The 56830-nt window shown below is 69.9% G+C and carries 45 protein-coding genes and 14 pseudogenes (2 of these 59 cut by a window edge); 29 read left to right on the top strand and 30 right to left on the bottom strand.

Going from position 1 to position 56830, the window contains the following annotated elements; genetic code table 11:
* On the bottom strand, positions 1–655 hold the 5' portion of the coding sequence (locus D9753_RS35625) for a transposase family protein (RefSeq protein ID WP_121790738.1). The gene continues 203 nt to the left of window position 1, outside the view; the window shows 655 of its 858 coding nt (coding positions 1–655); the start codon lies at positions 653–655; its stop codon lies off the left edge, out of view.
* Between the two features lie 609 nt (positions 656–1264).
* Here D9753_RS35625 and D9753_RS35620 point away from each other — a divergent pair.
* The gene (locus D9753_RS35620; RefSeq protein ID WP_240468394.1) at positions 1265–1453 is read left to right on the top strand and encodes a hypothetical protein; all 189 of its coding nucleotides are present in this window, start codon (positions 1265–1267) and stop codon (positions 1451–1453) included.
* A gap of 546 nt (positions 1454–1999) precedes the next feature.
* Here D9753_RS35620 and D9753_RS35615 read toward each other — a convergent pair.
* The 4 genes from D9753_RS35615 to D9753_RS35595 form a co-directional block, all read right to left on the bottom strand.
* Positions 2000–2170 carry a hydrophobic protein gene (locus D9753_RS35615; protein ID WP_121790737.1) on the bottom strand — a complete coding sequence of 57 codons (171 nt, stop codon included), beginning with the start codon at positions 2168–2170 and terminating at the stop codon, positions 2000–2002.
* A gap of 472 nt (positions 2171–2642) precedes the next feature.
* Positions 2643–3593 carry a hypothetical protein gene (locus D9753_RS35605; RefSeq protein ID WP_121790736.1) on the bottom strand — a complete coding sequence of 317 codons (951 nt, stop codon included), beginning with the start codon at positions 3591–3593 and terminating at the stop codon, positions 2643–2645.
* Between the two features lie 218 nt (positions 3594–3811).
* Complete coding sequence (locus D9753_RS35600; RefSeq protein ID WP_163010556.1) at positions 3812–3961, bottom strand: hypothetical protein; 150 nt, start codon at positions 3959–3961, stop codon at positions 3812–3814.
* Between the two features lie 232 nt (positions 3962–4193).
* On the bottom strand, positions 4194–5165 hold the full coding sequence (locus D9753_RS35595) for a transposase (protein WP_394346823.1): 972 nt from the start codon (positions 5163–5165) through the stop codon (positions 4194–4196).
* A gap of 244 nt (positions 5166–5409) precedes the next feature.
* Here D9753_RS35595 and D9753_RS35590 point away from each other — a divergent pair, with 244 nt between their 5' ends.
* The gene (locus D9753_RS35590) at positions 5410–6099 is read left to right on the top strand and encodes a GAF and ANTAR domain-containing protein (protein WP_240468393.1); all 690 of its coding nucleotides are present in this window, start codon (positions 5410–5412) and stop codon (positions 6097–6099) included.
* Between the two features lie 177 nt (positions 6100–6276).
* On the opposite strand, the gene D9753_RS35585 is transcribed toward D9753_RS35590, so the two are convergent.
* The gene (locus tag D9753_RS35585; protein ID WP_121791465.1) at positions 6277–7473 is read right to left on the bottom strand and encodes a PP2C family protein-serine/threonine phosphatase; all 1197 of its coding nucleotides are present in this window, start codon (positions 7471–7473) and stop codon (positions 6277–6279) included.
* 146 nt (positions 7474–7619) lie between these two features.
* Positions 7620–8088 (bottom strand): annotated as a pseudogene (locus D9753_RS35580) (IS5 family transposase); the annotation flags it as partial.
* Between the two features lie 7 nt (positions 8089–8095).
* Here D9753_RS35580 and D9753_RS37285 point away from each other — a divergent pair.
* From D9753_RS37285 to D9753_RS35560, 5 genes and pseudogenes are all read left to right on the top strand, one after another.
* Positions 8096–8266 (top strand): ATP-binding protein, encoded by a 171-nt coding sequence (locus D9753_RS37285; protein ID WP_205614459.1) that lies wholly within the window; start codon positions 8096–8098, stop codon positions 8264–8266.
* Between the two features lie 21 nt (positions 8267–8287).
* Positions 8288–8734: a hypothetical protein gene (locus D9753_RS35575; protein ID WP_163010889.1), complete on the top strand. Its 447-nt coding sequence runs from the start codon at positions 8288–8290 to the stop codon at positions 8732–8734.
* Positions 8731–10740, top strand: coding sequence for an NACHT domain-containing protein (locus D9753_RS35570; RefSeq protein WP_121790732.1), 2010 nt, complete (start codon positions 8731–8733; stop codon positions 10738–10740). Before D9753_RS35575 ends, D9753_RS35570 begins: the two co-directional genes overlap by 4 nt.
* A 661-nt stretch (positions 10741–11401) precedes the next feature.
* Positions 11402–11776: pseudogene (locus tag D9753_RS35565) on the top strand (hypothetical protein); the annotation flags it as partial.
* Positions 11777–12177: 401 nt separating this feature from the next.
* Positions 12178–12900 (top strand): VOC family protein, encoded by a 723-nt coding sequence (locus D9753_RS35560; protein WP_121791464.1) that lies wholly within the window; start codon positions 12178–12180, stop codon positions 12898–12900.
* A gap of 201 nt (positions 12901–13101) precedes the next feature.
* On the opposite strand, the gene D9753_RS35555 is transcribed toward D9753_RS35560, so the two are convergent.
* From D9753_RS35555 to D9753_RS35545, 3 genes are read right to left on the bottom strand one after another with little or no spacing between them, the layout of a single operon-like run.
* Positions 13102–13677, bottom strand: a complete 576-nt coding sequence (locus D9753_RS35555; protein WP_121790731.1) for a DUF6262 family protein — start codon at positions 13675–13677, stop codon at positions 13102–13104.
* Positions 13674–16268 carry a tyrosine-type recombinase/integrase gene (locus D9753_RS35550; protein ID WP_240468392.1) on the bottom strand — a complete coding sequence of 865 codons (2595 nt, stop codon included), beginning with the start codon at positions 16266–16268 and terminating at the stop codon, positions 13674–13676. Before D9753_RS35550 ends, D9753_RS35555 begins: the two co-directional genes overlap by 4 nt.
* The gene (locus tag D9753_RS35545) at positions 16265–17425 is read right to left on the bottom strand and encodes a site-specific integrase (protein WP_240468391.1); all 1161 of its coding nucleotides are present in this window, start codon (positions 17423–17425) and stop codon (positions 16265–16267) included. Before D9753_RS35545 ends, D9753_RS35550 begins: the two co-directional genes overlap by 4 nt.
* Positions 17426–17578: 153 nt before the next feature.
* Here D9753_RS35545 and D9753_RS35540 point away from each other — a divergent pair.
* Positions 17579–17770 (top strand): annotated as a pseudogene (locus tag D9753_RS35540) (hypothetical protein); the annotation flags it as partial.
* A 631-nt stretch (positions 17771–18401) separates the two neighbouring features.
* Here D9753_RS35540 and D9753_RS35535 read toward each other — a convergent pair.
* Positions 18402–18755 carry a hypothetical protein gene (locus D9753_RS35535; RefSeq protein WP_121790729.1) on the bottom strand — a complete coding sequence of 118 codons (354 nt, stop codon included), beginning with the start codon at positions 18753–18755 and terminating at the stop codon, positions 18402–18404.
* Positions 18756–19690: 935 nt separating this feature from the next.
* On the opposite strand from D9753_RS35535, the gene D9753_RS35530 reads away from it, so the two are divergent.
* The 3 genes from D9753_RS35530 to D9753_RS35515 all read left to right on the top strand — a co-directional run bounded on the left by D9753_RS35530 (position 19691) and on the right by D9753_RS35515 (position 23378).
* Positions 19691–19876 (top strand): hypothetical protein, encoded by a 186-nt coding sequence (locus D9753_RS35530; protein ID WP_163010888.1) that lies wholly within the window; start codon positions 19691–19693, stop codon positions 19874–19876.
* Positions 19877–20085: 209 nt separating this feature from the next.
* The gene (locus D9753_RS35525; RefSeq protein WP_240468390.1) at positions 20086–21273 is read left to right on the top strand and encodes a hypothetical protein; all 1188 of its coding nucleotides are present in this window, start codon (positions 20086–20088) and stop codon (positions 21271–21273) included.
* A 452-nt stretch (positions 21274–21725) separates the two neighbouring features.
* Positions 21726–23378: a trypsin-like serine peptidase gene (locus D9753_RS35515; RefSeq protein ID WP_240468389.1), complete on the top strand. Its 1653-nt coding sequence runs from the start codon at positions 21726–21728 to the stop codon at positions 23376–23378.
* 360 nt (positions 23379–23738) lie between these two features.
* Here D9753_RS35515 and D9753_RS35510 read toward each other — a convergent pair whose 3' ends face one another.
* Positions 23739–24647 carry a LysR family transcriptional regulator gene (locus D9753_RS35510; protein WP_121790725.1) on the bottom strand — a complete coding sequence of 303 codons (909 nt, stop codon included), beginning with the start codon at positions 24645–24647 and terminating at the stop codon, positions 23739–23741.
* A 72-nt stretch (positions 24648–24719) separates the two neighbouring features.
* Between D9753_RS35510 and D9753_RS38530 the strand changes: the two are divergent.
* A pseudogene (locus D9753_RS38530) lies at positions 24720–25034 on the top strand (RidA family protein); the annotation flags it as partial.
* 87 nt (positions 25035–25121) lie between these two features.
* Positions 25122–25472, top strand: a complete 351-nt coding sequence (locus D9753_RS38525; protein WP_240468524.1) for an antibiotic biosynthesis monooxygenase family protein — start codon at positions 25122–25124, stop codon at positions 25470–25472.
* Positions 25473–25661: 189 nt separating this feature from the next.
* Here D9753_RS38525 and D9753_RS35500 read toward each other — a convergent pair.
* The 3 genes and pseudogenes from D9753_RS35500 to D9753_RS35490 all read right to left on the bottom strand — a co-directional run bounded on the left by D9753_RS35500 (position 25662) and on the right by D9753_RS35490 (position 27854).
* Positions 25662–26489 (bottom strand): annotated as a pseudogene (locus D9753_RS35500) (IS5 family transposase).
* Between the two features lie 44 nt (positions 26490–26533).
* Positions 26534–27163 (bottom strand): transposase family protein, encoded by a 630-nt coding sequence (locus tag D9753_RS35495; protein WP_240468388.1) that lies wholly within the window; start codon positions 27161–27163, stop codon positions 26534–26536.
* Positions 27164–27302: 139 nt separating this feature from the next.
* A complete protein-coding gene (locus D9753_RS35490; RefSeq protein WP_121790722.1) occupies positions 27303–27854 on the bottom strand; it encodes a hypothetical protein in 552 nt (183 codons plus the stop codon).
* Between the two features lie 94 nt (positions 27855–27948).
* On the opposite strand from D9753_RS35490, the gene D9753_RS35485 reads away from it, so the two are divergent.
* The 3 genes from D9753_RS35485 to D9753_RS35475 all read left to right on the top strand — a co-directional run bounded on the left by D9753_RS35485 (position 27949) and on the right by D9753_RS35475 (position 29970).
* Entirely contained in the window at positions 27949–28473 is a 525-nt protein-coding gene (locus D9753_RS35485; RefSeq protein WP_121790721.1) for a PadR family transcriptional regulator, read from the top strand.
* A gap of 114 nt (positions 28474–28587) precedes the next feature.
* On the top strand, positions 28588–29001 hold the full coding sequence (locus tag D9753_RS35480) for an SgcJ/EcaC family oxidoreductase (RefSeq protein ID WP_394346789.1): 414 nt from the start codon (positions 28588–28590) through the stop codon (positions 28999–29001).
* A gap of 54 nt (positions 29002–29055) precedes the next feature.
* Positions 29056–29970: an IS982 family transposase gene (locus D9753_RS35475; RefSeq protein WP_121790720.1), complete on the top strand. Its 915-nt coding sequence runs from the start codon at positions 29056–29058 to the stop codon at positions 29968–29970.
* A 229-nt stretch (positions 29971–30199) separates the two neighbouring features.
* On the opposite strand, the gene D9753_RS39770 is transcribed toward D9753_RS35475, so the two are convergent.
* The 4 genes and pseudogenes from D9753_RS39770 to D9753_RS38510 form a co-directional block, all read right to left on the bottom strand.
* The gene (locus D9753_RS39770; protein WP_449455866.1) at positions 30200–31081 is read right to left on the bottom strand and encodes a condensation domain-containing protein; all 882 of its coding nucleotides are present in this window, start codon (positions 31079–31081) and stop codon (positions 30200–30202) included.
* Between the two features lie 145 nt (positions 31082–31226).
* Positions 31227–31757: pseudogene (locus tag D9753_RS38835) on the bottom strand (condensation domain-containing protein); the annotation flags it as partial.
* A gap of 208 nt (positions 31758–31965) precedes the next feature.
* Positions 31966–32508, bottom strand: a complete 543-nt coding sequence (locus D9753_RS38515; protein WP_240468387.1) for a phosphopantetheine-binding protein — start codon at positions 32506–32508, stop codon at positions 31966–31968.
* A gap of 262 nt (positions 32509–32770) precedes the next feature.
* Positions 32771–33397: pseudogene (locus D9753_RS38510) on the bottom strand (AMP-binding protein); the annotation flags it as partial.
* A 52-nt stretch (positions 33398–33449) separates the two neighbouring features.
* Here D9753_RS38510 and D9753_RS35460 point away from each other — a divergent pair.
* The 5 genes from D9753_RS35460 to D9753_RS36835 all read left to right on the top strand — a co-directional run bounded on the left by D9753_RS35460 (position 33450) and on the right by D9753_RS36835 (position 37067).
* Complete coding sequence (locus tag D9753_RS35460; protein ID WP_121790719.1) at positions 33450–34079, top strand: DUF1707 SHOCT-like domain-containing protein; 630 nt, start codon at positions 33450–33452, stop codon at positions 34077–34079.
* Between the two features lie 79 nt (positions 34080–34158).
* Complete coding sequence (locus tag D9753_RS35455) at positions 34159–34557, top strand: amidase family protein (RefSeq protein ID WP_240468386.1); 399 nt, start codon at positions 34159–34161, stop codon at positions 34555–34557.
* 190 nt (positions 34558–34747) lie between these two features.
* The gene (locus D9753_RS35450; protein ID WP_121790718.1) at positions 34748–35728 is read left to right on the top strand and encodes an AraC-like ligand-binding domain-containing protein; all 981 of its coding nucleotides are present in this window, start codon (positions 34748–34750) and stop codon (positions 35726–35728) included.
* A 165-nt stretch (positions 35729–35893) separates the two neighbouring features.
* Entirely contained in the window at positions 35894–36385 is a 492-nt protein-coding gene (locus tag D9753_RS35445; RefSeq protein ID WP_240468385.1) for a hypothetical protein, read from the top strand.
* A gap of 520 nt (positions 36386–36905) precedes the next feature.
* Positions 36906–37067, top strand: a complete 162-nt coding sequence (locus D9753_RS36835) for a hypothetical protein (protein ID WP_163010887.1) — start codon at positions 36906–36908, stop codon at positions 37065–37067.
* A gap of 401 nt (positions 37068–37468) precedes the next feature.
* Here D9753_RS36835 and D9753_RS35440 read toward each other — a convergent pair whose 3' ends face one another.
* On the bottom strand, positions 37469–38335 hold the full coding sequence (locus D9753_RS35440) for an LLM class F420-dependent oxidoreductase (RefSeq protein WP_121790716.1): 867 nt from the start codon (positions 38333–38335) through the stop codon (positions 37469–37471).
* Between the two features lie 650 nt (positions 38336–38985).
* Positions 38986–39459: a GNAT family N-acetyltransferase gene (locus tag D9753_RS35435; RefSeq protein WP_121791459.1), complete on the bottom strand. Its 474-nt coding sequence runs from the start codon at positions 39457–39459 to the stop codon at positions 38986–38988.
* 1186 nt (positions 39460–40645) lie between these two features.
* On the opposite strand from D9753_RS35435, the pseudogene D9753_RS39765 reads away from it, so the two are divergent.
* Positions 40646–40996 (top strand): annotated as a pseudogene (locus tag D9753_RS39765) (transposase); the annotation flags it as partial.
* Here D9753_RS39765 and D9753_RS35420 read toward each other — a convergent pair.
* Both D9753_RS35420 and D9753_RS35415 read right to left on the bottom strand, forming a co-directional pair.
* Complete coding sequence (locus tag D9753_RS35420; protein WP_121790715.1) at positions 40980–41522, bottom strand: GNAT family N-acetyltransferase; 543 nt, start codon at positions 41520–41522, stop codon at positions 40980–40982. The pseudogene D9753_RS39765 and the gene D9753_RS35420 sit on opposite strands and share 17 nt — an antisense overlap.
* Positions 41523–41712: 190 nt before the next feature.
* A pseudogene (locus tag D9753_RS35415) lies at positions 41713–42650 on the bottom strand (oxidoreductase).
* A 19-nt stretch (positions 42651–42669) separates the two neighbouring features.
* Here D9753_RS35415 and D9753_RS35410 point away from each other — a divergent pair.
* The 5 genes and pseudogenes from D9753_RS35410 to D9753_RS35390 all read left to right on the top strand — a co-directional run.
* Positions 42670–43218: pseudogene (locus D9753_RS35410) on the top strand (TetR/AcrR family transcriptional regulator); the annotation flags it as partial.
* Between the two features lie 294 nt (positions 43219–43512).
* Entirely contained in the window at positions 43513–43977 is a 465-nt protein-coding gene (locus D9753_RS35405; protein WP_121790714.1) for an ATP-dependent DNA ligase, read from the top strand.
* Positions 43978–44361: 384 nt separating this feature from the next.
* Positions 44362–46053, top strand: coding sequence for a hypothetical protein (locus D9753_RS35400; RefSeq protein ID WP_121790713.1), 1692 nt, complete (start codon positions 44362–44364; stop codon positions 46051–46053).
* A 51-nt stretch (positions 46054–46104) separates the two neighbouring features.
* Positions 46105–46434 (top strand): trypco2 family protein, encoded by a 330-nt coding sequence (locus tag D9753_RS35395; RefSeq protein ID WP_121790712.1) that lies wholly within the window; start codon positions 46105–46107, stop codon positions 46432–46434.
* A 37-nt stretch (positions 46435–46471) separates the two neighbouring features.
* Entirely contained in the window at positions 46472–50470 is a 3999-nt protein-coding gene (locus tag D9753_RS35390; protein WP_121790711.1) for a tetratricopeptide repeat protein, read from the top strand.
* A 158-nt stretch (positions 50471–50628) separates the two neighbouring features.
* Here D9753_RS35390 and D9753_RS38505 read toward each other — a convergent pair.
* From D9753_RS38505 to D9753_RS38500, 3 pseudogenes are all read right to left on the bottom strand, one after another.
* Positions 50629–51303 (bottom strand): annotated as a pseudogene (locus tag D9753_RS38505) (IS5 family transposase); the annotation flags it as partial.
* A gap of 133 nt (positions 51304–51436) precedes the next feature.
* A pseudogene (locus D9753_RS35375) lies at positions 51437–51883 on the bottom strand (IS5 family transposase); the annotation flags it as partial.
* 1 nt (position 51884) lies between these two features.
* A pseudogene (locus tag D9753_RS38500) lies at positions 51885–52050 on the bottom strand (alcohol dehydrogenase); the annotation flags it as partial.
* A gap of 548 nt (positions 52051–52598) precedes the next feature.
* Between D9753_RS38500 and D9753_RS35365 the strand changes: the two are divergent.
* Positions 52599–53198 (top strand): hypothetical protein, encoded by a 600-nt coding sequence (locus D9753_RS35365; RefSeq protein ID WP_163010886.1) that lies wholly within the window; start codon positions 52599–52601, stop codon positions 53196–53198.
* Between the two features lie 273 nt (positions 53199–53471).
* Positions 53472–54089 (top strand): VOC family protein, encoded by a 618-nt coding sequence (locus D9753_RS35360; protein WP_121790707.1) that lies wholly within the window; start codon positions 53472–53474, stop codon positions 54087–54089.
* A 203-nt stretch (positions 54090–54292) separates the two neighbouring features.
* Here the strand turns inward: D9753_RS35360 and D9753_RS38495 are convergent.
* The 4 genes and pseudogenes from D9753_RS38495 to D9753_RS35340 all read right to left on the bottom strand — a co-directional run.
* Positions 54293–54627, bottom strand: a pseudogene (locus D9753_RS38495) (transposase); the annotation flags it as partial.
* A gap of 67 nt (positions 54628–54694) precedes the next feature.
* Positions 54695–54934 (bottom strand): pyridoxamine 5'-phosphate oxidase family protein, encoded by a 240-nt coding sequence (locus tag D9753_RS35350; RefSeq protein WP_205614341.1) that lies wholly within the window; start codon positions 54932–54934, stop codon positions 54695–54697.
* Between the two features lie 18 nt (positions 54935–54952).
* Entirely contained in the window at positions 54953–55759 is an 807-nt protein-coding gene (locus D9753_RS35345) for a hypothetical protein (protein WP_121790705.1), read from the bottom strand.
* A 517-nt stretch (positions 55760–56276) separates the two neighbouring features.
* On the bottom strand, positions 56277–56830 hold the 3' portion of the coding sequence (locus D9753_RS35340) for a class I SAM-dependent methyltransferase (RefSeq protein ID WP_121790704.1). The gene runs 238 nt beyond the window's last position; the window shows 554 of its 792 coding nt (coding positions 239–792); its start codon lies off the right edge, out of view — the gene reads right to left on this strand; the stop codon is at positions 56277–56279.

Genomic DNA, 56830 nt, shown 5'->3' with positions numbered 1-56830 from the left:
CGCGCACCGCGGCTTTGAACACGGTGCCCATGTCGATCGCGACCACCTGGACCCCGGCCCGCCACTGGCGAGTCTGGGCGCCGATCCACGCCGACACACTCGCCGCGGTGCGGCCCTCGACCTGCCCCAGCAGCCCGGCACCGCCGACCAGGTCAACCAGCCCGACATGCCACCGGTCGGCGACGACCTCCCAGATCTCACCGCCGTCGGGCGCCTCGACCAGGCGGAACTTCGCCTTCCCGCGTCGGGTCTCGTCGATCCCCAGGTGCGTCACCGGCGGCGTGTCCTTCGGCAGCGCAGCCTCGGCCGCGGCCGTGAACGCGGTGTTCGCCACCGGCCACGACACCTCGAAGTCGCGCGCGGCCTGCACCACCGTCCGTCCGCGGTCGGCGACCGCTTCCCCGACCGAGGTACGCAGCCGCGACGTCAACCGCGACCGCGGTGGGATCGACGGCAGCGCCTCGGTGAACGCCTTGCGTCGGCACTGCTCGTTGACGCACCGCCATCGGCGCTTGGTCCAGGTCAGACCGGTTCGTCGCCCGGCCACGGGCAGGTCCCGCGGACGGTTGCGTACCCAGGAGTGCGGCCGCCCGGACCGCACCCCACAGTCGGGACAGCATCGGGCCTGCTCATCGCAGGTGACCAGGGCCAGCATCGGCGTCGGCGCCAACCTCGACGCCGACCACCTCCACCCCGACCAGCCGCGTCGTATCGTTGGACAAGCCCGTGGCCCTTCACGTGATCCTTCAAGCGTCGCCACTCGAAGAATCACAGAGCGTCACGGGCGTTCTGCACCCGTCAAGACCCTGACAGCAGACCGTGCCCACCGGGCACGGTTGAGTTCGAAGACCCGTCATCTCTACTGCAAGTTACTTGATTGCGGCCAGCGCTGAGGGTCAGGCTGGGATCCGACTCTGAATCAAGCTCTGTTATTCGCTCAGTGGAGCAGGCGATAGAGACACCGATTCTGATTCCGGCTCCCGCCAATCGGCGTCATCAAGTCCGTCTCTCTCCGAGAGGGATGCAGTGGGCGCCAGAGTCACAATCGGCTCGGAATCAAGCAAGGAATGTTGCGACATGTTACGAATTGCATCCAGGACCTGCAGCAAGGGAAAGTCCCTCCGGAGCTCGAGTTCCTTGACGATATAGCGATCCTCGACGTCGGGGAGGTCGGCCCGGAAGGGGTCGTGGCATCGCTCCCGTCCACACCCCGAACGGCACGTTCGTCACGCTCGGGGCCACCGAAGTCGCCATCCGCGCACGATTGGCCGGCAGTGCGGCACGAGGACATGCGGCGACCGTCAACGGCCGCCCCGGCGTCATCTCCTGGAGCGAGGATGGCACCCCGCTTTCCCTCCTGGCCTTCACTGCCGCCGACGGCCACATCACCGAGATCACCGCCGTGGTCGACCCGGCCAAACTCGCGCTCATGGACCTGCCGGACCCGGTGTGACTCCCTACCGGCGAAGGCCGCGCATGCTCGAAGCGGTCCACGTGGACGACGCGGCCCGGTTCTTCGCCCGGCACCTGAAGTGAGGCCGGGCCGTCAGGCCGACAGCAGTGGCGCCACCTGCTGTTGCCCGGCACCAACTGTTCTGGGGAGACGGGGTCCACCGCAGCTTGTCCCACCGCAAGGACGCTCTGCTACCTCGTCCATGAGCCGACCCGCACCACCCACATTGATCGGCCTGGGGAAAACGCCGTCAGGCCGCCGCCCGCCACTGTCATCACCCTGGGCGCAGCAGGGCGTCGGCCGTCTCTGCGCTGGTGCATGCATCGGCCCCGCAGTTTCAGGAGGCGCAGGGTTCCACTGCTGCTTCTGCGGGGCCGGTGCATCCCACACGTACCCTGCGGTGCGCCCGATACGCCCCATCCATCCCCGCCGGCTGAGCGGGGTGTGCCCTGGGGCATGAGAGTGGGGCCCGGCCGTCTGCGGCCGGGCCCCACTTCAACCTCCGTTACGACACTGCCCCTTCACGCTGCGCGCTGAGGGCGTGTGCTACCAGCGATACCAGCGACCCTTGCGGCCTGCGCCGTCCGCGGACCGGACGACGAAGCCCAGCAGCCACACGATCAGCACGATCACCGCGATCCACCACAGCGCCTTCAGTGCGAAACCCGCGCCGAACAGGATCAGGGCCAGAAGAAGAACAAGAAGCAGGGGAACCATCGTTATCAACCTCCTGACCACCGCATGCCCTTACTTCACCCCTACAAGCACACCAAAAGTGAGTTATTTCCACGGGAGGACGGGCACGTTCGCATGATGTGATCTTCCCGCGTCCTCGCATCTGAAGCACCGCGGCGCAATGGATGTGCACCACTTCGCCCTGCCTGCTGTGTGTTCACGGGCGCCGTGAGGAGCCATGCGCACAGCCGAGAGCTGATACCCGAGGTAGGTGTGACACGCGACGCTGCGGGACAGCGCCGCGGCCAACAGCAGTGCAAGCCCTGTAGCGTGATCGTCGCCGCCAGGATCTGCGGCGGCATGCTCGGCCGCCGTTCGCCGACGGGTACATGTCCACGAACATCTCCGCCGGGAACAGCATGCCACGGTCCTTGGCCAGGAACGCGAACACGCTCCCAGCCAAGATCAACTGCCGGCAGGTCTCCCCACACATCCGGCCCGACCGCCTCCCCGGCTACTCGTGCACGAATGGCGGGCTGGGCGCGGTGCGTGGGCGTGAGCGGACCAGCGTTCTCACCATGCCTACCCCCGCCACGACAGCGGCGAGGTGCAACACAGTGGCGACAGCGAGGTTCTCCGGTAGTTTGACATCGGCGGGGTCAGCCACGGCGACGAACAAGGTTAGAGGCAGTTTCCAGCCGCTCCAGGCGAAGAGCGAGCCCGACCCCAGCCAGCCGAGCGCCAGCAGGAGCCGATGGGGTACCCAGGCCGGACCCTTCCGGGCGAGCGTCCAGCTGGCGGCGGCGCCGGCGAGTGCCCAGAGCGCGCCAACGCTCGTCAGCAGGTGCCAGTTGATATCCCGTTCGGCAGGTCTCGCGATTCCGAGGGTGCCGTCGGCCGCCCAGTACGCCCAGACAAGACCGACGATGCCTGCGACGGCTGCCGCCCACGTGGGAACGGTGGGGGTACCTTCCCCGACCTGACGGGCGAACGCCTCCGGCCAGCGCCGGCGCAGGTAGGCCGGGACCGCAAGGGCCAGCCCCAATCCCATCCCGATGAAGCTGAACTGGATCAGCGCGCCTTCCCAGCCGGGCATGGAAGGATCATCGCCCCCGCTGTCGGCCGCTGTGCCGCGCCCGGCGTCGAGCACCGTACTGAGCACGGCGTATGGCAGGATCGACACCAGGAATCCCGCCCCCGTCCAGGCGCAGAAGGCCACCAGGAACCCGGGTATCCGCATGCCCCAAGGCCGGACCAGAGCGAGCGCCAAGGCGATCCCGATTCCCGCCATGCCGATGGTCACCGTGTTGAGGAGTACCCAACCGGCCAGGTCGAAGCCCTCCCCGATCGGTGCCAGGCCCAGCAGAGAGCCGGCAACCCACGCCACCTTGATCAACAAATAGGGTGATAGCGCCAGGGCCGCCCCGTACCCCGCGAACTTCCCGACCCGGTCCCAGCGTTCCACCTGGATGCCCCTTCCTCGGCAAGGACTCCAGCCTTGCGCATCGCCCATCCGACGTGCGTCAGCTTCAGGGAGCCTCTACCTCCGTCAGACGGCGGAGCCCGTGGTCATCCTTCAGGTGGACCTTGCCTGCTTTGATCCGCATGCGCAGGTGCGGTACATGCGCCGGTGCGGTAGTGGAGCAGGCAATGGTCCGGGGATGTGGCTCGGGTGACGGGTTATCAGGCTGCGGCGACCTCGGGCCGCTCGGCGATATGACCCTTCTCGAACCGCGCCCCGGCGCGCACGAGGGCCACGAGGTGGGGTGCGGTGACCGCACGCCAGCGTTCATGAGCGGACAACCGGGTGCGGAAGGTTGCGGCGGACGGCATCATCGCCACTCTCGCGGGCAACGGCATCAGCGGGTACCGCGTCGACGGCGGCCCCACTTCGACAGCCCAGCTCTCCAACCCCTATGTGCTGGCCGTGGCCCCCTCCGGGGACCTGTACATCGTGGACCAGAGCAACCAGCGCGTTCGCAAGGTCATCGGCGCCTCCCGCATGTTCTCCCCGCCCCGCCCGTGGCGGGTCTGTCAAACGAGCGGTGTAACTGGGTTGTTGGAGTTACTGGCGGGCTGCAGAGAGGCGGCCGTCGAAGGTGATGTCGAAGGCATTGAGTGCGGTCTTCCAGCGCATGGTCCAGCGGGCTTGTCCCTTGCCGGTGGGGTCCAGGGACATGATGGCCATGTAGACGCACTTCAACGCGGCCTGCTCGTTGGGGAAGTGCCCGCGGGCCTTGACTGCCCGCCGGATCCTGGCGTTGACGGACTCGATCGCATTCGTGGTGCAGACGATGCGGCGGATCTCGGTGTCGAAGCGGAGGAACGGCGTGAACTCCTCCCATGCGTTCTCCCAGAGCCGCACGATCGCCGGGTATTTCTTGCCCCAGGCGTCGGCGAACTCGGCGAACCGATCAAGTGCGGCCTCCTCGGTTGTCGCGGTGTAGACGGGCTTGAGGACACGCGCGATCTTGTCCCAGTCCTGGCGGGCGGCATAACGAAAGACGGCGTCGAGGGGCCGGTTCTGCCATTCGGCCATGCCGTCGAGGACCTTGTCGGTGATCGTGGAGATCGTCTGGCGGGACACCTCGGCTCCATAGACCTCGGCCAGGTGGGCCTGGACCTCGCCGGTCGTCAGGCCCTTCGCCGCGAGCGAGATGACCATCTCGTCCACGCCGGACAGACGCTTCTGCCGCTTCTTGACGATCCTCGGCTCGAAGCTGCCTTCCCGGTCGCGGGGCACGGCTATCCCGACAGGGCCGACGTCGGTAAGGACGGTCTTGGCGCGGGTGCCGTTACGCGAGTTGCCGCCGTTCTTCCCGGCCGGATCGTGCTTGTCATAGCCGAGGTGGTCGGTGATCTCACCCTCCAGAGCGGACTCCAGGAGCCGCTTGGTCAGCTGCTGCAGCAGCCCGCCCTCGCCGGTCAGCTGGAGGCCTTCGGCCTGAGCCCGGCCCACCAACTCGTCAATCAGCCGATCGTCCACAGACTTCGCCGGCACCGCCTCAGACGGCGCGACGGGTTCAGCCTCGGTCATGTTGTTGCTGGTCATCGATGCATCTTCCGTGATCGGGAGTTACACCGAACGTTTTACAGTCCCAACAAAGCTGCGTCGTCACATTGGCCTTTTCAGTACTCTGGCCAGTCGAGCGCATTACTCCAGCAGTACTGGCAGGCAGGCCCTTTGCTCGGACGCCAGCATCAGTTGCCGATCCGCCATGTGGCTCACTTACAAAGCTGGGTATGCGGTCTGTCCGGACAGGCAAGACCGCGGAGGCCAAGTGCAGTGGGAGCGTTTCGCACAGGGGATGGCGTCGATGGCGCGGGATCTCCTGGCGCAGGATTCAGTCGATGCCACACTCCAGCGGATCACGGCATCGGCCACGGAGCTGGTGGAGGGCTGCGACGCGGCCGGCATCCTGGTGCTGCATGGCAACCAGGTGGAGACACTTGCCCCCACCGACCGGCTGGTCATCGGCAGTCATGAGCTGCAAGCGCGGCTGCGTGAAGGGCCGTGCTTCGATGCCGCTCGCAGCACGCGGACAGAGCGGGTCTACCGCATCGCCGACCTCACCAGCGAGCAGCGGCGCTGGCCCGCCTACGCCCCACAGGCTCACGCGCTCGGTGTGGGCAGCATGATGGGCTTCGTGCTGTTCACCGAGGACGAAGACCTCGGCGCACTGAACCTCTACTCCCGCAAAACTGGCGCATTCACCGAGGCTAGCGAGACGGCGGGGTTGCTGCTGGCCTCCCACGCGGCGGTCGCTTTCTCCAGCGCCCGCACCCACGCCCAGATGGAGCAGGCCGTCACCACCCGCCACGTCATCGGCGAGGCCATGGGCATCCTCATGGGCGGCCACCATCTGACCGAAGAGCAGGCGTTCGACGTGCTGCGCCGCTACTCACAGGAAACCAACACCAAACTCCGTGAGGTCGCCCGACTGGTCTGCGAACAGGGCAGCCTCTCGTGACCGACCACACTGGTTGAAGGCACGGGTCACCCGGGAGATGAGGGGGCTCGGTGCGGGCGACTCCCCCGGCTCCCTTCTGAACCGGAGGAGTGAGCCGTCGAGCGGTGGAGATCATGCTGACGAGGGCCGGATGGGGCGCTCGGAGCGGCGCATGCGGAGACCTCCAGGTACGCGCGGTCAGGCGTCGGCGCTCGCACCCGGACCTCCGGAATGGGGGCCGTGCCAGTCAAGGCACAGGACGGTGGCGTCGTCTCTCACGTGACCGTCACAGGCGTCGGCGACCGCCGCGACCATGGCCCGCACGGCCTCGCGCGGGTGCTCGGTGGCGGTATCACCGATGAGGGCGGGCAGGTCGATTGATTTCGCTTGGCGTTCTTGCATGCCGTCGGTGTAGAGCACGAGGCGGTCGCCGGGGCGCAGGTCGAGGTCTTGCACTTGGTAGGCGCCTTGCCAGGCGACGCCGAAGGGCAGGTTCACCCTCAGTCGCAGTTCCTCGACCGTGCCGTCGCGCAGCCGTAGCGGCCAGGGATGGCCGGCGTTGACGAGCTGGGCGCCGGTACCGTCCAGGGCGATGCGCACCAGCTGGCCCGTGGCGAAGGTCCGCCGGCCGTGGTCGATGAGGGACTGGTGGGTCTGGCGGGCCTGCTCGGTGAGGTCTGCTCCGGCGCGGCGGGCGCCGCGCGAGGCGTTGACCAGGACGGTGGCCATGAGGGAGGCGTCGACGTCGTGGCCCATGGCGTCGGTGATGGACAGGTGCAGGGTGTCCTGGTCGAGGGAGTAGTCGTAGGTGTCGCCGGCGATGTCGGAGGCCGGGACCAGCGCGCCGGCGAGGGCGAACTCGGCTGCCTCGCAGGAGGGGGCCGAGGGCAGGAGCTGGCGCTGGATCTCCGCGGCCAGACTGACCGAGGAGGTGCGGTTGCCCCAGTGGTAGAGGTCGGTGAAACGGCGGTCGGTGACGATGATGTACGCCAGCGCGTGCGCGGCCTCTTCGACTTGCTCCAGCACGTCCTCGCTGCCCTGGGGAAGGGACAGCTCCAGGACACCGATGATGTCACCGCGGTTGGTGACCGGGACGAGCACCCGCTGCCCCTGTCCGTCCTTCGGTGCCTGCACGAGCTTCTGGGTGCGCAGGACTTCGTCGTAGACGCTGCTTCCGGCCAGGGGAACCTGTTCGGCGCGGCCCTGCGGTTGCGCGGCCGTCTTCTCGCTGACCCGCAGCATGCGACGGCCGACGATATCGACGAACAGGAACGACACGTGTTGCGCGTGGAACCGGTCATGCAGATTCCGCGCCACGACATCGAGGGAATCCACCGGCGCCGCGTTCTCCGCCGCAGCCAGCACCTCCGCCAGCACCATCCGATCCCGCGCCATCATCAGCCTCCCTGGGTTACGGACCCTCCTTCCCGCCAACACGACAGCCATCACTGCTGCGGCATATGCAGGTAGCCGCTCGGCGAGACGTCCGATCGATCAACGTGGCACACGATCAACGTTTGCTGCCTTAACACCGTGTCCAATGTGGTGAGGCGGACGAGTCGGTTGTAGCAGCACCGGGCGGCGGCGAGGTCGAGAAAGGCCAGGTAGTTACGGGGATTGCGTTCGTAGCGGGGGCTGAGTCGGCGGTAGCCGGACAGCCAGGAGATGGTCCGCTCGATGACCCAACGGCGGCGCCCCAATCGTTCGCTGGAATCGATGCCTTTGCGGGCGATCCGCGGCGATCCGCACTCCGATGCGCTTCCCGCGGAGCCATCTGCGCAGATCGGCGCGGTCGTAGGCTTTGTCCGCGTGCAGGCGCCGGGGCTTGAAGTGCCGGCCGCGGTGGGGGTCATGTCTCGTTTGGTGACCTTCCACCACCGGCTTCGGTCCTTCGCTGTCGTGGGTGTTGCCGGCCGAGACGCCGACGAGGAGGGGCAGTCCGTTCGCGTCCGACAGGATGTGCATCCTGGAACCCGGCTTGCCCCGGTCCACGGGGCTCGGTCCTGTGCGAGCCGAGGTGTCCGACAGCTTCACTCAGCTCACTTCCGTAACAGAGTGCGCCTACATAAAGGCGGAGAGTGGCCGTGGGCTTAGTCTGGTCGATGCCGTGGTCGACAAGTGGGGATTTCTCGGGATCGACGCCGGCGAGATCATCTCGTTCGAATGCGGGGTGGAGACCCGCATGTGATGGGGGGGGTTACACATGGCCATGGAATGGCTGAACGATGTCCCGGAGCTGGCGGCGTTCTGCGGCACCACGGTGCTCGCGGCGGCGCTGGACCACGGCTACAACGCCGGCGTGCTCAGGTTCACCCGGCTTCTCGGCCGCGGCGACACCGAGCGGCAGTGCGAGGTGCAGGCGAGCTGGGAGGAGACCGTCGCCGCACTGGACGCAGCCCCGGACGATGACGAGCGGCAGCGGGTGCGTGCGGAGCACACGCGGAGGTGGACGGTGGAGTTCGCCGAGATGCTGGAGAGCATGGAACCCGCCGAGCGGGGCCGGGTGGCCGCCGAAGCGCGGGCGCTGGCGCGGCAATTTGTGACCGACTGCGGCTCCGGAGGGGCGGGCGTGGTCAACAACTTCCACGGTGGTTCCCCCGTGGTCCTGAACGGCGCGCGCAGCCGTGCGGTGGTCAACTTCGGGACGGCCGGGTGATCAACAACTTCTTCAGGCCTGCGGTCGTCCTGAACGGCCATGGCAGTCAGGCCGAGATCCACCATACGACCGTCACGATCACCGAGAGCGAGCTGGACCGGGCCGCCAACGAGCTGGCTGACGCTGTGGGCAAACATTGGCATACGGAGGCGGACAGCCGGGGACTGCTCAAGAGCCAGGTACCCGTGCACTGGCAGGTGAGCCGGCACCGGCTCACGACCAGGGTCGCCGCCGCCATGGCCGAGCGGGGCCCGCGGAGATTCCCGCCGCTGCCCGGGGTCGCCCCGGTGACCGAGAAGAGCCTGCGTGCGGGCGGCGACCTGACCGATCTGCACCGGGTGTACGGCGGCCTGGCCTCGGGGCGCCTGATGATCGTCGGGCCCGCTGCGGCCGGCAAGACGTCGGCCGCGGTCGTGCTGCTCCGGGCTGCGCTGGACCACCGCGCGAACCCAGCGAGGGCGCCGTACAAGTCGGGGATCCCGGTACCGGTGCTGGTGACGCTGGACGGCTGGGCACCGGGCGACGAGAGGAAGGACGTGGTCGACTGGGCGGTCGAGCGGCTGTCCCGTGAGCACAAGGGGCACAGATACCTCCGCCAGTTACTGGACACGGGCCGGATCGCGTTGTTCCTCGATGGTTTCGACGAGGTCGGTGAGGAGGTACGGGCCTTAGCGGTGGCCGCGTTGGAGTCCGCGCCGTTCCGTGTCGTCCTGGTCTCCCGCACCGAGGAGGCTTCGGACACGGCCGGGCGGGAGCTGCCGGCCGGTGCCGTCGCCCTGGAGCTCAAGCCGGTGCGGCCCGCCGACGCCGCCGCGTGCCTGCTCGACTCGCTGGACGACCCGGCTCCTGCGGCCTGGCAGAAGCTTGTCCGGCAGCTCCTGGAGGAGCCGGACAGCGCAGTGGCCGGGGCCCTGGCCGATCCCCTGACGGTGAGTCTCCTGGTGGAGGTCTACGCGCCCGACGGGCCGGTCGAGAAGCTGTTCGGCCTGGCCGGTCCCGACGCCGTCCGGGACCACCTGCTCGATCACGCGGTCGCCGCGGCCTACACAAGGAAGCCGCGGCCCCGTGGATGCCGCCCCTACTCCCCCGAGACGGCCGAACGGACGCTGCGGCATCTCGCCGCGCGGCTCACCGAGGAGGACACCAGGGAACTGCGCTGGTGGCGGATTCCGTCCTGGCCGGGGCGGCGGTCAAGGGCGTGGATCACGGGGACCGCCGTCACCGTGGTGTACCTGACGGTCGTCGTCCTCGCCCTCGCGCCGTGGATCGGACCGCTCTGGGCCGCGGGCGCCGCCCTGATGGGGTGGACCCTGGGCACTCTCGATGCCGGCATCCGCATCTCCCGGCTCCACCATGAGAAGCAGTTGACCAGCGCCGGCTGGCGGGACGTCCTGCCCCTCCTGGCGATCACGGGCGGTCTGTTCGACTGGATCACGGTGACCGGTCTGACCTGGCTCGTGCTGCGTTTCGCCGGGCATCCGCAGAGCCTGCTGCAGTGCTGCCTGCTGGGGCTGCCGTACGGATTCGGCGGCGTATTGCTGCGGGGGCGCGCCGCCGACCTGGTGGTCAGAACCATCGTGGCACCCTTCCCGTTGGCCCGCTTCGCGCGCGACATGATCCCGGAGCTGGAGACCGAGACGAGGGTCCTCGGCCCCAGGGACGTTTGGCGCCATCACACGCGAATGCTGTTCCCCCTCGGACTGCTGGCCGGCGGTGCCGTGGGCCTGTACGCCGGGGGGCTGGCGGCGATGTCGAACGGAGCGGGATTCGGTCTCGCCCTCGGCGTGGCCATAGGCAGCGGCCACGCCCTCATAGCTGGCGTACTCAGCAACGCGGCCGTCGCCACCGCCCTCACCGCCGTACAACTCTCCGTCCGCGAGGGCACCCCCCTACGCCTGATGACCTTCCTGGACGACGCGCACCGGCGCGGTCTGCTGCGGGCGAGCGGGCCCGCGTACGAGTTCCGGCATGTCCGGCTCCAGGAGCGGCTGGCCCGTCGGCCGTAGTGATCAGCCGGGCGCCGCGTCTTCACCGGCTCCCGGCTGGTCTCGGCCGCCGGCCGCGCGACCAGTCGGGCGCGCGGCCCCTGGAACAGGTACGACCGTCCGAAGCCCGCCGCGATCACCACCGCGCCGCCGACCGCGTCCAGCACCCAGTGGTGCCCACCTGACCGCCCCCACCGAGCTGCTACCCGACCTCCCGCCCCGCTGGAGCGGACACAGCCTGCGCCGCGGCCTCGCCACCGCCGCCAAACAGGCCGGCAAAGACCTCATCGAGACCGCACGCCACGGCGGATGGGTCGACGGATCGAAGTCCCTCGCCGGGGACGGGCGGCGGGGAGGGCGCGGCGACGCGCGGCGGGAGCGGGACAGAGGCCGGGCGGCGGCCGAGGCGGGAGCGGGCAGCAGGGCGCGGACGGCGGGGTCGACGGACGGGGGGCTACCCCCGCCGGCCCGACGACAGGACGGCCGACGGCAGGGGCCGCAGACCCGGGCGCGGCCCCGCGACAGCGGACGGCCGCGAACCGGACGGGCGGCGAGGTGGCGCGGCGCCAGCGGCCGGGCGAGCGGGGCGTCCCGTCCCTCGCTCACCGGCACACACCGCAAGCGGTGCGCAGACAGCGCACGCTACGCTCGCACTCCACTCGGCTGCCAGAAGGAGGACGTGGTGGAGAGGCCCCTTCTCTACCTCGATGTCGACGGCCCGCTGAATCCGTACGCCGCGAAGCCGGAGCGGCGGCCCCACGGCTACTCGACCCATCGCATGAAGCCCGAGGGATGGGTCGCCCAGCACCGCGGCAAGCCCCCGGCCTACGTGAAGCCGCTGCGCGTGTGGCTCAACCCGGACCACGGCAGAAGGCTGCGAGAACTGGGCGCAAGCTTCGACGTGGTGTGGGCGACCACGTGGGGGGCAGAGGCGAACACCTTCATCACCCCCGTGCTCGGCCTGCCCGAACTCCCCGTTGTGCAATGGCCCTCGGAGCCGGAGGCGGGCCCGGACGGCACGTTCTGGAAGACCCGGCATCTCCTCGCCCACGCGAGTTTACCGACTCTCGGTTTGGCCAGGTGGGCTATGAACTGGGCAGATGCGTCGCGTAGGTGTCCGTGACGCGGTGGGTTCGGCGGCAACACGTTTTCGGCGGTGTCCATGTGTAAGCACAGAGCTGCGCTGAGTGCCTCGTTGGCGGGGTTGAGGGCGAAGCGTGCGGCCGGGGCGTCTTCGACGCCGCTGACGCATTCGTTGAAACAATCGCTCGACTTCGCGCAAGAGCCGTGCGAGCACGGCGACCTGGTCGTGGTCGCGATGTTGCATGCCCTGCTGCTCGCCGTGGCTGCGTGAAAAATCGACTGCGGGTGATCCCGGCCTCTCCTTAGGCTTCCGCTCACGGGGCCGAAGTGCCTTGCCGACAGTGGTCGGTCAGTGGATCGGAGATGCACGGGGCCATGACTTCTCAACTGTTCGCGGTCTGCTTCGGCGCGAGCCAACCGCTGCGCCTGGCGCAGTTCTGGTCCGGGGTTCTGGGTTGGGAACTGGCCGACGATCTCCACGACGGCGTCGCGCTGTTGCCCCGTGATGACACCGGGTTCCGAATCCGGTTTACTCCGAGCCAGGAGCAGAAGATCGGACAGAACCGGATGCACTTCGATCTGACGAGTACATCCCTGGGGGATCAGCAGCAGACGGTGGCGAGGGCGCTGGCGCTCGGCGGACAGCACATCGACGTCGGCCAACGCCCGGAGGACGGGCACGTGGTACTCGCCGACCCTGAGGGCAACGAGTTCTGCGTCATCGAGCCGGGCAACAAATTCCTTGCGGACTGCGGCTTCATCGGAGCGCTGGCCTGCGACGGTTCGCAGGAGGTCGGGTACTTCTGGAACGAAACGCTGGGGTGGCCGTTGGTCTGGGATCAGGACCAGGAGACCGCGATCCGCTCGCCGCACGGCGGTCCGAAGTTCACGTGGGGCGGTCCGCCGGTGGCGCCGAAGACGGGCAGGAACCGGCTGCATTTTGACCTCGCTCCACCTGCCCGCGGTGGCCTGCAGGCAGAGGTCGAGCGTCTGCTCTCCCTCGGGGCGAATCGAATCGACACCGGCCAGGGCGAGGCTGGCCGGGTGGCGATGGCCGATCCCGATGGCAACGAGTTTTGCTTGCTGACGCCCAGGTAGCGCGGCAAGGGACTGCGTAAGCGATAAGGAGCCTGACCGATCACCAAGGCATCTGAGTCGGTGACAACTGCCTCGACCAGATGGTGACGACTATCGCGAACGGCTCGCCGAGGGATGCCAGCCCGCGGCTGGAATCCGGTGACCGCTGCCGCGAAAAGTCACAGGGGTCGAGGTGGATCGGTTAGGCGGATGGCTGGTCGGTCATGACGGGCCTTGTTCGAGGAGTTGGGCTTCGAGGTCGGCGATGCGTTTCTCGGCGAATCGGAGGTTGGAGCGGGCGCCTTCGAGCCGCTCCTGGAGCTTGCGGTGTTCCTGGGTGAGCTGGTGGACGCGGTGTTTGAGGGTGGTGTTCTCGGTGGTCAGCTGCTGGACGGACTCGCCGGGGACCATCCGGTCGAAGTCGCGGAGCTGGCCCATCAGTTCGCCGATCCGCTGGCGCTGGGCGAAGACCTCCTTCTGGGTGCGGGTCAGCTCGGCCTCAGCGTTCAGGGCCCGCTCCCGCCAGGACGCCTCGATCTGGTCGTGCTGTTCCTGCCCGAGTCGGTCGTGTCGGCTGCGGCTGTCAGTGACGGCGGACTTCACAAGGGCGCGAGCGTCTGTGTTCTCGTAGAGGAACGTGGCAGATACCCCGGCTCGTTCGGCGACAGCCCGGACGGTCAGGCGTCCGCGTTCGCGGCGGAGCTGGCCGATGGCCTTCTCGACCCGGGCGAGCTTGTCCTGGGTCTGCTGTCGGCGGGCGGCGACAGCGGCCCTGGTGGATTCGGGCCCGGAGCTCATGCGGCTGCCCCGCTGTCTTCGCGGGCAAGTTCCTGGGCCCGGAACGCGGTGCTCCAGACGCGGCCGAAGTAGTCCTGAGGCCGCCGCAGATCGAGTGCAAGTGCTTCCTCCAGGAGGCCGACGGCTTCCAGAGCTCTTTCCAGGCCGGTGATTGCCCGGGCGGTGGGCTCGAAGGCCTCGTGCAGGTAGTCGGCGGTCGCGCTGTCCGGGGCCCGCTCGGCGAGCATCCGCCACTGCTCTCGCTTGCGGTGCCAGTAGACGAGGTCGGCGCCGGTCATGACGAACTTGTCGCAGTTGTGGCAGTTGAGCTTCCAGGGGCAGGCGTTGCCGTCGACGACGGGCTGGAAGGTGCAGAAGCCTCCTTCGGCCGGTGTCGACTTGCGGGTGAGATCGACCAGCATGGCTTCGGCCTCTTCCCTGGTCATCGGCTCGCCGGTGGTCAGCAAGGACCCTGGTTCGGCGGCGCCCGGACCGGCGACCCAGATGGCGTTCAGGGCGTCGTTGAGGCGGGGGTCGGTGTGGGCGAGGTGGACGTAGTGCTCGGCCATGCGCTCGGACACCTGGCCGAGGTAGCGCTTGACGTGCGTGAGGTCCGCACCGTTGCGCAGGAGCTGGGTGGCCAGGGTGTGCCGTGTCTGGTGCGGGACGCAGTGTCCGATGTCGAGGGTGATCACCCACGCGCGGAAGAGGCGGTGGAACCATCCGTAGCTCACGCCCTTCAGGCACTCACGGTTGGCGGTCCGCCGCGGGAAGAGTGCGATCTGTGACCTCTCCTCGACGCTTGGCTCGCGCCCCTGCCGCTGGACGAACCGGGCGATCGTGGTGGCCTGCCGTCGCTCGATGGTCTGGTAGAGGCGTTCGGGGATGCGGATCGCGGCGTCGAGGTTGCCGACCTTCGTCTGGTCGTGCCAGAACAGCGGGACTCCGTTGTGGCGGCTGATGCAGTTCAAGCGGGCGTTGAGGACTTCCTTGCAGCGCCTGCCGGTGAAGACGAGCATCTCCCAGGCATCCTGCAGGCCCCTGTCGCCGGGATCGCCGGTCGCCAGGCGGGCCAGGTTGTCGGGGCGGGCGAGGGCGCGGGCGACGTCGTCGGGGAAGGGACGCCGGCGCCCGGATTTGATGCCGCTGGCGGGCAGCGCGACGATGAACGCGCGGTGTAGTCCGGTGCGTTCGGCCTCGCCCGACTCGAGTGCCTCTCGCAGGAGCTGGCGAAGGCCATTGAGGAGCTGGCCGACGGACATCTTCGTCATCCTGGTCGGCTTTTGGCCGCCTCTTTGGGTGGGGAAGGCGAGCGAGGGCAGTCCGTGTCCGGCGCGGTGGCGCTGGTCGGTGAGGAAGTCGATCATGTGGTCTGCGGTCAGCAGCGTGGGGTCGTGTCCGCCCGCCGGCGCCTGGGCCTCAAGGTAGGCACTCAGTTCCATGCATCCGCGCCGTCTCGTCTCGAGGGGGTTCCGGCTGCGGGGAGGAGCCTTGACCAGTCGGTCTGCCAGAGACTCCCAGAGCAGGTCACGCAGCCAGCGCTGCGAGATGCCGCCGAGGTCGAAGAGGCCGTCGCATTCCTCGATCCGGACGCCGAAGTGCCCCAGGTCGATGAAGCCCGCGTCCTTGGTGTCCTGCCGGGTGAAGTAGATCAGGCGCAGGTAGCGCAGCATCGTCTTCACGATCTTGCGTGAGACCTGTCGGCAGCGTCCGAGGTCGAGATCGGCCAGAGAGCCGACCCCCTGCCGTCGGCAATCCTCCGCGACGTGCTGGAGCCACTGGACGGGCCATGGGTTGCCTTCCACGGGCATCTGCGTGTGCTGGAACATTGACCACTGGATCTCGCGCTTCACCAGCGGACGCAGACGAAGCAGGCTCAGGCAGCCGTTCATCCGCGCGATCGGGCCGGTCTCCGTGCACCACCGCCGGAATCGGGCTTCGTCGGTGTAGGTCACCGGGACGGGCTTGCCGAGGTCGGCCAGCCATCTGCCCCAGTTCTTGGGGAGATCGGCGCCGCCGGGCTGCCCCTCGCTCTTGTAGCGGTATCGGTGCCGACTGCACAGCCCCAGAGGGCTTACGGCCTGGTCGGGACAGACATCGACCCGGCACTGGCCGAACGGCACGAACGCGGACTCCGACGCCAACCACACGTTGAGATCGGCCAGTTGTCCCTGCCGCTGCTGCCGCAGACGGTGCTGATACCAGCGGTCCACGTGCAGCTTGCACAACCCGATCGAGCTGGCCGCCGGAATCCCCGGACAGATCAGACAGTCCGGCGGGTCGTGCCACGACACGGCCGGCAAAGGCCGGGCGTTCTTGAGGAAGGCGTCCAGTCCCCGGCCTTCCCGCTTCAGGTCCCGCCACTCGACATCGTGGTTGAAACAGAAGTCGGCCGTGGCCTCCCGTCCTCGTTGGCACTCCGGAACACCGCAGATCCATCCGTAGACAGGATGGTCTCCGGGAACCTTGATGACGTCCGGGCGGAACAGCGGGTCGAAGGACGGGGCGTCCATCAAGGCGGTAAGGAGCTCCAGCCGGTCCCGCGTGGTGCGTCCGTCCTGCCCGGGAACGATGACCGGCAAGGCCCGCAGTGCCGGTGCAGGGTGCGTCATTCGTCCTCACCCCAGACCGCCTGAAGCGCAGCCGTGAACTCGGGCGAGTGCAGGTCGGGATGGCCATAGACCTCATCGACCATCCTGGCCGACGCCCAGTTCCCGACGGCCTTGGCCACCATCGAGTCGCCGTTCGTGACGTCCAGCACGTCGTTGGTGATCTGGTGGCGAAACGCCTTGGGCGTGATCCTCCCCGGCAACCCGGCCCTTCGGCCAGCTCGCCGCAGCATCCCCCGGGCGGCATCCGCGCTCCAGGGCTCTCCACGGTTCGGGCCCGTCAGCTGGATCAGCAGCATCCCGTGCCCCGTGGCGTACTTCGCGTACTCCGTCGTCATGTACTTGAAGTAGCTGCTGATCATGGCGGGGCTGGCGCGGTAGATCTCCCCGCCAGTGATCACCCCGTCGGCCACCTTCCACTCCGGCTTGATCTTCGCGGCGGCCCGGTTCGGGTTGCCCCAGCGATGACAGACATGCAGGTGAGGGCCCTTGCATTCGCCGCAGGCCGCGTTCTCCCGCAGGTGCAGGTCCATCAGGTGAAGCCCAGCCAGCCCGCCCGGTCGCAGGCTCGTGTCCGACAGCCACTGCAGGACCATCTCGTCGCGGGCCGTGTTCATCACGCCCCGCAAATCCACCTTCGCCCCCTCAGGCAGCATCTTCGGGTGCCGACGACGCGGCGGCCGCTTCGGAGCCAATGGGTTGGCCGTCATCGACGTCTTCACGTGCCCCAGCAGAGCCCGGTCCCGGTCAACCCTCGTCGGCAGCCGAGTGACCGCCAGGGCCTCCCTCAGCTCACCGTTCACACCCTTGCTTGCGCACGCATTGAGGTAGAAGCCCTTGAGGCATGCCGCCGCGACCTGGAGAGCCGAGGCACCGTACGGACGCTGAGGAGGCACCCGCCACGGCTGTCCGTACGGCATCGGCACCTGGGCACCCACCGCCCCCATATAACGGTGCAGGTCACGCATCGTGATCGTCTCGGTGCTCAGCCCCTCCCGGATCCGCCACCGCAGATGATCCACCAAGGAGTAGGCGTACGTCTTCTGCGACCCCGACCCTTCGAACGGCCGCAGATACGAGTCCGCCTCCGCGTCGACCGTGCAGTCCGGCCACACGACCGTGTACGACCTGCCACCGCCAGCCCTCTCCAGCACCTGCACCCGCAAGTCCCCGAGGACCACTCGACTACGTGCCACCCCTGCCTCCCCAACCGATCTCCTACACGTACCGAAGAGAACGGAGACAGTCGGTTAACCGGCACGGGGCGCCGGTAGAGGGCACCCAAACGAGGGACACGAACACCCACAGACCAGTTGGAAAACGCGAGCGGTCGCCCCTTCGCGTGGGTCGACGACGACCTCGGCGAGCCAGACCGGGCTTTCGTCGCGGCACACCACCATGCCCCTGCGCTCTTGCGGCATGTCGATCCCCGGTGCGGACTGCGCGACGACGACTTCGCCGCCCTCGAAGACTTCGCCCGCCGTCTGGAAACCCACGTCGCCTGACCACCAGGGCCGCGCCGGCCTGAGCCGTGCCCGGCCTGTCGCCGCCTTCCGGCATCTTCCAACGGGCACCATACGAACCGGAGCCCGCCCGAGGCCCCTCGCACGCTGCCCGGACGGGCCACCTCTCCCCCCTGCTGGCCAGCGAACCGCGGGGTCCGGCGGGGCACGGCCAGTCGGAGACGCGAGACAGGCACCGCACGGGAAGCAGCGGGACGACCCGGCGGGAGCCTCCCCCTGCAACCCGACGACAGAACCGCCGACGGCCGGGCACGGGCCGGGCACAGGCCGGGCACAGGCCGGGCACAGGCCGGGCACAGGCCGGGCACAGGCCGGGCACAGGCCGGGCACGGGTAGAGACAATGCGGACGAGAAGGCAGCGCCCGAGACCGCAGGCCGGAAGACCGCCCGGGACGGCGAGGACCGCAGAGTCTGTGAGGCAAGGCCGGGCCGGACGGGCAGCGGCGGGCGCCGGGCCGGAGACAGTCTGACGGAGCGCGCGGCCCGGCACGGCCGCCCGGCGGCGGCCAGACGGACGCGACGGCCGGGCAGCGAGACCCGTCGACGCGGCGGGGACCGGACAGAGGCCGAGCGGCGGCAGTGGCGGGCAACCCGGCACGGAGCGCGCAGCACACTACATGCCCCTCGACGGCGGCACGGTACGGCTGCCCCGGCCGGTCGGGACCGGCCGGACCACGGACCTGGCGCGGGGTGATGGGGGCGCGGTGCGGGCGACCAGGCGGAGCCGGGCCGCCGTGTCGTAACGGCCCAGCAGCAAAGTGTTCGGCTCCTGGACGGTCCCCGTGACGGCGACGATCAGGCCCTCCGCCGTGGTCCTGGCCCGCACCTTGATCCAGCCACGACGTCCGGGCCGGTACGCCTGGGCCCGGCCCTTCACGATCACGCCTTCCACGCCCGCCGCGCCCCACGCCGGGTGCAGCCAGTCTCCGGCCGCGGCCCGGTCCGTCGTGGCCGGGCACAGGCTCAACGGTGCGACGAGAACCCCCTCAGCGAAAAGGGACGGCGGACGACAACACCATGCGTGTGTGGAGAGCCGCAGACCTCAGCACACCGGTATACCGGTATACCGGTATCCGCTGCACCGCCATGGCATCCGGGAAGTGCACCTGGATACGGAACGCAGGGTGCCGGTACCTCGAGGTACAACCGGCATCGGCCGCCGTCGCCCCCGGCCCTCCGAGCAGCGACCGTGTGGCAACCGGTGACGACGCCGGCTGGGTAACGGTCTGGGACCGGGCTCAGAAACGGCGGTTGAGCACCTTCACCGGGACCACCAGCACTACGGGAAGCAATGAGCCTGGGTCCGTGACCGCCCTGACGTACTCCCCCGAGTCCATCGTCGAATCCATCTCCCGCCGTTCAAGCGGTGGCATGCGTACAGCGGATTGGCAATCGTTGATCCCTGAACTGCTCTACCGAGAGACCTGTTGAGCGACTCACTGCTCAATCCGACGGAGATTTGCCAGTACGGCAGCGGAACAGGCCTCCGAAGCTCGCCCCGCTCCTGGTCATGATGGCCCTCCGGCTCGGGCGGCGCGGCCGGACGACGGCCAGCCGGGCGGAGCATGGCAGCCTCCGGCGGGCGGCAGCCGGCCCGGCACGGGCACGACGCCGACACGGCGGCCGCCCACGGCCCAGGCGTGGCCGACACGGGCGGCGGCCGACGGCCGCGGGAGAACGGCCGGATTCGGGCGGGGCGCGGGCTTGGAGGGTGGGCGGGCGTAAGTAGCCAGCGGCGAACCGGCGACGAAGAGGGCGCGGGCCGGGGCAACCGGATGGCGCGGCTGCGCAGCGCGGCGGAGGCAGGCGACGGCGTACAGGTTGGAAAACGACATCGCCGACAGTATGGAGCCGCACCCTCAGGAGCCGCGCCCGCGGCCCGCGCGCGGGACCGCGTTCGGCTTGGGAGCACAGGAGGTCGGGGTGGACGCGCCGGCCGAGGCGTTCGCCGCATGCGGCGTGTTCGGGCTGACGGTCGAGGACTGGGAGCAGGCGCTCGGAGCGGCGGAGCGCGGCGAGGGGCCCCCGGTGGACTGGGGTTGCTCCAGCAGCAACGTACATGGTGGGACCGGTGAAGCGGGCCAGTGATGAGGAGCTGGTGGGGGCACGGACGGTGCTGGTCGGCCTGTGCTGCTTCTACGCGCTGTACGTGCTGCACGGGCTGCTCCTGCCGGACACTCCGGCCCTGGCCGCGCTGCAGCAACGGATCGACGAGTGGGGCATGTTCCCGGTTCTGGACCACGCCATCGCCCTGAGCCCCTGCCCCAGGCACTTCGCCGAGTCCCTGGGCGGTCTGCATGGAGCCGCCCTTCGACAGCCTGTACGAGACACTCGTGCAGCCGGCCGAGGACCCCGACATCGTCGGCGGTGCGGCGCGAGGCGAGACGTCCGTCCCCGCGGCCGCCGCCCCCGACGGCCCAGCAGCACAGGCCCCGTTCTTCCCTCCCGAATGCGCACCGGACGACGAACACCCCGCCAGCGCCGGGCAGGAAAGCACCACAGGCGCTGGTCGTCGGCAACCAACTGCCCGCTTCTGTCCTCTTCCTGGTCGACAGATGGACGCGGTCGAACCGGCCCAGCCATCGCCGACCAAGGGGGAACCGTTGTTCCGCAGTGCAGTTCGGGCCGTGGGCGTCGCCGGTCTTGCCGTGGTGCCCTTGCTGGGAGGGGCGGCGGGGGTGTCGGCCGCCGAGGGTGTGAGCCCGTCTCCGGGCGTCCGCCTGGAGTACCACGTGGCTCAGAACCTCGCCCTGGAAGCCGGTGACGACCTCTGGTTCAGCCTCGAGGGAATGCCACCGGGATGGGACAAGGTCAAGGTCACCTCCCCGGCCCTGCAGGAGCCGATCACCCTGACTCCCCTGAAGAAGGGGTCGACGCAGTCGGTGCAGGTGGACGCGGAGGGCTCAGAGCATCGCATCCGTTCGGGTCTGCGCCCGGGCGCCTATCCGGTCACCGCGACCAGCCACGGCCGTATCGTCGCGACGGCCACACTCAAGGTCGCGGCCGAGAACTCGGCGCAGATCGACCGGTTCGTCATCGGTCCCCGGGACGCGTTCCCCGGCAGCGGCACGCCGGCCTCCCTCCGGCCGGGCGGTGACGTCCGGGTGGTCCTCACCGACCTGCGGGCCGCACCGGGGGAGAACTCCCTGACCGTCACGTCGCCCATCTTCAAGGGACCGTTGACCATCAAGACCAACAGCCCGGACAACCCCGGCTGCAAATGCGACGACGCCGGCACGGTCTACGCGGGCCACGCACGACTGCGAGGCGATGTACCCGACGGCCGCTACACCGTGACCGTGGTCAGCCACCATGGGCAGCAGACCACGACACAGCACGTCACGATCGCCGGCCAGCCCGTCAAGGACGGCGGCCCTTCCTGGGCGGTCGCCGGTGGCGTCGCAGCCGCGGGACTGGCCCTCGCCTCCGGCGGAGTGTTCACGGTGCGGCGCCAACGCTCACGCAAGGCCGAGCCCTCCGCGTAGAGGCAAACCGGCAGCCGCAGACCGTCCCCGTCTTTCCTCGCTCTTCCTTCGCTCCTTCTGGCCGTTTCCGGCCCGGAGGCGGTTCAGTTGTCCCACGACTCAGAAAGCATTCCTTGCATACCTCACACAGACGAATATCGCGCCTCGTGGTCCTCGCGGCCGGAACTGCTCTGCTCCTGACGGGAGGGGGAAGCCTCGCCCAGGCCCAGGCCCAGGTTCAGGACGTCACACCGGCGCCCCACCTGTCTGCGACCACGGTGCCGTCCGCTGGAACGTCAGCCGGACCGTCCGTTGAACCCGCGCCCTCTGCATCTGCCGGCCCCTCGACCCCGAACGGAACGGGGGAGCCCTCGGCCTCGCCGTCGGCGAGCGCGGGCGGTTCCACGGAGCCGAAGACCGGCGACGACGACTGGTCGGACGCGGACGCCATCCGCTTCTGGACGCCTGAACGCATGGCCTCGGCCACCGACCCGGCACTGTCCGCGCAGCAGGCGGACCCGAGCGCCAAGGCCCGTGTGCGGCGGGCGGCCCCGGCCGGTCCCTCGGTGGCGGCCGACATGCCGACGGCGGAGCACATCCTCGGCCTGCCGTCCGTCGGGACGATCTTCACCTACGACACGGATCCGACCACCGACCGGATGCACGCGCACAAGTGCACCGCCAGCGTGGTGGAGAGCCCCGGGCACAATCTGATCCTGACCGCCGGGCACTGCGACGGTGGCAAGGCCGTCTTCGTCCCCCAGTACGCCGCCGAGTACACGCTGGACAAGCAGACGTTCGGGTTCTACCGGATCTCCAAGTGGTTCACCGACAACCGGTACGTGCACAACACCAAGAAGCCCATCTCAGACCTGGACTTCTCCTTCGGCCGGCTCGAGCCCTCAAAGAGCGGCAAGCAGGCGCAGGACGTGGTGGGCGCGAACAAGCTGGTGCGCACGCCGGGTTACCTGAACAAGGTCACGATGCTGGGCTATCCCTCCAGCCACGACCCCGAGGACCATCCCGTGCGGTGCCTCACGCAGACGGAGGCGCTCCCCGGCTTCTACCAGATCCAGGCCAAGTGCCGCGGCATGTGGAGCGGTGTCTCCGGCGGTCCCTGGTTCTCCCAGGTGGACTGGGCGAAGGGCACCGGTGAGATCATCGGCAACGTCGGCGGGTACAACGGCGGCGGCAACGACGCGAACGTGGACTGGCTCACGTACAGCCCCATGCACGGCGACTGGTTCTTCCGCCTGTACGACGAGGCGAAGAACGACCAGCACGTGTCCCACGGCACCACTTACGACCAGCCGCCGCTGCCGTACTCCATGGGCGGCGGTGAGACCTGGTCCCATGCCAAGCTGCTGGCCTCGGGCGAGTACACCGGCGACGGCAAGGGCGACCTGATCGTGGTCTGGACCGACGGTGAGGTAACCCTGTACACCGGTGACGGCAACGGCGGCTTCACCGGCGAGCGTCGGCTGGCCGCACCCCACGGCGTCTGGCAGGACGTCAAGTCCTTCACCGGTGGGGACTTCTCTGGCGGCAACGGCTCGGACCTGCTGGTGGTGTTCAATTCCGGCGAGGTCAGGCTCCTCCCCGATGTCGGCACCAAGGGCATGGACGGCGGGATCGAACTGGCCGGCGCCGGATCCATCTGGAGCCACGCCGACCAGATCACCGGCGGCAGCTTCGGAACCGCGAAGTACGTCAGCGACCTGCTGGTGCGCTGGAGCGACGGCGAGGTCACCGACTACACCGCCGTCGGCGACAAGGGCTTCGGCACCGAACACCAGTTGGCGAAGCCGAAGAGCGCCTGGAAGGACGCCACCCTGGTGACCGCGGGCGACTTCACCGGCGGCAACAACTGGGACGCCCTGGTGCGCTGGTCCGACGGAAGGGTCTCCCAGTTCCAGGAGACCGGCCCCGGCGGCGTCGGCAAGGAGGTCCACATGGCCCCGGCCGGCAGCATCTGGTCCCACGACTCGGTGATGACAGCGGGCAGCTACGACTCCAACGGCTGGCCGGACGACCTCGTCGTCCGCTGGTCCGACGGCGAGACCACCATGTACACACACACCGGCGCCACCTTCGGCACCGAACACTCGCTCGTCGCCCCGAAGTAACAGCCCCACCACCTGCCCCCACAGCCGAGGCGGATCCGGGTGACCCGAACCAACGGGCCCCCGGATCCACCCGCCCGGTGCCACGCCCTGCGCACTGCCGAGTGTGCAGTCGTTCAGGTCCAGCAGATCGGCTCGGCGCAACCGCAAGGGTCCGGGTCGGGCACCTTTCCGGTGCCCGACCCGCCGCCGCGGCTCGGACCGGGGCACGGTCCAGCCCGACTGTACGTCAGCCGCATCCCACCCCGCGGCCCGCTCGAAGACGGCGCAGACGTCGCCCGCGACGCGGGCGCCCTTGCGGACGTCTCCGTTGTCACGCATCACCTTCGGCCTTCCGCCGGCCTTCTTCGCGGCCGCGCGGGCCTAGGGCCTGTCCGGCGGATCTTGGCTGATGGTCGCCAGCAGGCCCGTGACGAGGGGATTATGGTCGTTCTCGCGCCAGGCGACGGCCACTCGTGTGCGGTCGGTGCCGGGTTCGATCCTCCGGAAGGCGACGCCTTTGAGGCGGATGCGCCGGATGCTCGCCGGGGCCAGGGAGACGCCCAGACCGGTTTCCACGAGGGCGCACACGGTTTGCCATTCCACCGCGTGCTGGACTACCTGCGGTGTGAACCCTGCTGCCGTGCACAGGCCGATGATCTGGTCGTGCAGTGGCGGGCCGACCGTGCGGGGCAGCAGCACGAAGGGCGAGTCCGCCAACTGCGCAAGTTGCACGGTCCGTTGGGTAGCCAGAGGATGGGTGGACGGCAGCACGGCCACGAAAGGCTCGCTGAGTACCGTCCTGAAGCCGAGTTCCGTCTCGTCGGTGGGAGGTTCGCGCAGTAGACCGATGTCGATGGTCTTGTCATGCAGGGCGGCGATCTGCGGAGCGGTAGTCATCTCGTGGATGTCCAGGTGCACGCCAGGGAACTGGTGACGGAAGGTGCGCAGCAGGCCGGGCAGGATGGTCAGGGCGAGGGAGGCGGCGAAGCCGATCCGTAGGCAGCCGGCCCGGCCACTGCCGACGGCCCGGGCTGCGGCCAGGCCGTCCGCGAGGTCGGTGAGTGCCCTCCGGGCGGCGGGCAGCAGTTCGCTGCCGGCTGGGGATAGGGTGACACGCCCTGAGGCGCGGCTGAACAGCGCGTGGCCGACCTTGTCCTCCAGGCGGCGGATCTGCTGGCTCAGCGGCGGCTGGGCGATGCCCAGGCGGGCGGCCGCGTGGCCGAAGTGAAGTTCCTCTGCGAGCACGACGAAGGCGTGCAGCTGCGGTAGGGGAAGTTCGGGGCGCTCCATACGCCTAGAGATATCAGACAATGCATGCGGCCCTATTAGACGTATTAGTGCTGACCATTTAGCGTTCGGCGCATGACAGAGCGACGCGCGGTCCTCAGCGGCTCGACCTTTGAAGAGCAGATCGGCTATGCCCGTGCTGTGGTCGACGGCGACTGGGTGCATGTGTCCGGCACGACCGGGTTCGACTACGCAACCATGACGATCTCCGACGATGCGGCGGAGCAGGCCGAGCAGTGCCTGCGCAACATCGAAGCCGCACTGGCCGAGGCGAAGTGCACCATCGCCGACGTGGTGCGCGTGCGCTACCTGCTGCCCGACCGCGAAGACTTCGAACCCTGCTGGCCGGTCCTGCGCAGCTACTTCGGCGATGTCCGGCCGGCCGCCACGATGCTCATGTGCGGTCTCGCCGACCCGCGGATGAAGATCGAAATAGAGGTGTATGCGCGGCGACGCATCCCGCCTTACGGTGGCGCCATGAGCAATCGCTCCGAAGCGCCTGTCGCGCCCGTCGGGTCCTATGAACCCCCCTACTACGTAGCTGTCTTCACTACGGTGCGAACCCAGGACCAGAGCGGCTACAGCGAGACCGACGCACGCCTGGAAGACCTGGTGAAGGACGTCCCCGGGTACCTGGGGATGGACCACGCGCAGACTCCTGGCGGGCTGGGCATCACCGTCGGCTACTTCCGCGACGCCGACGCCCTCACGGAGTGGCGGACCAACGCCGAGCACCGCGCGGCGCAAAAGCGCGGGCGAGCCGAGTGGTATCAGAGCTACACGCTGCACGTGGCGAAAGTGGAACGGAGCAACGGGTTCACGCACTGAACCCCACGCGCCCGCCCGGCCGTCGCGCTCTGGGCGCCGGGCCCGCCACACCCGGGCAGTGACGGTGGCTGAAACACGCGCGACCCCCGTCCCGCCCGGAAGCGGCCCTCTGACGGCTCCGCTGCCCGGGGCCGGACTCCTCCTGCCGCCGGGCCCGTCCGCGCCTCCCCTAGGAGTTGTCTTCAAATGTCACGCCCACATCAACAGCGATGCGAGGGTGACGGCTGCTTGGTAGGACTCGGCGGTCTTGTCGTAGCGGGTCGCGATACCGCGCCACTGTTTCAGGCGGTTGAAGCACCGTTCCACCACGTTGCGCCGCTTGTAGAGCTGCTTGTCGAAGACCGGCGGGCGCCCGCCCCGGCTGCCGCGGCGGTGCCGGTTGCGGACCTGGTCGGCCCGCTCGGGGATGGTGTGGCTGATACCCCGGCGTCGCAGCCAAGTCCGGATGGCCCGAGCTGTAGCCCTTGTCGCCCAGGACATGGGAGGGCCGCACGCGTGGCCGTCCCGAGCCTAGGCGGGGCACCCGTATCGCCTCCATCACGGCGGTGAACTGGGTGCAGTCGTTGGTGTTCCCGCCCGTGATCGTGAAGGCGAGCGGGCGGCCCAATGCGTCACAGGCCAGGTGAATCTTGCTGGTCAGGCCGCCCCTGGAGCGTCCGAGGCCGGGGCTGCGGAGCCCCTTTTTCGGGCTCCGGCGGCGTGCTGGTGGGCGCGGACAACGGTGGAGTCGACCGACACCAGCCAGTCGATGTCCCCGGCCGCATCTGCCTGTGCCTGGGCGGCACGGAGCATCCGCTCGAAGGTGCCGTCCAGCGCCCAGCGGCGGAAGCGGGTGTGCAGCGTGGCCCACGGACCGTACCGCTCGGGCACATCCCTCCAGGCGGTGCCGGTCCGGAACTTCCACACGATCCCGTTGAGCACGGTGCGGTCGTCCAACCGCTTCCGCCCCCGCAAGGGCTCCGGCAGCAGCGGCCGGACGAACTCCCACTCGGCGTCCGACAGTTCATGGCGACGTATCACCCCACCATGATCCACCACTCAAGATCTTTTGAAGACACGACCTAGGGATGCTCGGGCGGGCGCGCAGACGGACGGGGGCAGCCGCGGCCGGGCACCCGAGCGAAGACGACGCAGCCGCCGTGAAGATCGACGTGAAGCCCAACGGGCGCGCCTGTGTCGCGCCCGCGAGGCGCTGCGACGGCTCGTGATGATGGCGATGTGACGGCCGGCCTGACGGTGTCCTGCCCGCGGCACCCGCCCCGGCCTGTCCGCCGATGTGCCAGCGCGCCGGGCAGCCGTGCGGCATGGACCCGTGGGCCAGGACCACGCCGTAGTGGTCCATCGCAGCCAGCAGTCTGGACCGCCGTGGGGGTCTTGGTCCGCGAACCGCGTAACACGTTGCCGTCGACCGCGATCACCCGCCGCCGGCCCCGCCTTCGTCTCCGAATCGGCCGGGGGTGGGGTTCTGGCCTGCAGAAAAGCGCCGATCGCCGCGTCCGGCGCATCACCGTCTCACGCTGCAGCAGGCGGCGCACCGCTGCGGCGTGCGGCACCGGTCGCAGACCGGTGAGTGGATCGGCCGCGAAGCCAAGGACACCCAGCGCATACTGCGGGGCATCCGTGATCCACTCGCTGGTCGCGATGAGCGAGCGGGCCCCGGCCAGCACCGCCGAGACGGCCGCGCACAGCAACGCGACCGCCGGATACCGCAGTCCCCGCCCATCGCGGGGATCGGCGACCAGGATCAGGAAACGCCCAGGTCAGCGACATGGCTCAAGGTGAGGGAAGCAGTCGGGGAGCCCAGTTGCTCCAGCACGGAAGGGATCGGTGCTAGACCCTGGCCCTGGCCTGGGCGGTGGCGACGTAGCGCAGGGTGAACACCATGGGGACCACGAACCCGGCGGCCTGGACGAGGGTCGCCGTCGCGGAGTGGCCCTGGCCGGCGTGGGCGAGGGCCGCGAGGGCGCCGGCCGTGGCGGCGAATGCGGCGGTCCATACGGTGGTGATGACCACGTTGACCCGGACGAAGGGCTTGAGGTTCCAGACTTCGGGTGGGGTGGTGCGCTTGGCGATGCCCAGCGTGAACGGCTTGCCCGCGAGCAGCGAGACCCCGGCGATGAGGGCCAGGGTGGCCGAGGAGAGTGCCGTCGAGTAGGCGTGTGCGGCCGAGTGGGGGTCTGCGAAGGCGACGGCCGCCAGGACCGCGAAGAAGACGGCCGAGCCGGTTTCCATGATCAGTGCGTCGAAGCCGACTCCCGTCCGCCGCTGTTGGGCGATCACCGCCACCGCCACCAGCAGCCCGGCGAGTGCCCCCCACTGCCACTGGGCGGACGGGACCACCGCGAAGACGATCCATGGAAGGAAGGTGCGTACGTACGACATCGAAGGCCCCCGGGCTGCTGACATTCCTGTTATGACATGTTGAAACTAGAAGTCACACCCTCGACATGTCAAGAGTGGAAGGTAAAGTGAAGGCATGAGCCTGCGACACGCCCTCCTCGGACTCCTGTCAGAGCGCCCGGCCAGCGGCTACGACCTGCTGAAGCGCTTCGAGACCTCTTTGGCCAACGTCTGGCCCGCCACACAGAGCCAGATGTACACAGAGCTGTCCAAGCTCGCCGACAACGGGCTGATCAGCGTCTCGGCCCAAGGCCCGCGCGGCCGCAAGGAGTACACCCTCACCGACGAGGGCCTGGCGGAGCTGCGCCACTGGCTGACGGAGACCAAGCCCCAACGCAACCCCCGGAGCGACATCCTGCTGCGGGTCTTCTTCCTGAACGTGATCACGCCCGACCAGGCGCGGAGCTACCTCACCGAGCTCATGGAGCTGTCGAAGCAGGAGTACGAGGCCCTGCGCCGCCTGGCCGACTCCATCGACTGGGACGACGACCCGCTGTCGGTGAACGGCAAGATCGCCCTGGAGTACGGCCTCCGCTTCAACGCGATGCGCCGCGAGTGGGCCGCGTGGGCGGCCGAGCAGATCCGCTGGGCCCAGGCCTAGATGATCGATTCCAAGGGGTCAGTGGACGTCCTCAATGGACGCCCTCGCCGAATTCGCGCAGCCGATCCCTTGACCGATCACCCTCTTGATCTCAACCGTGCTTGAGGTTGCACCATGGTCCACATGAACACGGAATCCACGGCGTACGCCGCAGACATCGAAGCCGTCAAGCAGGTCGTTGCCACCGTCGAGCACTCCCAGCAGCACAAGGACCCCGACGAATTCCTCGCCCTCTTCCACCCCGACGCGGTCTGGACGACGGCCCACGGCAAGGTTCTCATCGGCCTGGACGCGATCTCGGAGTTCACCCGCAAGGTGCTCCCCGCGGCCAACTGGGACGGCAAGGTCAGCTACGAGGTAGTCCATGTGCTCTTCATCCGCCCCGACGTCGCAGCGGTCAAGGTTCGTCAGCGCTACCTGACCCCGGACGACGAGAGCGAGGGCGCCCCGCTGTACGTGATGACCAAGCAGGACGACGGCCGCTGGCTGCTGACCGCCTGCCAGAACACGGGGGTCCTCGCCGACTGATCGATTCGGACGGATTGACTGCGCGCACGCGGCGAGGACGTCCAACGTCATTGTGTGATGACAGAGTTGGACACCCTCGCGACCGCACTCTATGTGAAGACCGACGACCTGCTGAAGGCGTCTCCGCATCTCGCGCCACGGCGGCCGACCGTAGGGATCGTCCCGCAGCTCACCGACGCCGAGCTGGTCACATTGGCGATGATGCAGGCCATTCTCGGCTTCACCTCCGAGGCCAGGTGGCTCCGCTATGCCCGCTCCCACCTGCGGTATCTCTTTCCTTACCTGCCCAAGCAGCCCGGCTGCAACAAGCGGCTGCGCAAGGGTGCCGGACTGCTTCGGCGGGTCACCCGGCTGCTCGCCACCGATACCTCGGTGTGGAGCGACGACGTGTGGATCGTGGACTCCACGCCAGTGGAATGCGGCCGTTCACGCGAGACCGTCAAGCGTTCCGACCTGGCGGGATGGGCCGAGTACGGGTACTGCGCCAGCCACAGCCGCTTCTTTTGGGGCCTGCGGCTGCGCCTGGTGTACACCCTCCAGGGCCTGCCGGTCGCGTTCGCCCTGACCGGGGCCAAGGCCGACGAGCGCGAGACCCTGCTGGATCTCTTCTCCGCCGAAGCCGACCTCGTCGCCGCGCGTCCTGCCCAGACGCTGATCGGCGACAAGAACTACTTCGGCCGGGGCTTCGAAGACGAGCTGGCCCAGCAGGACATCCGGCTGCTGCGGCCGGCCCGCAAGGGCGAGCCGGAGCGGCCCGGAGCTCCCCTGTTCAAGCCGTTGCGGCAGATCATCGAGTCGGTCAATGAGACCTTCAAGGGCCAGCTCGATCTCGAACAGCACCGAGGGCGCACGGCCGGCGGGGTCGTCGCCCGCGTCATGCAGCGCATCCTCGCGCTGACCGCCGCGATCTGGCACAACGACCACACCGGACAACCCGTCCTGCGCTCACTGACCGCCTATGACCACTGACCCCTTGGAATCGATCATCTAGGCAGCCGTACCCTCCCTGACACTCCGTGGGCGCGCCGAACTACCCCTCCGCTCTCCAAGAGCAGTTCGACCAGGTGAGCCGGCAACTGCTGCTCGCTCTCGGCCTTGAGCTGACCCACCACCGCACAGATCGGCGCCCGGGGTGATCCCGGGCCACGCTGCGAGGCGGATGCTTTCGCGATCACCGCGCTGAGCGGGGCTCTGGAGATCACCGGCACGATCCTGCCAGCCCCCTGACCAGCACCCGGACAGTGGCAGACGAGCGCCGGCGCCGAATGTCCCAGCAGCACCAACGGAGCCGACGGCGAGAAGACCACCTATTCCTATGACGCGGCGGGGCTACACCACCTCCGTCGCCACCAGCGGTACCGGCGGCGGGACCCGGGCCCTCGCCTACAACGAGGCGACCCCCGGGTGCGGTGGTTGCCAGGGGCAGGTGTGCACCACCACCGACGCGAACGGCAAGAAGACCGAGTTCCACTACGACGCCACGGGCAACCTGGTCGCGCAGGACGGCGTAGGCCACGGGCCGTTCCTCGTCGCGCTCGTGCACGTCGGCGTCGGCGACCTGCGGGTGGGCGCGCAGGGCCCGGGCCGCCGGGTGTCCGGGGTCGTCCCCGGCGGGTGCCGGGTGGGTGCCGGGGCCGGCGAGTTCGCTCAGCGGTGTGTCCGGGTCGGCCGCGGCCCGCGGCCAGCAGGTGGGCGTGGTCCCCGGGCGGTGGCCCGCGCCACGGCATCGTCCAGTGCGCGCGGGTCGTACTGGACGAGTGCCGCCGGACGCGTGGGGGGTGACGCGGACCAGGCCGGCGCCGTCGGTGCCGCGTGCCCGGGTGCCGAGGCGTTCCAGGACGAGGTCGAACGGGAGGTACCCGTGGCGCTGGGCCTCCAGGAGGGCGTCACGCACCCGGTGCAGCAGTTGGGCGAAGGACGGGTCACCGGAGGTGTCGACCCGTACGGGCAGGGTGTTGACGCAGAGGCCGACCAGTCCGCGCATGGCCGTACCGGTGCGGTGGGTGCTCGCCACGCCGATGACGAGGTCGTCGTCGCCGGTGAGCTGGTGCAGCGTGGCGAAGGCGGCGGTGAGTGTCACCGCGAACAGGGTGGCGCGGCGTTCGGCGCAGGGCGTCGGGCAGGCCGGGTGCGACGGGCACCGTGTGCACGGCGGCCGGTCGGGCGGTCGTGTCCCGTGCGGTCGTGGCCGGCCGGGGCAGCGCGGGTGGGGCGGCGCCGGCCAGCAGGTCGGCCCAGTGGTCGAGTTCGGCCCGCAGGCCGGGGAGGGCGTCGTGCTCGCGGTGCGCGTGGTCGGCGTACTGCGGCGGTGCGGCGAGCGGGTCGGTGCCGTCCGGGTCGCCGGCCGCTTCGTACAGTACGGCGAGTTCGGCCGCCACCGTGTCGAGCGAGCCGCCGTCGACGGCGATGTGGTGGAAGGTCAGCAGTACGGTGTGGTCCCGCGGCCCGTGGCGCAGGACCAGTGCGCGTACGGCCTCGCCGGCAGCGAGGTCGAAGGGGCGGGCCGCCTCGCGGCGCAGTGCTTCGGGAGCGTGCGCCGGGTCGGTGTCGGCCGCGTGCACCGGGACGGCCGCCGGCGGCGGGAGCACCTCCTGAGCGGGTTCGCCGTCCTGTTCGGTGTAGCGGGTGGGCAGGATCTCGTGCCGGGCCACCAGCGCGGTGAGGGCGGTGGCGAACGCGGCCGGGTCGAACGGTCCGCGCACGCGCGTGGCGAACGGCACGTGGTAGGAGTCGCCGGCACCGCCGAGGCGTTCCATCAGCCACATGCGGCGCTGGGCGCGCGAGAGCGGGTGGCATCCGTGCCGGGCGGCGGCGCCGGGCGTGTCGCGCGGTTCGGGACTACCGGCGTCCGCAGTCGCCGCGCCGCCGCCGGGGGCGGTGGTGGTGCGCCGGGCGGCGCCGGCCCGGGCCCGGCGCAGGAGTTCCTGCTGGAGTTGCCGCCGGGTCGGCGCCGTGGGGTCGGCGTCAGTGGGCATCTTGGTGCTCCGGGGTCTGGGGGTGCGGATCCTGGTGGGCGGTGATCAGGGCCCGTTCGACCAGGGCTGCCTGTGCGGAGACGGTCGGGGCGGCGAAGAAGTCGGTGAGGGTGAGCTCGACACCGAGTTCCTCACGCAGGTCGTCGGTGACGGCGAGGGCCAGCAGCGAGTGACCGCCGAGGGCGAGGAACTCGGCGTCCGCGCGGGTGACCTCGCTGCCCAGGGAGCGGCTCCAGACGTCGGCGACGGCCTGTTCCACGGGGGTCATCGCCGTCGCCGAAGTGCCGGGGTGGCCGTTGCCGGTCGTGCGGGCCAGGTCGGCCAGGGCGCGCCGGTCCACCTTGCCGGCCGGGGTGAGGGGCAGCCGGTCCACCAGGGTGACCGTGTCGGGCACCAGGTGGGCGGGCAGGACGGCGGTGAGGCGTTCGCGCAGCGCGACGCCGGTGGGCGCGGGTCCGGGTGCGGCGACGACGAGGGCGAACGAGACGTGCTTCGGGGGTGCCCGCGCGGTCGACGGTGACGGCGGCGTCACCGACGTCGTCGTACCGGCGCAGGGCGTGTTCGACCTCCGCGGGTTCGATGCGGAAGCCGCGGACCTTGACCTGGTCGTCGTTGCGGCCGTAGAAGTCGAGGGTGCCGTCGGGCCGGGCGGATACCAGGTCGCCGGTGCGGTAGAGGCGGCCCCCGGCCGGGTGCTCGACGAACCGTTCGGCGGTCAGTCCGGGCAGGCTCGTGTAGCCGTGGGCGAGCCTGCTGCCGCCGACCCACAGTTCGCCGCGCTCCCCCGCCGGGACGGGCCGGCCGTCGTTGTCCAGGACGTGGGTGGTGGCCCCGGCGATGGAGCGGCCGATCGGTACGGGGGCGTCGCAGTCGCGGGCGGTCCAGCGGGTGTCGTCGGGGGCCGGGACGAGGGCGGCGCCGGAGGTCAGCGCGGCCCACAGTTCGAGCAGGTGGGGGTCGAAGGCGACACCGATGAGGAGGGACTGGCGGTCCCCCGGCGCGAGTCCGGTCTCGTCGCGGTACCAGTCGAGGGCGACGGACAGGGAGTCCTCGGCCACGGCCACCGCCTTGGGGCGGCCGGTGGACCCGGAGGTGAGGACGGCGTAGAAGGCGCCTTCGGGGGCTCGCCGCGCGCCGCGGTCGTGCGCGGCGGAGGCCGCCACCGCGGTGGCGGGGGCGTTCACGCCGTCGGTGGGCAGGGGCAGCGGGGTCCGCTCGCCGGCGCGGTGGGCGGCGGGCAGTACGCCGGGGTCGCCGACGAGGCAGGCGATGTCGAGGTCCTCGCTGACGGCCTGGGTACGGCGTTCGCCGGGGCGGGGGCCGAGCGGCAGATAGACGGCGCCGATGCGGGCGAGCCACCAGCCCCCGCCAGCCCCCGCGACAGGCGCTCCCCGCCTGAACGACCATAGGGGTGGCGCCACTTCACCAGTGGACGAAGGCCGTGAGGGAGCAAGGTGTGAAAAGGTTCAGTGCATGACTGAACACACCAAACATTCGGATGAGATGAAGCGCATAACTCCAGTGTCCTCGTCCGGTAGGGAGGTGCGTGTCTGCGACGACGACCGCAACCACGCGGCCGAGCGGGTACGGGCCGCCGTTGTGAACGGGCGCCTGGAGATCAGCGAACTGGACGAACGGCTCGCCGCAGTGTACGCCGCGCGAACGATGGGCGAGTTGGAGGCCGCCGGCCGTGGCCTTCCCGAACCCGGGCCCCGCGACGCGCTCGTGGTGGACCGCGTGCCTACCTCACGCTTCGCCCTGGGCATGTTCGGGGGCTTCGAGCGCGAGGGTGAATGGGTCGTCCCGCCGAAGTTCACGGCCTGGTCCATCTGGGGCGGCGGGCGGCTCGACCTGAGCGAGGCCCGCTTCGCCGAGCAGGAGACCGTAATCCGTGCCGTCGCGCTGTGGGGAGGCACCGAGATCGTCGTCCCGGACGACATCGAGGTCAAGGTCGAGGGCTTCGGTCTGTTCGGCGTGTTCGGCAAGCGTGGCGCCCGCAAGATCGGAAAGTCGGGAACCCCGCGCGTCGTGATCAAGGGCATCGCCGTGTTCGGTGGTGTCGTTACCAAGAGCAAGCCGGTGGCAAGTCCGCCGCAGAGGTAACGAGGGCGTCCCGAGCCGGCCCTTCGGCGCGGCGGCGTATAAAAGAAGCCATGGAAGACCGTGTGCGCAGCGCGCCCTGGTGCCCTCTGCCGAACGGCTGCGGACGTCGGCCATCTGTGTGACGGAGAACGTGGAACACACCCTCGGGCGGACGGGCGAAGTCGACGATGTCGTCCAGGCTTTCGTGGCCGAGCCCGGCCGGGCCGACCGGCTGCGGGCGGCGGCCCGTGGCCTGGCCGAGTGTGCCGAGGGGCCGGCCGGGTGCCCGCCGCTGTACGGCATCCCCGTCTGGGTGAAGAATTCCGTGCACGTCGACGGGCTGCCCATCCGCGCAGGCTCCGCGCTATGGGCCGATCTGCTGACCGGCCGCCGGGCCGCGGTGGTGGACCGGCTGCTGGAAGCCGGTGCCGTCATCGCGGGCAAGACGGTGACCGCGGAGTTCGCCGTCGCCGTACCCGCCCCTTGCCGACGGCGGTGACCCAGTCGTACTCGAACGTCTCGCGGACGCCCAGGCCGAGCTCGCCCGCGTAGCTGAACTGCGGGCTGTCGGCGGCCTGTCCGGTGGCCAGAAGTGGTGCCTACCCATGACGTTGCCTGATTCGGCCCTGTCGGCAAGGGACGCCGGCTGGTAATCCGGTGCACGTTGCTCATCGAACCCGGAGGGGATCATGGAACGGGTCTTCGACAGCAGAAACTTCTCGGGGCAAGAGGCTCTGGCCGCCTGGACGGAGACGGCTCGGCGAGAAGTCATGCCGAAGACGTTCCGTGCTGTGGACAGTGACGTGTTCCGCGGCTGGTTCGATGAAATGTCATTGGGGCCGGTTCAGGTTTCTTCGATGGCTTACTCATCGATAACCACCTCCCGGACATCGAAGTCCATCCGCGTCTCCGACCCGGAGTGCCTACAGATTGTTGTGCCCCGTTCCGGACCTCATTTCATCGAGCAGAATCGGCGCAGCAGTCTCGTCGGGCCTGGGGAGCTGGTGCTCTTGAGCAGTTCCCGACCGTTCGAGTCGTACGCCATCGGCGAAGCAACGCTCATGCGGTTCCCCATCGCCCTGCTGCCGGTGAGTGCACGCCGTGTTGACCAACTGGTCGCCTGTCGGCTGCCTGCCGACAAAGGGATCGGTCAGTTGTTGGTCGACTACCTGACCCGTGTGACGGACAACCACACGTGCTACACGCCCGCAGACATGCCTCGGCTGGGTACGATCGGTCTCGACCTGGCCGCTGCTGTTCTCGCCCATCATCTGGAGCGGGAAGACGACATCCCGGCCGACAGTCGGCAACGAGCCCTGTACGCCCGTGTCACCTCGTACATCCAAGACCATCTCGGCGACCCCATGCTCAGCATCGACGGCATAGCGGGGGCCCACCACATCTCCGTCCGCACACTGCACCGGCTCTTCCAAGCACACGGCGCGAACGTCCGCGCCTCGATACGCGAGCAGCGCCTGGAGCGCTGCCGCCGCGATCTAGGCGATCCGGTCCAGCGTGACGTGCCCATCAGGGCCATCGCCGCCCGGTGGGGCTATCTCCGCCCCGCTGATTTCACTCGTGCCTTCCGCTCTGCCTACGGTGTCGCGCCTGTCGACTATCGACACCAGGCCCTGCCGTGCCCAAGGGCGCGGAGGACCTCGCGTGAATGATCTTTCTTCTCTCGGCCTTCTCCGGATGATCTGTCGTACCTGGCGCTCCGTGCTAACGAGTTGGCACGTCTCGCTAAGGCGATGCGTGTTGCGTGCCCGGAGACTGGGTGAGCCCGGTGACACATCAGAAGCGCACCGGAGAACCTCTGGAAGGCAGAGAGATTGATGAGGCACACAACCAGGCGCACAACGAGCCGCACCCAGCTCCGTCGCGCCGCCCTTGTGGCGGGCGTCCTGCTCGCCGTGACCTCGGCCGCCGGCACCGCCGAGGCCACCACCTCGGCCGCCGGACAGCATATGACAGCCGCGGCAGCAGGCTCGGCCTCAGCATCGGACGTCAGCCCCGCGCGGGCCTGCACGGTCGACGCACCGCGCTTCACCAGCTACCCGGGGACCGGTTCCAACGACCCCGCGTACTGGCCCGCCCGGGGCACCTACGCCACCGCCACCACCCGGTGCAACGACATCAACCTGAAGCTGGACGGGACGCGCTCGGTGCGGACGTGCTTCAAATCGGGGTCCGGCTGGAGCTGCAATGCCTGGCGGACGTTGAGCGCCGGGAGCTGGGGCGTGGCCGCTACCGATGTGTTGGACGGCACCAGGTTCTTCCTGCAGTTCAGCGGAACGGCCCGCGCGGCAGGCCAGATCGACTACTGACGGCCTGCTCGCAACAGGTCGGCCTGTGCTGTCCCGCCCGTCTGACCGGCGGGTGGGGCAGTGCCACGCGCAGCGTGCTGCCCCGCCTGGTGGACGAGTCGCCGGTAACAGATGCCCCTCCGCGCCACACTCCCCCGTCCTCGTCGCCTGCTACGTTCCGCAGCTCGCGGACGCGGTCGCCCTGGCGCGCGGCGGCACGAGCACTCTTCGAGCCGGCCGACCGCCTCTGGCAACGTACGCACTCCGGACGCGGGTCTCCGTGAGCCCGCGGACCTCAAGAGGCTTGCTGCGACCGGCTGTGCCGTGGCGGCGTGGGCACCGGGCGGCGGTGGACGGCAGTACGCGGCGGCCGCGGTATGCGGCCTGGGCTCCGCCGCCCCGGGGAGCGGGCGCGGCGCCGATGGCAGAACCCGATGGTGCGAACGCGACCTGGGAACCAGACAGCAACTGGCCGGGGCCATGGAGAAGGTCCGGGCGGCTGCCGGCGGCCCGAGCCTGCGTCAGCTATCCGCCCGCGCCCGTGGACACACACGGTCCTCCGCTCGCGCCGCCCTGCACAACGCTCTCCAGCCGGCGGCTGCCCCACGAGGAGCTGCCGGCCGCGTCCGCCCCGGTGTGCAGCACCGGTGAGGAGACCACCCGGGCGCTGCTCGCCGCCTGCCCGGATCCTGGCCGGGCCTGAGCCGCGGGCGCGGGCGGACAGCCGTGCTAGATCGCCGAACCGGCCGAGGAGCGGCGCGCGCGGGACGCGGCCGCGCGCCACTGGAGCTGGGACGAGACCCGGGGGCGCGGAGTCCGGGGGCGGAGTGTCGAGGCGCGGTGGGCGGCGGGTCCGGTGAGCCGCGGGTGCGGAGCTGGACGCCGGGAACGCGCCGGACCGGGCGGGGGCAGCGGGCGGCGTACCGGCACAGCAGCGCCGCGTACGGCTCGAAGGCGGAACTTCCGGGGGAATGAGCCGAGCCGGCACCCGGGAGCGTGGTGCCGGCTACCCGGCCTGGGCTGTCGTACGGCCACGGCTGCGGCTGCGGCTGCGTTGCGCGCGGCCGCACGTCGGGCACCCCGTGCCCCCTTGGGCCGGGCCGGTCACGCGAGCAGGGAGGCGAGCCTGCGCCATTCCTCCCTGGGCAGGGTGCCGTCCGTGCCGTCCGTGACCACCTGTAGGGCCACGTGGTCCGCGCCCGCCTCGTGGAAGGCGGCGACGCGCTCGCGGATCCGGGTCTCACCGCCCCAGGCGAAGACCGCGTCGATGAGACGGTCGCTGCCGCCGGCGGCGACGTCGGCCTCGGTGAAGCCCAGGCGCAGGAAGTTGTCCGTGTAGTTGGGGAGTTCCAGGTAGCGGGCCAGGTAGGCGCGGGCCGTCTCCCGGGCGCGTGCCGGGTCGGTCTCCAGGACCACCTTGAATTCCGGCGCGAGCAGCGGCCCTTCGCCCAGGATCTCGCGGGCCCGGGCGGTGTGTTCGGGTGTGACCAGGTACGGGATCGCGCCGGCCGCGCGGTCGCCGGACAGGGCCAGCATCCTGGGGCCCAGCGCGGCGAGCACCCGGCGGTCGGCGGGTACGCCCGCTGTGTCGAGCTCGCCGAGGTAGCCGGTCATCGCCGCGAACGGGCGCTGGTAGTTCTTCACCAGCGGGCCGTGGCTGACGCCGAGGCCCAGCATGAACCGGCCGGGATGAGCCGTCTCGATCTCGGTGAATCCGGCCGCCGTCGTGGCGGCGTCCTGCTGCCACACGCTCTGGATGCTGGTGCCGACCGTGATGCGCCGGGTCGCCCCGATGAGCGGGGCGGCGTGGTCCACGGTGCTGTTGCCGCCCAGCCAGACAGCGCCGTACCCGAGTTCCTCCAGCTCAGCCGCGGCTTCGTCCAGTTCACCGCGCCGGGCCGGATCCTCCGAGCGCAGCTCGCCGCTCCAGACGCCGTACCGGCCGATGTTCTCCTTCAGTGAGGTGGTCATCGGGTGGGATCCTTCCGGTGGTGGGCTGTGCCGTGATCATCACGTCTTCCGCCCGTGCCAACCGGAGGGCGTCCCGGGTGATTCCCGTCCTTCCCTCAGTCGGCCGAACGGCCGAGGAACCGCTCCAGTGCCTCCACCGCGAACCGATGGCCCGAGCGTGCATGCGGTGAGGTCATGGGAGTCGTTCGGCAGGCCTGGGGCCCGCACTCGCCATCGGTGTGGTGAAGGCCGGCGGTGACAGCGATGACGATGCGGAGCTGGGCGTGGAAGGAATGAGGAACTCCGCCAGCCGATGATGCGCGGACCGCGTACGTTGTGGCCGCAGGCGGGACCGGCCTGCGGTCGTGATCCGGCGCGTGACCTGGTTGCCCGCAAGCGGCCTCGGGCGGACGCCTCAACCCGACTACCGTCAGCGCCTGATCGTCGCAGCGGGTGCAGGGTCGGGGCGCGCGGCGTACAGACCAGCTGACCCTGCATCAAGTGGCTCGCTGTACCTCGTGGGCCTGCCGTCGTACCGAGATCGAGAAGACGGCGGTGCGGAGGCGGCGGAGTACCCGGGGGGGTGTACGCCCCCGATCCGGTACGGCCAGTCGACGGCGTCGACTACGACCAGGTCGTCTGGCGACCGATTACCAGTGACGGCTGGCTGGTCAGGGACACGAGACGTTGAGCGGCAGGTCTCGGTGGAAGACCGCCATAGCCCGGCCGGGGCCGTTGTAATCGTCGACGATCCTCGTGTCGAAGCCGAGGCTGCGATGGAAGGCGATCGAGCCGGTGTTCTCGATTGACGTGATCGCCTTCAACTGCCGTGCACCATGACGTTCCGCTGCTTCAGCGAACGCCGCATACAGACGACGCCCGAGGCCGGTGCCACGGGCGTCGTCCCGCGTGGCGATCAGATGCACGTATGCGGTGCCGTCTGGGGTGACGAACCCGAAGACGTACCCACGGATCCCGTCCTCGGCTCGGGCAATCAAGCAGGTGGAACCGAACTCCTGCACCAGTGCCAGAAGGTGCAGCGACCGAAGGTCGCGTTCGCCCCAGTAACGGGAATGATCAGTCAGGACCTCGTGGAAGTCGGCCACCCCAGCCGGTGCAATGTGTATCCCCATGATGACGATCATGGCAGGCGGCTCGGTCGTTACAGGCGAAGGTCCGCACGGGTTGGCAAGTTGTGACGCAAGCCTGGGCCCATGCGGCCAGTTCCCACCCTGCCCTGTCCGGAGTCTCCCGCGCACACTTCGGCGAACTGCTCGAAGAACTCGCCCCCCAAATGGCAGGCCGCCCGTGAGTCCGCCTTGCGGGAACGGCGGGGCGGGGACCGCAGGATGGCTGTTGGTGCCGGACCCAAGCAACGCCTGGTCTTCGTCGGCCGGCTCCTGGTCCCACTGGTGCACCTGCGGCTGGGACTGCCGCACGCCGCTCTGGCACAGTTGTGGGCCGTTGGCGCTGAGATTGATCATGGCCTCAGCCGCGGATCTCCGTGCTCGGGTGGGGCTGGGCCTGGAGACCTCACGGAGGTCGATCTCCTCGGGGGTGAGCAGGTCTTCTGGCCGACGGATGAGAACAAGCATGGGCCGCAGCGTCAGGCCGTGGTCCGCCGCAGCCTTCTCGGCTTCGGCCGGCGCCCGATAGAGCGGGGCGACTGAGACGTTCTCGCCCGCCTTCTTCCCCGTGGTGATGACCAGCTTCATCGCGACCTCGGGGACGGGGACGCCTTTGTTCTTGAGCGCGACGACGAAGGTGAGCATGCCGTCGTCCATGACCTTCGGCCGTCCGCCGTGGTCGACCCTGGCCGCTGCGGTGACCTGGCCTTCGAAGGTCTTCTCCCGAATGTAGTTGCGCTCGATCTGCCCGGCGACGGCGAGCACGGCGAAGAACATGGTGCCCGTGCCGTTGGGGCCGTAGATGCCGGTGAGCGGGCCGGTGAGGAGTTCGAGCTGAATGCCGCCGACCCGGAGCTCGGCGGCGTTGCGCACGAGCCGCTTGAGCTCGTGGACGGTGAATATGACCGGCGTCTCGGGTGCGACCTCCTTGAACCAGTGGCGAGCGCGAGCGCCTTCTCCGGCTCGGGCCGCGCCTTGATGCGGGTGCTGATCTGCTCCTGGAAGACCTTGTAGCACTCCGCGCGGTTGAGGGCTGCGAGCTGGCTCGCCCGCTCCTGGCGGGCGGTCGAGGTACGGTCGTACCCGATTCTCATCGGTCGCTCGGTGTGGGGCGCGGGCACGATACCGGGCCAGCGCCGCGAACCGGTTCGGCGGGATCTGTGACAGTTTCAACCGGTCCCGCTGGAACGCGCCGCTCCAGCGACTGGGCCGCATCCTCGTGCCCCGACTGGGGTGCGGCAGGCCCCGCGGGCGCCCGCGACGGGTGCGGACCGACAAGGCGTACGCGTCCCGCCAGAACCGTGCCTAGCTGCGGCGTCGCGGTATCCGCTGCACCATTCCGGACAAGGCCGACCAGGTCCGCGACCGCAAGAAGCGCGGGTCCAGCGGTGGTCGGCCACCGAATTTCGGCCCAGAGGACTACAAGGCCCGGCACGCGGTCGAGTGCGGCACCGATCGCCTCAAGAGACATCGGGCCGTGGCCACCAGGTACGAGAGATTCGCGGCCCGCTACGAGGCTACCGTCCTCGTTGCCGCCATCAACGAGTGGTTGTGACGTACTGGTCCGATGACAACTCGAACACCCGGACTCGCCGACCGCCGATGGGATTGACGGTCTCACGGACCGGATGCATCCCCAGTTTGGTCATGATCCGTTCGGAGGCGTCGTTGCCCACTTGAGTGATGCTGACGATCCGCTCCAGCCCTCGCTCCTCGAACCCGAACCGTACAGCGGCCGCAGCGGCCTCGGTGGCCAAGCCCTGCCCCCAGTGGGAACGTCCCAGCCGCCAGCCGACCTCAACCGCCGGCAGTACCTCCGGCAGGAAGTCGGGCACCGAAAGGCCGGTGAACCCGGCCAGCTCGCCAGTGGACCGGATCTCCACGGCGAACAGGCCGAAACCCTGCGACTCCCACTCGCTCTCCCATGCCTGGACCCCGTCGCGAGTCTGCTGTTCGTCACGGACGCTGCCGTCACGGATCCACCGCATGACCTCGGGGTCGGCATTGACGGCAGCCATGGGCGCAACGTCTTCCTCACGCCAGCGACGCAGGATCAAACGGGGAGTCTCAAGCGTGACCATCCGATCATTCTGGATCACAAATGGGCTCTCTGCCATCCTCACCAAGCACTTCCCCAGGTTCAGGGGACGGATCCGCCGGCGTGCGGAAGGCACGGCAGCCTCGCGCGCGCGTTCGTGGCCGGGTTGTACCAGCGGATCCAGGGACTGCTCTCAATGGTCTTCGCGGTCACCTTCACCCCTCCGGGATCACTCAGGCGGCGGCCGGGAACCCGAAGCGCACGGAGGTCAGCTCCTCCGACAGGTCCCACAACCGGCGCCCGCTCTCCGCGTCCGCGGCCCGGGGCGCGAGCTGCACCGTCTCCGGCGCACCACGCAGCTCGGCCATGCCGTCGGGACCGATGAACTGCCCGCCCTCCACACCCGAGGCGGTCGCCGCGTAGAGCGTGGGCAGTGCGCCCTGGTCCGGCGTCTGGGCGAGCGGCAGCAGGAGACCTCCGAAGAGGAGTTTCATCATGCCCGCCGGCGAGCTCGTCTGGAGGTTGGTCGAGGTGTGTCCGGGGTGGGCGAGCAGGCTGCGGACCGGACTGCCGGCCGCGGTCAGCCGCTGGTGGAGCTGCCAGCCGAACACGGCGTTGGCCAGCTTCGACCGGTTGTAGTAGCCCATGGGCGAGTATTTGCGCTCACCGGTGAGGTCGTCGAAGAAGAGAGTGGCCCGGCGGTGATCGGCCGAGCTCACCGTGACGACACGGGGGTCGTCCCCGGCTTCGAGGAGGTCGAGCAGCAGGCCGGTGAGCGCGAAATGGCCGAGGTGGTCGGCCGCGAACTGCACCTCGTGTCCCTGTGCGCTCAACGTCCGGTGGGGTGGCGCCATCAGGCCCCCGTTGTTGACCAGCACGTCCAGGGGCGCGTGGTCGGCGTGCAGCCTGTCGGAGAAGAGGCGGACCGAGTCAAGGTCCGCCCGGTCGACCTGGCGCACTTCGACTTCGGCGCCGGGGGTCTCGGCGGTGAGCTGCGCGACCGCGTTGCGCCCCTTCCCCTCGTCCCGTACGGCGAGGATCACGCGCGCGCCCTTGCGGGACAGCGCCCGGGTGGTCGCCAGGCCGAGGCCGCTGTTGCTCCAGTGACGACGAACACGCGCTTGCCCAGGTCGGGGATCTGCTCGGCGGTCCAGCCACGCTGCTTGCTCATACGTCACACGCTGCCTGATATGACACTCGAGCTGTCGCGAGCCGCACTGCGGCTGCTGGCCCGGACGGGGTTCCACGCGGTCACGGTCGACGAGATCGCGGCCGTCGTAGGCGTGTCCAAGCGGACCTTGTTCCGGTACTTCGCGTCCGAAGAGGTCGTGGTGATCCAGTTCCTGGCCGGAATGGGCACCGGCATGCGGGCGGAACTGGCCGGCCGTCCCGCCGACGAGCCGCCGTCAGTGGCACTGCGCCACGCCGTCCGGGTCTCCGTCCACGCGTGCGCGGGCCATTCCCAGCGGACGCTGGGCGTCGTGCCGTTGATCCTGGGCACGCCCGCCCTCCTCGCCCGCTTCCTGGAGCGCCAAGCCCAGTGGCGTGATGAGCTGGCCGAAGAGCTGGCCGGCTGCCTGTCGCTGGATCCGCGGACCGATCTGTAGCCGCAGCCGGCCGCCGGTATCGCTTTGACCGCGTTCGACACGGTGCTGCAGCGGTGGAGCGACGGCGCCGCGGACCCCGAGGCCCTGACCGACCGGGCTTTCGCCCTGATCGGGCCGGCGCTCGACGCCGTCGGCCAGCAGGGGGACCGGCGGCGCGGAGCCGTGACGGTCGGCGACGCGGCCGCGGGCACCCGTCACAGCTCCGTTCGTCGCCCGTCAGGACGCCGCAAGCGGTCACCGGGGCCTGGTCGTGCGCCAGGACGCCACGGTCCCCGGCTCGGTCGCCGCGCCGCCCGGCCAGCCGGCACCCGAGGCAGTCCGAGTGCCCGTCGCGCGCGGTGAGGTCCCGGATCGGAACAGCTCAAGCGACAACAAGTCACTCGAGACAGAGGGCGCGATTCCGGAGGTTGGCGCCGGGCCGCGCAGATGCCGGACGTTACCGCGCCGGACGGCGAGTTGGTCGCACGGGAGGCGGCGGGCCGGCTCGCCTTCGAGCAGCTCCAGAACCGGTTGCAACGACGCGGCGCCCGGGCGGCGCGGGCCGCGGACGAGTGGCCGGCCCACTTCGTCGCCGTCGATCTGCTGCGGCTGTCTGGGACCGACACGATCAGTTGGCCCTACCGGCGGCGCAGGGCCGCCCTCGAGTCCGTGTTCGCCGCCCGCCGACTCATCGCGCCGTGGGTGTTGTGCCCGCCGGCCATCGACCCGGACACCGTGCGCGAGACCACGGAGGCGATCGTCGGTGCTCTCAGAGGAAGCCGGCCGACCGTCCGGGGGAAGGAATTCCGGTCCGGCGGCGTGGAGGAGTGGCGCGGTGGGCGTGGTCGGCGGGACGTCACTGGGTCGCGCCGCCGGCGACCCACTCGCTCCACGGTATGTTCCAGTCGCTGAGGCCGTTGTCCGGGGCCAGCAGTGGCGGTCAGCTTCGCCCTGGCGCGACCGCGCCCCGGTGGGCATGCGAGCGCAGCCAACCCGCCGGAGAGTGCGGCGGCGGGGATCTGCTCCAGCCGGGTGGACAGGCCGCTGGGCGTGCCCAGGTCGCCTTGTAGAGACTTTCCGTGATCAACGGAGCCAGGAGCGGGGGCGCGGTAGTGATGGGTGGTGGGGGGTGTTTGTGCAGGTGCTGTTCCTGGTGGTCGTGCTCGGCCGGTCCGGTGAAGGGCCTGGTGCCCTACAAGAGCGTCCAACTTCTTGTGGCAGGTGTTCCTCCGATCGCTCCCCATATTCCTTCGATAGGTTGATTCATCCCTCCGCCTGCCGCCATGCTGTCGAGCTATGGGGGAAGCGACGACACCGACGGCCATCGGGGCCGACACCGGGGCACAGGTGGTCTTCCATCTCTTCGCCGCGTCGGATCGCGAGGAGACGGACGCCGCGAGAGATGTGTTGAGCCGGGCCGGTGTCGCGTACGCGGACTTACGCCCGCCGGGCGTCAACGCCCCCGGCGATGACGTCCTCACCGGCACCGCCACCGCCGCCGCCCTCGCGGACGCCGTCGCCGCGCTCAGTCACTTCTTCCGGTACGGCATCGCCGTACGCCTCGCAGGGCCGACCGATGTCGTCGTGCGGTCGGATCCCCGCGTCGAGCACGGGCACATCGTGATCCGCAAGCCGCGCCGCGACGTGCCCGTACGGGACAGCGGAGCCCTACGCTCCGCTCTCAACGGCCTGCTCGCACAGGGGGCGCCGGACCCAGCGCCCCTCCCTTACCCGCCCAGCCTCATGTTCCGCGATCACCAGAGCGCCGAGCTCGCCGCCGAGGCCACCCGACTCGCCCGTGTCTTCACCGACCCGGACTTCGTCAGCGGCGCCGACCCCACCGGCACCCTGCTCGACAACCTGCAGAAGCTGGCCGACGCATCCGGCAGGCCCCGCAGGCTGCTCGACCTGCTCCTGCTCGCCCACGCCTTCTCCCGTACCGACGACGGCGATCACCGAGTGCGCGACCTGCGTATACCCGGCCTGGACGAGGTCCAAGGAGTGGCCTCCACTGTCGAGGTCTTTGTCCAGCCGTCCACCGACCCGGAGTCCCGGGTGCTGGCCCGCCCCCTCGCCGACGGCCGGCAAGGCTTCCTCATCGGACTGCCGCCGCAGACCGTTGAATTGATGGCCAACATCTCCTGGGCCCTGCCCACCCTCTGCGCCGTCACCGGGGCGGCATCCGGCGCTGCCGATCCCGACTCCTTCCCGCTCGACCGCGACAGCACCTGGGGCGCCGTCGACGCCACCGTCGCCTCGTACATGCGCTGCTGGCGACCCCCGCGCGCCGCCTCCCTGCTGCCGCCCCGGCCGCTCATCCCGATGGCCATGCCGGAGGGCGAGATCCCCTACGGATCCGGGGACCCCTACCTGGTCTTCAACGCGTGTGCCCTCTTCCTCATCGCCCGCGAACTCACCCCGATACTCCAGGGCAGGCTCAGCAACGGGATCGAGCCGCCTCTGATGCCGTTCACCGCGGGACTGCCCCGGGAGGTGCGCCTGGCGACGCAGGCGGACTGCGCGGCGTACGTCCACACGATGAACGCCCTCATCCTGGGGGCCGGCACGGACGGCCCCTTCGTACCCGACTTCGGCAACATCCGGCGCCACTTCCATCACGGGAAGCCGAGCCGGTTCGGCCGGATCCGGCGACTGGAGGAACAGGCGCGGTACGAGGCCGGAGTGGTGCTGGCCTGCGTGAACCGCACGACCGAGGCCGTGCTCAGCTACTACGCCGTGGTCGACATGTTCGCCGCGCTCGCCCGCGCCCGCCGCGACGGCGCGCTCGCCCGCCGTCTGGAGGCGATCGGCGAACGGCGCGAGGCGGTGTGTGGCTACATGCTGTGGATCAAGGAGCACGAACTGCCCGAGGCCTGGGGGCTGCGGACCCGGCTGGAGGGGGAGGAAGACGGGTGGGAGCGCGTATGGGAGTACGTCCGTCATGCGCAGCGGCATCTGGTGCCGACGCTGGTCGATCCATCACGCTGACCTTCCGCCGTCGCGGGGACAGCCGCCTCGGTGCGTCGCTACGGTGGCTCCATGAAGGACATCACCGTCGGCGAAGCCATCGACCACCTTCGAGCCGAACTGACCGCCGCTCGCGATCGCGCCGTGAATTCCGGACTGCACTTCGAACTCGGAGACATCTCCCTGGAGTTCACGGTGGAGCTGCGTCGCGAGCAGAGCGGGAAGGGGTCCATCAAGGCGTGGGTCGTGTCCGGGGAGGCGGGGGCTGTGAAGTCCGGAACCGCCGCCCACAGGCTGGCATTCACGTTGCGCGCGGTGGACCAGGACGGCGCGGGCATCCGCATCGGCAACAGCGACGCTCCGACGGGCGGTCTGACCGGTGGGGGCGGGCTCGTCCGCTGACTCGCCCGCAGGCGTACCACGGTGAACGGGGGCACAGATGGAGCTGAGCCGTATCGTCGCGGTCCTGCTGCCGGGTGCGGAGCAGCGGTACGGCGGCAACGGAACCGGCTATCTCCTGGGCGCCAGGCTTATACTGACCGCCCGTCATGTCCTGGAAGGGCGGGACGCCTGCGACGTACAGGTGCCCGGCGGTCGCGCGGTACCCTGCACGGTCGTCTGGCGCGGCGCCACTCACGTCGACGCGGCCCTGCTCCTCGCCGAGGCAGACGTCCGCGAGCAGGTCGCCCCGGTCCGCTGGGGGCGGCTCGTCACTGCCCGGCACCAGCCCTGCGACGTCGCCGGCTACCCCGAGGCCGGGCGCCGGGCCGACGGCGGTCTCGATCTTCAGCAGCCACGCGCCACCCTCGCCCCCGGCACCGGCGCCCTGTCCCACCGCTACACCGCGGAACTCGCCAGCGCGCCGCCCGCCGACCCCGCCCGCCGCACACCCTCCCCATGGAGCGGCCAGTCCGGCGCGGCCCTCTTCAGCGGCGCGCTGCTGACCGGCGTCGTCGTGACCGATGTCAGCGGCTGGGGGCTGCCGCGCTGGGAGGCCGTACCGGTGTACGCGCTGCTGGCCGACCCGGGGTTCACGGACCTGGTCACCCGGCACACCGGCGCCCCGCCCGTGTGGGAGCCGGTCGACCTTCAGGGCCTCGTCACGCCCGCCGCGGGATGGCCGGTCCGCTCCCCAGCGACGCTGCTGGACCAGCGCGCCGAGGTGGTCCGCTTCCACGGCCGCGAGCACCTGCTGGGGGAGCTCGACGACTGGTGCCAAGGCGAAGGCGTACAGCTCGCCGTCCTCACCGGGCCCGGCGGTGCCGGCAAGTCCCGGCTCGCCCGCGAACTGTGCACCCGGCGGCGCGACCGGCACGGCTGGGCCTGCGGCTGGCTGGACGAGCGCGGCCCGGCCGAGGACCTCGGTGTGCTCGCCGAGGTGGACCGCCCACTGATCCTGGTCGCCGACTACGCCGAGCTGCGGATCGCCCAACTGACCGCCCTGCTCACTGTGCTGGACCGACGGCCCGACGGCCGTCCTCCGGTACGGCTGCTGCTCACCGCGCGAGGGAGGGGCGACAGCACGGGCGGCTGGTGGGACCAGCTCAGGACCCGGACGCGCGAGACGAGAAACCTGACCTACGACACCCTGCACCGCGAACTGCCTCCGCTGACGGAGTTACCGGACCGCGACGCGCACTACCACGACGCCCTCACCGACCTCGCCCGGCGCCTCCCCGAGGCACTGCCCCGGGAGCTCAGGGACGTCACCGGTGACTGGACGGGACGCGTCGCCCTCGTCGCCCCGCGCGATGTGAGCGCCCCCGAGTACGGCTCCGCTCTCACTCTGCACATGACCGCGCTCACCGACCTCCTCGCCACACATCCCGCGACCCGCCCGGACGACACCGGCCTACGGGTCGAGGAGCAACTCCTCCTGCACGAGCGCGCGTACTGGGAGGACAGCGCCGCCGGCCGCCCCCGACTGGCGGAGGCGGGCCCCGTGCCCCTGGCCGACGCGGTGGGCACCGCAATCCTCACCGCGGGCGCGGAACCCGCTCTGGCCGCCCCGCTGTTGCGCTCCTCCCCCGGCTTCCGCACGGCGGACGCCCCGACCGTGGACCAGGGCGCGGCCTGGCTCGCCGAGATGTACCCCGCCCCGGGCGATAGCTGTTGGGGCGCCCTCCAGCCGGACCGCCTGGGGGAATACCACGTGGGGGACCGGACGCGGGCGGACACGGCCCTGGTGACGCTGCCGTTGCTGACGTTGGCGGGGGCGAGGACGGCGCTGTGGCGGTCCCGGGTCGAGGAGCCGACGCCCGCCGGCAGCCCCGAATCGCGACCCGCCCCGCCGAGCCCTGAGCACCGCACCGCGTCAGTGGCCGCCCGCACCGGGCAGCCGACGTCGGCCGAGACCCCGCCGGCCCCTTCCGCCGCCCCCACCCTCCTCGCCGCCCTCGTCACTCTCTCCCGCGTGGCCGGACTCCCCCGCCACTGGCACCCCGTCGCCCGCGCCCTGGACGAAGCCCTCGGCCGTGACTCGGCCCTCGCCGGCACGGTCATGGAGGCCACCACCCTCACCGAGTCCCCCGAGCCCCTCCTCGACGCCCTGCACCGGCTCACCGACGCACCCGACACCGACCCCGAGCTGCTGCTGGAGCTGCTCGACCGGTTGGGCGCGGGGCGTAGCCGGGTGCTCGCCGCGTGGGCCACGCGTACCGCCGCCACGGCCGCGCGGGGGCTTCCGCCGACCCCGCGGGCTACCGCGCTCGTGCACGAGGCGGGGTGGCGGCAGGCCGCCGGGGACCACTGGACGGCCCTACGCCGATGCGACGAGGCGCTGCGGCTGTACGACTCCGGCGAGGCTGAAACCACACCCGCCGCACGGTTCACCGCGCTGCTCACCATGGCCCGCTCGCACCGCTGGACCGTGGAGTTCGACAAGGCCCAGGCCGCGCTGGACAGGGCCGCCGAGCTGGTCGGCACACTTACCCCGGCCGACCAGGCCCCCGCTCGGGCGGAGATCCTCGGCGAGCGTGCCCGTGTCATCGTCGGCAGCGGTGACGACGATGCCGCGCGCCCCCTCCAGGAACAGCGCGTCGCCCTCCTCAACTCCCTCGCCGACACGGGCGATCCCGTTGTACTCGAACGTCTCGCGGACGCCGAGGCCGAGCTAGCGCACACCCTCAAGCGCAAGGGCGAGTTCCGTGCCGCCGCCGAGACGCTGTCCGAGCCCACCGCCCACACCCTGCGGCAGATGGCCGATGAGCGGCCCGACGCCCTCGGCCACGACGCCGTGGGCAGCCTCGTCGGCCGTGCCAACCGGCTGCGCGTGCTGGACCGGTTCGAGGAGGCGCTCGCCGTCCTGCGCGACGCGCTCGCCGTCGTCGACCAGCCGGAGAGCCTGGCCACCCCGGTGGCCGCGGAGGGCCTGGCCGTCGTCCTCAACAACATCGGTGGGACGCTCGTCTCCATGGGCAGACCCGAAGAGGCGCTGGAGCCGATCCGCCGCGGGCTCGCCATCCGACGAAGCCTCGTCGCGGACGCCGGCGAGCCGAACGAGCTGTTCTGGAACTCCCTCCTCCAGCACGCGTCCGTCCTGACGGAACTGCGCCGCCTCGACGAGGCGCGGGAGGCCGCCGAGGAGTGCCTGGAGGTCGGCTGCGAACTCGTCCGCAGCAAGATCTCCCGCCCCAGGGTGGAGGCCCAGGCCCAGATCATGCTCGCCGAAAATCTGATCGACCTCGCCCGAGGGAACCCCGACCAACGGGGTGACCTGCGCAGGGCGAAGCGACTCGTTGACCAGGCCGTCCGCAACTACGACCGCGACATCAGGAATCTCCCGGGCGACCACCTGGGCGAGTACACCGCCGTGCTGTCCCTCGCCGTCGATCTCTACTTCGCCCTTGGTCGGCGCCGGGCGGCGCGCTCCACGATCCGCCGGGCGATGCTCGTCCGCCGCCTCCTGGTCCGCCGTGACCCCGAGCAGCACGGCGACAGCGTGGCGGCTCAGCTCGAAGGCCTGGCCCGGAAAAGCCTGCAGGCCGGGCAGACGAGCGACGCGGAGGGCCTGCTCGGCCAAGCGGTCGCCATCCGGCAGGTAGTCCTCGACGTGTGCGGCCTGCCCACCGACCGGTCCGCCCTGGCCGCCACGCTCGCCCAGTACGCCGGTGTGCTCTCCCGGATGGGCCATCAGCGCGAGGCCCTGCCCCATCTGTACAAGGCGCTGGAGCTGACCCGCGAGGTGGAGCCGCACGCCGGACCCGACCAGTACGCGCTCGCCATCGCGACCTGCCACTACAATCTCGCGGACACCCTCCCCTGGACCGGCGCCTTCGACCAGGCGCTGCTCGAGGTGGCGGCCTCCGAGAGGAGCCTCGCCCCGCTCGCCGACCTGAACCCCGATCTGTACGCGCGCGAGATGGACGACTGCGCCCAGCTACGCGCCCAGATCGTCAGGGCGGCGGAGCACGGTCTTCCCGACCGACGTCACCCCTGATTCACTGAAGCGTCACGGCGACCGGCACGCTCACTCCCGGGACGGGATCCTTGTGGCGGTCTCCCTCGCCCAGCGGCCGGCCACCGAAGCGTCCGGCCCGCTCCCGGCAGCAGCCTGCCTCAGCCAGTCCCGCAGGTCGTGCGCCTCCTTCACGCGGTGCCGCCACGACTGCCGAGTCGTTTGCGGTTGGCGGCCTGGTCGGCGGGCTGCGGGATCACTGCCCGGATCCCGCGCCGGCGGAGATGCGATCGGATTGCGCGGGACGAATACGCCTTGTCGGCCAGGATGTCCGGCGTGATCCTTGGACGGCCGATCCGCCTGGGCACCCGTAAGCGGGTCATGACCTGGGTGAACGCGGGCGCGTCACCTGACTGGCCGGGCGTGATGACGAAGGCCAGCGGGCGACAGTGGCCGCCTACGGCGAGGTGGATCTTGGTGGTGGTCAGCCCGCCGCGGGACCGTCCGAGGGCATGGTCGGGCGGCTCGCCGACCGGAGCCCCTTTTGACGGGCCCCGGCGGCGTGCTGGTGGGCCCGGACGATGGTGGAGTCGACCGCGACGACCCATTCGAGGTCACCTTCGGCGTCGGCCTGGGCGAGCAGGGCGGTGAAGACCATCTCCCAAGTGCTGTCGGCGGCCCACTTCCGCAGCCGGTTGTGAGCGCCTTTCCACGACGCGAAGTGCTCGGGCAGGTCCATCCATGGCGTGCCGGTGCGGTACTCGAACGCGATCGCGTCGTTCATCCGCCGATGACCCCGCCACCGCCGCCCGGCTTCGGTTCCGGTCCCGCAACAACAGCTCGATGCGTGCCCACTGGGCGTCAGTCAACGACACACCAGACCAACGATCTGAAAGAAACGGCCTAGCAGGCTGAGCTGGCCCGCACCGAGCTCGCCGCCGCCTGCGACAGCGCGCGCCGAGGCGAGGGCCCGGGCCCTGCTGGAGCGCCTAGGTTCTGTCTCTGCGGTCAGCGTCGTGTCCAGATGAGGATGGCGGCGAGGTGGAGTGCGGCCTGGTAGGCGATGGCGAGTTTGTCGGTTCGCGTGGCCGGGCCGCGCCACTGTTTGAGGCGGTTGATGCGCCGCTCGACGGTGTTGCGCTGCTTGTAGGCGTCCGCGTCGAAGCCGGGCGGGCGCCCGCCTTGGCGGGCGCGCCGCAGACGGTGGCCGGTCTGGTCCGAAGGCTGAGGGATGACCGCGCGGATCTGTCGGCGGCGCAGGTGGCCGTGGATCGCGCGGGATGAGTAGGCGCGGTCGGCCAGGACCGTGACGGGGCGGGTGTGAGGTCGGCCGGGGCCGGTTCTCGGCACCCGGATGCGGGCCATGACCGTCTCGAAGGCGGGCGCGTCGCCGGCCTGGCCGGCTGTGACGGCCAGAGCCAGGGGCCGCGCGTGGCCGTCTGCGGCCAGATGGATTGACACCAGGTAGCCGACCCTCGACGAAATTGGCGTCGCTGTGGCAGATACCGCACGCCTCCACGGCGATCCTGACGTGTCCCGGGCCGGGCTGCGGCACCTCTTCGCTCGGCGATCTCGAAGGTGCCGCCTGGGGCGGTTACCTGCGCGGCTCGGTAACTGTTCATTGGTCCCTCGGACGGGTGTATGCAGGGCCTGATACCGGGGCAACAGGTCTGGGGCTATCAGGCGCGTCGAGTCCTGTGTGCATGCGCTGACCTGGATGAGGCCGCCCCTGGTACGTGGCAGGCGTCGCCGCTGAGCCCGTGGAAGCCGGAGCTGTCCGCCGGGGCGAAGGAGCAGCACCCGGGTCGGTCCGCCGGGGCCACGCGAGAGAGGCTCGCGAGTGCGAGGATCCCACCCGGGCGCTTCCTGCGGTCATGGCCTGGTGGCCGCGTGCACGCTGACCGCGAGGGGCCAGTTGGCCCGCTTGCCCAACGCGTTTCGCGGTGATAGGCGGTTCGGCAGACGAGCGCCCCCCTGCGGTCGCTGCTTCCGCAGTACCGCTCAGGACCGCCCGCCGCAGCCCGTTCACCGCCTGCGCCCGGGGACGTTCTCCTCGTGCGCGCATGTTCTGGCCGCCGGATACTCGATGTGGGCTCAATGCCGCCCAACCGCAGCCCGGGTGCTGAAAGACATCAACCTTCCCGGCCCTGACCGATGAGGAGATTGCGTCGTGCGCTCCCGAAGGAATCCGCTGGCTCCCCTCGCGGCGGTGACGGCCGGCCTGCTGGCCGGGGCGGTGGGAACGGTGTGCCTGGATGCCGTTCATTACCTGAAGTACCGTCGCGCAGGCGGGACGGACAGCCCGCTCGCCTGGGAATTCGCGCCGGTCGAAAGCTGGGAGAAGGCCCCAGATCCAGGGCAGGTGGCGAAGCGGGTGATCGAGGGCTTCACGCAGCGTCGGCTTCCTGATGGTTCCGCCTGGCTCACGAGCACCGTCGCTCACTGGGCCTACGGATCAGCGGCGGGCGCGGTCTACGGCATCGTGGCCGGATCACTGCCCAGCCCCTCCCCCGTGTACGGCGTGCCTTTCGGTGCCGCAGTGTTCGCCGGTGACTACGTCACCTTGCCGATCGCAGGGCTCTACAAGCCGATCTGGCAGTACGACGCCAAGATCGTGGCCTGGGATTTCGGCGCGCACGTCGTCTACGGCACCGGCACCGCAATCACCTTCTGGCTGCTCACCCGACTCGGCACCGGTGCCGTCAGTCAGAGACCATATGCCGCCTGCCTGCCGCGGCCGATGCCCATGCGCGCCACGGCTCCCTGCTGATGGGTATGCGGTTGCTTCTGGACCGCCGCCCGAGCGTCGTGAGCCCACGATCACGCCTGTCGGCGCGGAGCACCGGGGTGTTCGGCCGGGCCAGCCCGCCGAGCGCGTCACCCGGATCGCCGCCCAACCCATCGTCCTGGCCGTCGGCTCCCTCCGACAGTTGGCCCCAGCGTGGCCCGGGCCGCCGTCTGCCGGATTCCCGGGCGCGGCCCGCGTCCGGCCGTGCGAGTCTCGTCATGTCGGCATCTTGTACGAGCACAGGAAGTGTCAGTCATGGACATGAAACTCGAGGTCGTGGTGGTGCCGGTGTCCGACGTCGACCGGGCCAAGGGCTTCTACACGCAATTGGGCTGGAGGCTGGACGCGGACATCGCCCCGGACGGGAACTTCCGGGTGGTGCAGGTGACGCCGCCGGGCTCGCCGGCGTCGGTCATCTTCGGCACCTCGGTCACGTCCCAAACGCCGGGCTCGGCTCAGGGACTGCACCTGGTCGTGGACGACATCAACGCCGCATACGATGAGCTGAAACGGCTCGGCGCTGGGCCGAGCGAGGTGTTCCACGACGCCGGCGGCGTCTTCCACCACGCCGGGACAGACGCCCGGCTGCCGGGGCCGGATCCGCAGCGCACGAGCTACGGCTCGTTCCTGTCCTTCAGCGACCCGGACGGCAACGGCTGGTTCCTCCAGGAGGTCACCACCCGACTCCCGGGACGCCTCGATCCCGCGACCACGACGTTCGCCTCCCCAGCGGACCTGGCGAGCGCGCTGCGCCGCGCCGCGGCCACGCACGGGGAACACGAGGCACGCATCGGTGCGGAGGACCCGAACTGGCCGGACTGGTACGCCCAGTACATGGTGCGTGAGCAGGCCGGGACCGAACTGTCGTCGTGACCGCATCGCCCTTCGGTAGGTCAAGGCCCGCAAACGAATGGTCTCCGGCATGCCCAAAGCCTGCTCGCAGTCGAACCACGCGTCGGAGTAGGGGGTGCCAGTGGACGAGCGCGTACCTGAACGCTAAGTATGTCGTTTCGGAATGAAGTTCTGAGGCGGCGGAGGCAGATAATGCTGCAGGCCAGTTCGAGCAGGCCTTGAGGGGCCGAAACATGTGAGCCGTCGACAGCGCAGTCATCCATACCCAGAAGGTCCGCCTGCCAGCTCGGCCAGCAGGGCGGAGTGCAGGCGGGGCGAGACGCCGGCCTCGGTCCAGTCCCGCAGCCGGCGCCAGGCCGTGACTGCAGAGCAGCCCACGCTCTCGCCGGTACGTCGCGCCAGGCCACGCCGGTCCGCAGTACGTACATCACGCCAGCGAGCGCCGCCCGGTCCGGAACACGCAGACGTCCGGGGTAGCGACGACGGCGCTCGGGAAGGGGCGCGGCAGCAGCGGCGCCACTCGCTCCCACAGGTCGCCCGGAACAAGATCAGCACCCATCCGCACAGCCTGCCGACCACGATCGTCAGGCACAAGATCGTGGGCTCAACTCGCTTGAAAAGATCAGTCAGTCGGCGAAGGTGCCGACCAGCCGCAGCGGGGTGATCCTGACGACCACCCGCACCACCTCCGGCGGCAGTGCCAGGTACTCCTCGCCTGCGCCGGGCCCCTCGTACTGCTCGGCCAGTGCGACCGCCGGCTTCCGACCCAGGTCCTCGGCCACCGTCGCGGTACCGCATACCTCCAGGTATCGCAGCGGCTCGGCCCGGTCGTAGACCGTCAGGCTGACCCGCGCGTCGCGCTCCACGCGGTGCGCAGGCCGGCATCACTCTTCTCCCAATGCGACCAGCGGGTTCTCTCCCTGCCAGTACTGCGGGCCGAGTCGGTCGCGCAGCAGCTTGTAGACCTCGCCGCGGAAGAGCGCGGCGACCGGCCACGGCCGACTGTAGACCCGCATGTCGGCGATCTCGTCGTTGCCGTCCAGGCCGATCACGAGCCCGAGCTGCCAGGTGTGACCGTGCACTGTGGCGTCATACAGCACCACGGACGCGTTGCCGAATCTGGTGGCGACGCGGAACCTGGGGGCGCCGGATATCTCCTCGACGGCCATGAGGATGACGCCCACCAGCCCGCCTCCGCCGGCGGTGTCCGTCAGCACCGGGGAGTGGAACGCCACGTCAGCCGAGAGTCCGGGCAGGCCGGGCGTATCGGTGCGGAAGCCGCCGGGAGGCCCTGCGGGCACGTACGGCACCGACAGGTCGATATCGTTGTGGAACCGCTTGTCCGAGGCGGCCAGGTGGTCACGGACCAGCTTCACGAACGGCCAGGGCCGGGCGTACAGGTCGACCGCCGAATACGTGCCCTCCGAGCCGCGGGTGAGCACCGCGAACAGGCCGACCTCGCGCCCCTGGCCGCGGCCGACGAACGTAACGAAGGCCCGCTGGTCGTCGGTGGCGACGAACTCCGGCTCGCCGATCCCGAAGGACTCGGCCAGTTCGCGCAGGACCAGCACTGCCTGATCCCGGCCTTCGATCCGGGACAAGGTGAGCGGCGTGGCGAGGGAAACCGTCTCGGTCAGGGCCGCCGGGAACTGGCCCAACACGGCCTTGGCCGCATCGCTGTCTTTCGACATGTGCATCTCCTGTTCACCAGGTGATGTCAACCGCAGCGTCGGCCACGGACAGCGTCAACATCATTTTATCGCACTATTCCATGGCGTGCATAACCGCGGCAGGTGAAGCCGCGGCTGTCGGCACCGACAACGGCGTCCGCCTTGACCGACTGCGAGTCGATCTCCCCGCATTCCAGCCCAGCCGCTCGCGGACCTGCACGCGCAGCCGGTCGTGGAACTCCTTCCGTAAAGGAGCATCAGCCCTCCGACACCAATCCGTTGATTTTGGGAGCCGGCCCTCCTGCCCAGGACAGCAGCCACAGGGAACGCGCCATGGCACAAGCCGCCTATCGAGGGCGGGACTTCGTGCCCAGCCCGAAGAGGTTGGGACGATGAGCGAGGAGCAGGTGATGACAGTCCCGCGATTCCACGTGGACTCCTCGATGAGGGCTCAGCGAAGTCAGTGGGGGTCGGGCTGGCACAGCGCTCCACTTGGCCATTCGGAGACACGGCCGTCTCGGCCGGCCCCACGGCCGGGTCAGCCCGGCTTGACCGCCAGCGTCGCAAAATAGTTCGACATGTATTGAGCGGATGCGTTGGATTGGTGCGGCGCTTCCGCGAAGCCGGTGAGGACGAACCCCGCGGCGAGTTGCCCGCCGATCTGGTCGGTGAGGGTGTGGCTGTATTCAAGAGGGGCATCCGCGCCGAACTTCGTGGCGCGTTCCTCGGCGGAGTACTGCGTGACATCGCTGTAGGGCAGTTTGTGCACGACGATCAGCTCGCCGCGCTCGTCGAGCGCCTCGTGGTCGAACAAGTACGCATCAGGGTTGAGGAAGCCCACGAGCAGAGTTCCGCCCGGTCGCAGGACGCGGAAGCACTCACGCCACACCGGTGCCAAGTCTGGTACGAATAGGTTGGAGACCGGATGGAATACGACGTCGAATGTTGCGTCGCCGAAGGCGCTGAGGTCGCGCATGTCGCCTAGGACGGTGCGCAGCTCGAGTCCGTCGCGCGCCGCCACCATCCGGTCCTGGCCGAGCTGGCGGGGTGAGTTGTCGAATACGGTGACCCGCGCCCCTGCGGCGGCGAGGA

It is taken from the genome of Streptomyces dangxiongensis (genome assembly GCF_003675325.1).
In the GTDB taxonomy this organism is placed as follows: Bacteria; Actinomycetota; Actinomycetes; order Streptomycetales; family Streptomycetaceae; genus Streptomyces; species Streptomyces dangxiongensis.
The sequence above is the reverse complement of the archived record's forward strand: the minus strand, read 5'-3'. Positions and strand labels throughout refer to the sequence as shown.

Excerpts from the sequence above, each read along its gene's own strand:
- D9753_RS35420 (WP_121790715.1), bottom strand. The coding sequence starts at position 41,522 with ATGGTCACGCTTGAGACTCCCCGTTTGATCCTGCGTCGCTGGCGTGAG.
- D9753_RS35440 (WP_121790716.1), bottom strand. The coding sequence starts at position 38,335 with ATGACCACCTCACTGAAGGAGAACATCGGCCGGTACGGCGTCTGGAGC.
- D9753_RS35575 (WP_163010889.1), top strand. The coding sequence starts at position 8,288 with ATGGAATGGCTGAACGATGTCCCGGAGCTGGCGGCGTTCTGCGGCACC.
- D9753_RS35390 (WP_121790711.1), top strand. The coding sequence starts at position 46,472 with ATGGAGCTGAGCCGTATCGTCGCGGTCCTGCTGCCGGGTGCGGAGCAG.
- D9753_RS35485 (WP_121790721.1), top strand. The coding sequence starts at position 27,949 with ATGAGCCTGCGACACGCCCTCCTCGGACTCCTGTCAGAGCGCCCGGCC.
- D9753_RS35550 (WP_240468392.1), bottom strand. The coding sequence starts at position 16,268 with ATGACGCACCCTGCACCGGCACTGCGGGCCTTGCCGGTCATCGTTCCC.
- D9753_RS35460 (WP_121790719.1), top strand. The coding sequence starts at position 33,450 with ATGACTGAACACACCAAACATTCGGATGAGATGAAGCGCATAACTCCA.
- D9753_RS35345 (WP_121790705.1), bottom strand. The coding sequence starts at position 55,759 with ATGTCGAAAGACAGCGATGCGGCCAAGGCCGTGTTGGGCCAGTTCCCG.
- D9753_RS35405 (WP_121790714.1), top strand. The coding sequence starts at position 43,513 with ATGCCGGACGTTACCGCGCCGGACGGCGAGTTGGTCGCACGGGAGGCG.
- D9753_RS35480 (WP_394346789.1), top strand. The coding sequence starts at position 28,588 with ATGGTCCACATGAACACGGAATCCACGGCGTACGCCGCAGACATCGAA.
- D9753_RS35490 (WP_121790722.1), bottom strand. The coding sequence starts at position 27,854 with ATGTCGTACGTACGCACCTTCCTTCCATGGATCGTCTTCGCGGTGGTC.
- D9753_RS35555 (WP_121790731.1), bottom strand. The coding sequence starts at position 13,677 with ATGAGCTCCGGGCCCGAATCCACCAGGGCCGCTGTCGCCGCCCGCCGA.
- D9753_RS35510 (WP_121790725.1), bottom strand. The coding sequence starts at position 24,647 with ATGGAGCGCCCCGAACTTCCCCTACCGCAGCTGCACGCCTTCGTCGTG.
- D9753_RS35360 (WP_121790707.1), top strand. The coding sequence starts at position 53,472 with ATGGACATGAAACTCGAGGTCGTGGTGGTGCCGGTGTCCGACGTCGAC.
- D9753_RS35450 (WP_121790718.1), top strand. The coding sequence starts at position 34,748 with ATGGAACGGGTCTTCGACAGCAGAAACTTCTCGGGGCAAGAGGCTCTG.
- D9753_RS35585 (WP_121791465.1), bottom strand. The coding sequence starts at position 7,473 with ATGGCGCGGGATCGGATGGTGCTGGCGGAGGTGCTGGCTGCGGCGGAG.
- D9753_RS38525 (WP_240468524.1), top strand. The coding sequence starts at position 25,122 with ATGAGCAATCGCTCCGAAGCGCCTGTCGCGCCCGTCGGGTCCTATGAA.
- D9753_RS35445 (WP_240468385.1), top strand. The coding sequence starts at position 35,894 with ATGAGGCACACAACCAGGCGCACAACGAGCCGCACCCAGCTCCGTCGC.
- D9753_RS35435 (WP_121791459.1), bottom strand. The coding sequence starts at position 39,459 with ATGATCGTCATCATGGGGATACACATTGCACCGGCTGGGGTGGCCGAC.
- D9753_RS35600 (WP_163010556.1), bottom strand. The coding sequence starts at position 3,961 with ATGCCGTCCGCCGCAACCTTCCGCACCCGGTTGTCCGCTCATGAACGC.
- D9753_RS35400 (WP_121790713.1), top strand. The coding sequence starts at position 44,362 with ATGGGGGAAGCGACGACACCGACGGCCATCGGGGCCGACACCGGGGCA.
- D9753_RS35515 (WP_240468389.1), top strand. The coding sequence starts at position 21,726 with ATGGCCTCGGCCACCGACCCGGCACTGTCCGCGCAGCAGGCGGACCCG.
- D9753_RS35525 (WP_240468390.1), top strand. The coding sequence starts at position 20,086 with ATGGAGCCGCCCTTCGACAGCCTGTACGAGACACTCGTGCAGCCGGCC.
- D9753_RS35595 (WP_394346823.1), bottom strand. The coding sequence starts at position 5,165 with ATGACCGAGGCTGAACCCGTCGCGCCGTCTGAGGCGGTGCCGGCGAAG.
- D9753_RS35395 (WP_121790712.1), top strand. The coding sequence starts at position 46,105 with ATGAAGGACATCACCGTCGGCGAAGCCATCGACCACCTTCGAGCCGAA.
- D9753_RS35560 (WP_121791464.1), top strand. The coding sequence starts at position 12,178 with ATGACTTCTCAACTGTTCGCGGTCTGCTTCGGCGCGAGCCAACCGCTG.
- D9753_RS35615 (WP_121790737.1), bottom strand. The coding sequence starts at position 2,170 with ATGGTTCCCCTGCTTCTTGTTCTTCTTCTGGCCCTGATCCTGTTCGGC.